A 55,302-nucleotide genomic window follows, 5' to 3' on the forward strand; every position below is an offset into this window, starting at 1 on the left:
GACGCGGGGCGCGACCACGTCACCGACGAACAGGGTTTGGGGAGTGCTGGGGGACGACGCGGAGCTGACGGCCGCGGTGCTCGCTGCGCAGGACGGGGACGAGGACGCCTTCCGTACTGTGTATCGCGCCGTGCATCCCCGGCTGCTCGGCTACATACGTACGCTGGTCGGCGACGGGGACGCCGAGGACGTCGCCTCCGAGGCCTGGCTCCAGATAGCCCGTGACCTCGACCGCTTCGACGGCGACGCGGACCGGTTCCGCGGCTGGGCGGCCCGGATCGCCCGCAACCGCGCCCTCGACCACATCCGGATGCGCGGCAGGCGCCCCGCCATGGGCGCCGACGAGACCGAACTCACCGACAAGCCGGCCGATTCCGACACGGCCGGCGAAGCCCTGGAGGCCCTCGCCACCGGCGACACCATGCACCTGATCGCCCAGCTCCCGCAGGACCAGGCCGAGGCCGTCGTGTTGCGCGTCGTCGTCGGCCTCGACGCCAAGAGCGCCGCCGACACCCTGGGCAAACGCCCCGGCGCCGTACGCACCGCCGCGCACCGGGGGCTCAAGAAGCTCGCCGAACTCCTCGGGGCCGACGGCGGCCCGGACGGGCCGGACGGCACGGGCGGGAGCGTCGTCCCGCTGGACGGCGTCCCTCCGCAACGCGGACGCGCGCCGGGCCCCGTGGCCCCGGGCGGTGTGACGCAATCACGTCGGCGTACGCAGAAGGACATGTGATGGCCGACGAGCGGTACCAGTGGCTCGACCAGGAGGCCGCGGAGCGGCTGCTCCGCGGCGAGCCGGTCGAGGCCGTCGACGACCGTGCGCGCGCCGAGGCCCAGCGCCTCGCCGACGCCCTCGGCACGGCCCGCGTCCCCGCGGCCGCGCGCACCGAACTCCCGGGCGAGGCGGCGGCGCTCGCCGCCTTCCGCAAGGCCACCGCCGAGCGGGCCGCGTCCGCCGCCGTGTCCGCGCCCGCGGGCCGCGCCACCGTCGCCGAACTGGGCCGGGTAAGGCTCGCGCCGGTGACCGCCCCGGCGCGTCGCTGGGGTCGTTCCGTACGGTACGGACTGGCCGCCGCGGTCGCCGCCGTCACGGTCGGCGGTGTCGCCGTCGCCGCCGGCACCGGTGTGCTGCCCCTCGTCGGCCCCGAGCCCGCCAGCTCCGTCACGGCGGTCGAGACGGGCGACCCGCTCGTCTCGAAGGAGCCCGGAATACGCCAGGACCCCGAGGCACCCCCGACGGAACCGGGCGGCGGCGATCCCCCGCCCAGCTCGTCCCCCTCGGCCGGCTCCGGGTCCATCACCCCCACCCCCCGCGTCCCCGACGGACGCGGCGCCGACACCCCGGGCCCCGGCACCCCGACCCCCGGCAGGACGCCCGAAGGCCGGGGCGAGACCACCGGCACCGGCACCGGCTCCGCCGACGTCCGCGAGAAGGCGCTCAAGGCCTGCCGGGAGTACCGGACGGGCAAGCTCGACGCCACCGGCCGGCAGCAGCTCACGAGCACCCTGCGCGACGGCGAGACCCTGCGCCGCTACTGCGACCGGATCCTCTCCGGCGACACCGGCGCTCCCGAGGGCGACGCCGACGGCGACACGAAAAACGACAAGGGCGACGGCAAGGACGACTCCGAGGACTCGTCCCGCGGCGGCCACGAGGGCGGCTCGAAGGGCGGGTCCGACGACGGCTCCAAGAGCGGTGGCGGAAGCGGCGCCCCGGGCGCCGGCGCCGGAATCCGGTCCGGAACCGTCCTCCCCGACACCCGGCTCCTGGCCGGAGTCACCACCGCGCTGCCCGCCGGAATCACCGCCGAGACGCGCCTCCCGCTCGGGGTGTAACACTTCTCGGCCCGTCGGCGCAGTAAGAAGTGCCGACTGGTCATCGGCCGCGCAGAGAGCCGGGGTTCCCCCCGTACCTACGGCTCCGCGCACCCGGCGCGGGTGGGACACGTTCCCCCGGTCCCACCCGCGCCCCTTCTTCCTCTCACTGGCGCTCTCCCGCTCCTACCAGTAGACGACGACCTTGTCGCCGACCTTCGCCTGGTCGAAGAGGGTGGAGAGCTTGGCCCGGTCCCGGACGTTGACGCAGCCGTGCGAGGCGCCGGCGTAGCCGCGGGCCGCGAAGTCCGCCGAGTAGTGCACGGCCTGGCCGCGGCTGAAGAACATCGCGTACGGCATGGGGGTGTGGTAGATCGTCGACGTCCAGTCCTTCGCCTTCCACTCGACCGTGAAGAGGCCCTCGCGGGTCGGCGTGTTCTCCGAGCCGAAGCGGACGTCCATCGACGAGACCACCTTGCCGTCGATCATCCAGGCCAGGGTCCGGCTCTCCTTGCTGATGCAGAGCACCCGGCCGGTCAGGCACCGCGGGTCCGGGGCGTCCAGCTTGTTCGTCGTCGACGGCTTCAGCTCGTCGGCGGTCGGCTTCCGGGTCGCGGAGAGCAGCTGCCGCCAGGTCGTCTCGTCGACCGAGCCCGTCTCCGGCAGCCCCCGGCGGGCCTGGAACCTCTTGACCGAGGCCGCGGTCATCGTCCCGTAGAAGCCGGTGGGGGCCCGGTCGAAGAAGTCGAGCTGCCGCAGCCGCGCCTGGAGCTCGCGCACCTGCTCGTTCTCGTCCCCGTCGCCCATGAGCGCCTTCGGCGCGGGCGTTCCCGTGGAGGGCGTGGCCGAGGGGACGGCCGAGGAGGGGGACGGCGGCTTGTCGTCCGCGGGCGCCGAGGTGGAGGGCGTGGTGCTCGGGGCGGTGGTCCCGGGCGCGGTGGAGGTCGGCGCGGGCGCCGTACTCGTGCCCGTACCGGCACCTGCGCCGGACGTCTCCGGCGTGCAGCCGGCGGCGAGTGCCACCGCCGCCGCTGCCAGCACCGCTCTGCGTATGACGGAAGAAGACCGCTTCATCGTTGCCCCCCGGGACGTGTCGTGTGTACCTAGGGATGCTTCCCGGTCGCCCGTGGTTGCGCGGCCGTGGCGCGAACCGCGCATGCTTGTGAGGAAGGTCCCAGCGCGCTGCCCTCCATCGCCCGCGCACCCGCCACTACAGTCCGTCGCGAGGGTCGGTACCGCTGAGCAGCAGGTCTATTCGGGAGGCACCACGCATGGCGCGCGAGTCGGAGTCGGGACTGCCCATCGAGCCGGTCTATGGACCGGACGCCCTGGACGGTTGGGATCCCGCCGAGAAGCTGGGTGAGCCGGGCGCGTACCCCTTCACGCGCGGGGTGTACCCCTCGATGTACACCGGGCGGCCCTGGACCATGCGGCAGTACGCCGGTTTCGGCACCGCCATCGAGTCCAACGCCCGCTACAAGCAGCTCATCGCCAACGGCACCATGGGCCTGTCGGTCGCCTTCGACCTGCCGACCCAGATGGGCCACGACTCCGACGCCCCCCTCGCGCACGGCGAGGTCGGCAAGGTCGGCGTCGCCATCGACTCGATCGACGACATGCGCGTCCTGTTCGACGGGATCCCGCTGGACAAGGTCTCCACGTCGATGACGATCAACGCCCCCGGCGCCCTCCTCCTCCTGCTCTACCAGCTCGTCGGCGAGGAGCAGGGCGTCCCGGCGGACAAGCTGACCGGCACGATCCAGAACGACGTGCTCAAGGAGTACATCGCCCGCGGCACGTACATCTTCCCGCCGAAGCCCTCGCTGCGGCTGATCGCGGACATCTTCAAGTACTGCCGGACCGAGATCCCGAAGTGGAACACCATCTCGATCTCCGGCTACCACATGGCAGAGGCCGGCGCCTCGCCCGCGCAGGAGATCGCGTTCACCCTCGCCGACGGCATCGAGTACGTCCGCACGGCCGTCGCCGCCGGCATGGACGTCGACGACTTCGCGCCCCGCCTCTCCTTCTTCTTCGTGGCCCGCACGACGATCCTGGAGGAGGTCGCCAAGTTCCGCGCGGCCCGCCGGATCTGGGCGCGGGTGATGAAGGAGGAGTTCGGCGCGGAGAACCCCAAGTCGCAGATGCTCCGCTTCCACACCCAGACCGCCGGCGTGCAGCTCACCGCCCAGCAGCCCGAGGTCAACCTGGTGCGCGTCGCCGTGCAGGGCCTCGCGGCCGTCCTCGGCGGCACGCAGTCGCTGCACACCAACTCCTTCGACGAGGCCATCGCCCTGCCGACGGACAAGTCCGCCCGCCTCGCCCTGCGCACCCAGCAGGTCCTGGCGTACGAGACGGACGTCACCGCGACCGTCGACCCCTTCGCGGGCAGCTACGTCGTCGAGAAGATGACCGACGACGTCGAGGCCGCCGCCCTGGAGCTGATGGGCCGGGTCGAGGAGATGGGCGGCGCGGTCAGCGCCATCGAGCGCGGCTTCCAGAAGAGCGAGATCGAGCGCTCGGCCTACCGGATCGCGCAGGAGACCGACAGCGGCGAGCGGGTCGTCGTCGGCGTCAACCGCTACACCGTCGACGTCGAGGAGCCCTACGAGCCGCTCCGCGTCGACCCGGCGATCGAGGCCCAGCAGGCCGAGCGCCTCGCCAGGCTGCGCGCCGAGCGCGACCAGCCGGCCGTGGACGCGGCGCTCGCCGAGCTGAAGAAGGCCGCCGAGGGAACGGAGAACGTCCTCTACCCGATGAAGGCCGCCCTCAAGGCCCGCGCGACCATCGGCGAGGTCTGCGACGCGCTCCGGGAGGTCTGGGGCGTGTACGTCCCGACCGACGCCTTCTAGATACCCGCGCTCGCCGCGTTGTCGGGATCGCCCTCGTACGTCTTAGGCGCACGTCACAGCGGAGTGTCGTACTGACATGCGACACTCCGCTTCATGCTGGGTGTCACCGATCTTCCGACCTATCTCGCCGGGCTCGTCCTCATCATCCTCCTCCCGGGGCCGAACTCGCTGTACGTGCTGTCCGTCGCCGCCCGCAAGGGCACCCGGACCGGCTACCAGGCCGCCGCCGGGGTCTTCACCGGCGACGCGGTCCTGATGACGCTCGCCGCCCTCGGCGCCGCCTCGCTGCTCCAGACCACCCCGCTCCTCTTCATGATCGTGAAGTACGCGGGCGCGGGATACCTGGCCTGGATGGCGTACGGAATGCTGCGCGCCGCCCTGGCGATGTGGCGCACCCGGCACGAGCCCGCCGCCGAGTCCGCAGCCGAGGCGGACGCGGGTCCCTCCGAGCACCCGTACCGCCGGGCGCTGATCATCAGCCTCTTCAACCCGAAGGCGATCCTCTTCCTGATCTCCTTCTTCGTGCAGTTCGTCGACCCGTCCTACGCCTACCCGGCGCTCTCCTTCCTGGTCCTCGGCACCCTGCTCCAGCTCGGCAGCTTCCTCTACCTGACGACCCTGATATTCGGCGGCACCCGGCTCGCCGCAGCCTTCCGGCGCCGCAAGCGCCTCTCGGCGGGAGCGACCTCCGCGGCCGGCGCCCTCTTCCTCGGCTTCGCCGTGAAGCTCTCGGCGGCGGGTGCTTGACCCTCACACCGTGTGAGGCCGTTCCGTAGGAGGCGTCATGTTTGCCATCGGAGACTTCGCCCGGCACGGGCGGGTGTCGGTCCGGATGCTGCGCCACTACGACGCCATCGGACTGCTGCGCCCGGCCCACGTCGACCCGCACAGCGGCTACCGCTTCTACACGGCGGACCAGCTCGCCCCGCTCAACCGCGTCATCGCGCTCAAGGACCTCGGCTTCACCCTCGAACAGGTGGGGGCGATCCTCCGGGAGGAGCTCGGCGCGGAGGAGCTGCGGGGGATGCTGCGCCTGCGCCAGGCCGAGCTGGAAGCGGCCCTGGAGGCGGCGCGGGCCCGGCTCGCCCAGGTCGGTGCGAGGCTCCGCGCGATCGAGAGCGAGGGACGCATGTCCACCCAGGACGTCGTCGTCAAGAAGGTTCCCGCCGTCCGTGTCGCCGAGCTGAGCGGGGTCGCGGCGAGCTTCGGCCCCGAGGACATCGGGCCGGTCATCGGCCCGCTGTACGAGGAGCTGTGCGGCCGGCTGGAGCGCGCGGGCGTCACCGGTTTCGGGCCCGCCGTCGCGTACTACGAGGACGCGGGCACGGGGGACGGTTCGGTCCGCGTGCACGCCGCGACGACCGTGCCGGAGGGCACGGCCGCGGAGGGCGTCGAGGTGCACGTCCTGCCCGGCATCGAGGAGGCGGCCACCATCGTCCACCGGGGGTCGATGGACGGGATCCTGCCGACCGTGCAGACCCTGGCCGCCTGGATCGACACCAACGGCTACCGGTCCGCCGGCTACGCCCGCGAGCTGTACCTGGAGTGCCCGGCGGACCCGGCCGGCTGGGTCGCCGAGATCCAGGAGCCGATCGTCCGCGCCTGACCACCCGTCGCTGAGGGCCCGGGACCCCCGCACGGGTCCCGGGCCCTCAGCTTCCACCGCGCCCGCTACCTCTTCAGCGCCTTGCGCAGCCGCAGCGCGCGGCGCGCGAGCCGGCGGACCTTCGGGTGGCGGGGGATCGGCAGGCCGCCCGGCAGGTTCAGGACGGTGAGACGGCGCCGGGTGAAGTGGTGGCGGGTGCGCTCGGCGAGCGGGCCGGAGAGGTGCCGTACGGCAGGCTCCCGCAGCTCCGGGCGTATCTTCGGCTGCATCGCGAAGCCGACCGCCGCGACCAGGTCGTTCAGCTCCTCCGTACCGACCTCGGGGCCGGCGTCCTTCGCCTCCAGGGGCGGTACGACCGCGTCGACGACCGTGAGCGGTATCCGGTTGCTGTTCTGGAACGGGGTGAGCCGCTCCAGGAGGGCGCGCGTGCCGACCCGGGCGGTGGGCAGGCCGTAGAAGGTCGCCGCCGTGAGCAGCGCCGTGGAGAAGCAGCCGACGACGAGCGCGGGCCGCAGCTCGCGGTAGAGCACCTCGGCGAGGAGGGGCCGGTCCTCGACGGTCAGGTCGGCGCCGAGCTCCCGCGCCCCTTCCACCAGGGTCCGCGACCAGGCGTCCGGGGCCGTCGGGTGCGGCTTGAAGACGAGCCGCCGGTGGCCGCGGGCGATCGCGCCCCGGACCATCCGCAGGTGCAGCTCCTCCTCCTCGGCGGCGGTCAGCAGGTTCAGCGCGGCCAGGTACTGGCCGAGGAGCAGCACGGGGCCCCCTTCCGGGGCGCAGGCCCCGGCGGCCGGGCCCGCCAGCTCCTCGACGACCTTCGTGAACGCCTCCGTCGGCACCGGCTCCGGCTCCGCCCCGAACTCGGCGAGCAGCAGCGGCGCGAGCCCGGGGACGAGGTCCAGGTGGAGCAGCCGGCCCACGCGTCCGCCGATCAGCGGGTCGATCTTGTTACGCGTCGGCCCGTAGCTCATCAGGCCGTCCGCGTACACGGTGATCGGCGCGTCCGGAAGCAGCTGGGCGATGGCGAGGGCGGGTGTCACCTGGAGTGATTCCAGGGCGAGTTCGACCCGGTCGTCACCCAGGTTCCAGAGCGAGCGCAGATGGCGCTGGAGGAGCGGCAGGTCGCTCGCGCGCGGGGTCCAGCCGGCCGGGTGGAGGGGGGAGATCGTCTCGTTCCAGGACAGGACGGAGTCGAAGCGGCCGCGCAGCCGCCCGAAGCCCTCGGCCTCGTCCAGGGCGGGGGTCGTCTCGGGCACGGCCGCGTTGTTGGTGACGAGGAGGATCCGGCGGTCGGCGGCGCCGAAGCAGTCGCTGTCGAGCGCGGCGGCGAGCGTCACGGCGCCGTACAGAGTGGAGGCGCAGAAGATCTGGGTGGTCCGGCGGGCGCTCACGCGGCCACCTCCGGGGAGCCGGTGACGCTCGCGCGGACCGGGGCCGCCTCCGGGGAGCCGGGGCCGCCTTCACGGACCGGTGCCGCCGGCGGGGGTGCGGGGCGGCGCCTGCGCAGCCGGCGCAGCATCGTCGCGCGGTCCCCGCCCATCGCGGTCAGGGCCTCGTCGAGGACCTCCTGCGGCATCCGCCGCAGCGCGCCCGCGCTCATCGCCTTCAACCGACGCGCCACCTCGGGCTCGAACCGTTCGGCCGAACCGATGTGATGGGAAATCACCGCGCAATACGTGCGGACGGCCTTGGGAAGAAGAAGGTCCGCGTCCGCGTCCTTCGCCGTTTCCTCGACGACCTGGTCGAAGGCGCGGATGAAATCCAATTGCCGGACGTCGCCGATCTGGGTGAGCGAGGTAGCCACCCCCCGCCGGTAGAACACGCCGAGTTCTCCGATCGCGGCGAACGATTCCGCCTCGCGGTGGAGTTTCCAGATCCACGGCCGGTCCTCGGCCGTCCGAAGGCCGTGCGGGAAGTGGAGCAGGCCCCGGTCGAGAAGCCGCCGGTGGTAGATCCCGGCCCAGGCGTACGGGTAGTCGACCGAGGTCGTCCGGTGCGCCGGCAGGATCGAGTCCCGGGGGCGCAGCACCTCGCCGCGCCGGGGGACCGGCACTCGGCGCACCGCCCGGTTGCGGCCGGTGACCGAGACGTGGTCGGTGCGCAGGAAGTCGCAGCGCAGCGACTCGGCGGCGGCGACGAGGCGCCCGTAGTAGCCGGGGGCGAGCCAGTCGTCCCCGTCGAGGAAGGCGATGTACTCGCCGCGGGCGGCGTCGAGGCCGGTGTTCCGGGCCGTGGCGAGGCCCTCGTTGTGCTCGTGCCTGATCAGGACGGCACCCGGGATCTCGCGCGCGGCCCGTTCGAGGAGCTCCGGCGTCCCGTCCGACGAGCAGTCGTCGACCAGGAGGAACTCGAAGTCCTCGCGGGCGTTGGCCCGCAGGCTCGTGAGGGTGTCGGGGGCGTATGTCTGCACGTTGAAGAACGGCACGACGACGGAGAGCTTGACCACGGGGCCGACGCTAGGCGTCGCCCCGGCATTCCCACCAACCCCCGGACGGCTTTTCGGTGAACACCAGGCGGCGGGCCGATTAACCGCCTTTCCCCGCAAGGGAAATCGGCCTTCTCCTGTCCGGACCTCGACCCGCTTCAACGGCCGGAGAGGCGCTGTTCACCGTTTGTTGTGGCTCAGTTGGGCCGGAAAGCGGAATACCCTTCTAGCGTCCTCGGCGTGCAAGCAAGCAGCAGAGAAGCGGTACGGGTCGCCGTACTCGCCGACTCCGACACCCGGTGGAAATGGGGCGCCCTCACCGCGCGCCGCATCACCACGGCGACCGCCGAACCCGCCGGCTTCGTCCTGCGCGGACGGGCCACGCCCACCCCGCGCCAGCTCGCCGAGACCGGGGTGTCCCAGGCCGCCCCGCGCGAGGTGACGGGCGCGGAGTTCCTGCGCGCGGTCCGGGACGCGGAGGCGCGCGGCGAGGGATACGACGTCCTCGTGCTCGCCCTGGTCGGCGGCACCGTGCGCGCCGTCCTCCAGGGTCTGGCCGACCTCGCCCTGGAGCGGCGTCCGGTGATCGTCACCGGCTATGTCGGCGTCGTCTACGAGAAGCTGACCGACGGCCTCCTGCTGCGCCACGGCGCCGACGTCGTCCTCGCCAACTCGCGTCACGACGCCGAGCGCTTCCGCGCCGTGTACGAGGGTGTGGGCGCCGGCGCCGACTCGGTCGTCGAGGCCGCGCTGCCCTTCCTCGGCGGCGCCCCGCACACCCCCGAGGCCGGCCGCGACACCCTGGTCTTCGCCGCCCAGCCCTCCGTGCCCGCCACCCGGGCGGAACGGGTCTACGTGCTGCGGCGGCTGATCGCCCACGCCCGGCTCCACCCGGGCCGCGAGGTGCTCCTCAAGCTCCGCTCCAAGCCGGGCGAACACACCACGCACCTGGAGGAGTTCCCGTTCCAGAAGCTGGTGCGCGAGCTCGACCCGCCGGCCAACTTCCGGCTCGTGTACGGGCACATGGGCGAGGTCCTCGACCGCACCGACCTCCTCGTCACCGTCTCCTCCACGGCGGCCCTCGAAGCGCTGCACCGCCGGATCCCCACCGCGATCCTCACCGACCTCGGGGTCCGCGAGGCGCTCGGCAACCACCACTTCGTCGGCTCCGGCCTGCTGACCTCCTTCGACCGGCTCGACGAGGGGGACGTCCCGGCACCCGACGGAACCTGGCTCGCCCGGCAGGGAGTCGCCTCCGACGGTTCGTACGAGGAGGCCTTCGACGCCGCCCGCGACCGGGTCGCCGAGCTCCTCGCGCTTCCCGCGCTGCCCCCGGTCGCCCCGTACTACACCGCGGAGACGGCCCCCGGCTACCTGCCCGGGATCCTCGCCCGCCACCGCCTGGACGTCACCGCGCCCGAGCCCCGCGAGAGCGGGCTGCGCCGGGTCGTCCGGGAGGCCGCGCGGGGCGCGTACCGCCACGGCGTACAGCGCGTCGCCCCCGTCATCCGCCGCCTGGGAGAACTCTGATGACCGCCGCCCCCACCGTGCTCGCCGTCATCCCCGCCCGGGGCGGCTCCAAGGGCGTGCCCGCCAAGAACCTCGCCCCGGTGGCCGGGGTCCCCCTGGTGGCCCGCGCGGTCCGCGCCTGCCTCGGCGCCCGCAGCGTCACCCACGTCGTGGTCTCCACCGACGACGAGGCCATCGCGGCCGCGGCCCGCACCGCCGGCGCCGAGACCGTCCGGCGGCCCGCCGGGATCGCGGGCGACACGGCCACCAGCGAGGCCGCGGTCCTGCACGCGCTGGACGCCTTCGAGGCCGGCCACGGCCGCCCGGCCGACGTGGTCCTGCTCGTCCAGTGCACCAGCCCCTTCCTCACCTCCGCCGAGGTCGCCGAGACCGCCGGGCGGATCACCTCGGGCGCCGCCGACACCGCCTTCACGGCCGCCCCCACCCACGGCTTCCTCTGGCGTGAGACCGAGTCCGGCGCCGAGGGCGTCAACCACGACAAGGCGCACCGCCCGCGCCGCCAGGACCGGGAGCCCGAGTACCTGGAGACCGGCGCCGTCTACGCGATGGACGCGGCCGGCTTCCGTGCCCACGGACACCGCTTCTTCGGCCGCACCGCGCTCGTCGTCACCGACCCCGCCCGGGTCCTGGAGATCGACGACCCGCACGACCTCGCCCGCGCCAGGGCCCTCGCGCCTCTCCTCGACGAGCCCGTCACGCCCGGCTTCGCCGACGTCGACGCCGTCGTCCTCGACTTCGACGGCACCCAGACAGACGACCGGGTCCACCTCGACGCCGAGGGACGCGAGTTCGTCTCCGCGCACCGCGGCGACGGCCTCGGCATCGCGGCCCTGCGCCGCGCCGGACTGCCCGTCCTCATCCTCTCCACCGAACAGAACGCCGTGGTCGCCGCCCGCGCCCGCAAGCTCAAGATCCCCGTCCTGCACGGCATCGACCGCAAGGACCGGGCCCTCAAGGAGTGGTGCGAGGCCGAGGGCATCGACCCGCAGCGCGTCCTCTACGCCGGCAACGACGTCAACGACCTGCCCTGCTTCCACCTCGTCGGCTGGCCCGTCGCGGTGAGCAGCGCCCACGACTCCGTACGGGCCGCCGCCCGCGCGGTCACCGTCACCCCGGGCGGCTCCGGAGCGATCCGCGAGATCGCCGCCTGGCTCCTCGGACCCGAGCTGAACACCCCCAACCCGTGAGGAACAGCACCATGAGCACCCGTCTGCGCACCCTCGGCGACAAGACCGCCGGACCGGGCCGTCCCGTCTACATCTGCGGCGAGATCGGCATCAACCACAACGGCGACCTCGACAACGCCTTCAAGCTGATCGACGTGGCCGCCGAGGCCGGCTGCGACGCCGTCAAGTTCCAGAAGCGCACCCCGGAGATCTGCACCCCGCGCGACCAGTGGGACATCGAGCGCGACACCCCCTGGGGCCGCATGACGTACATCGACTACCGCCACCGCGTGGAGTTCGGCGAGGACGAGTACCGCAAGATCGACGAGTACTGCGCGGAGAAGGGCATCGCCTGGTTCGCCTCCCCGTGGGACACCGAGGCCGTCGCCTTCCTGGAGAAGTTCGACGTCCCCGCCCACAAGGTCGCCTCCGCGTCCCTCACCGACGACGAGCTGCTCCGCGAGCTGCGCGCCACCGGCCGCACGGTCATCCTCTCCACCGGCATGTCGACCCCGAAGCAGATCCGCCACGCCGTGGAGGTCCTGGGCAGCGACAACATCCTGCTCTGCCACGCCACCTCGACCTACCCGGCCAAGGCCGAGGAGCTCAACCTCCGCGTCATCCAGACGCTCCAGGAGGAGTACCCGAACGTCCCGATCGGCTACTCCGGCCACGAGACCGGCCTCCAGACCACGCTGGCCGCCGTCGCCCTCGGCGCCGCCTTCGTCGAGCGCCACATCACCCTCGACCGCGCCATGTGGGGCTCCGACCAGGCCGCCTCTGTCGAGCCGCAGGGCCTCCAGCGCCTGGTCCGCGACATCCGGACCATCGAGGCGTCCCTCGGTGACGGCGTGAAGAAGGTGTACGAGTCGGAGCTCGGCCCGATGAAGAAGCTCCGCCGGGTCCAGGGCACCGTCGCCGCATGACCGGGCAGCTGGCGTTCGTCGAGAGCCCGGTCCAGCTTCTGAACGTCCTGGAGTGGGCGCACGCGCAGGGCCCCGGTGGGGGCATACGTTCCGCAGGGGACGGCGCCCCTGCCGGGCCGGGGCTCCCGGCCCCGGCGGCACCCACGAGTGCGGCGCCCTCGACCGCGGGCCCCGCGGACGCCATCACGGTCGTCGTCCTCTCGCCGACCGACCCCATGTCGAGGGGCCAGCTGCGCCGGATGGCACAGCTGGCCCGCGACCAGGGCCTCACCGTCCACTGGCAGGAGGCCCGCGGCGGCCGGGGCGCGCTCGTCCGCACCCTGCGCGAGCTCGCCCGGCCGCTGCGCTCGGCGGAGCGGGTGATCATCGGGGACCCGTTCTCCCGGTACGTCCAGCTCCTGCTGACCCTCTTCGCCCCCCGGCACCTGACGGTGGTCGACGACGGGACCGCGACCATGGAGTTCGCCGCCCAGCTCGGCCGCGGCGAGCGTCTGGTGCGCTGGCACCGCAAGGGCAGCCTGGGCCCCCGCGAACTGGTCCTCGCCCCCGTCACCCGGATCGCCCGCCGGAAGCTCGCCCCCGCCCGGGGCCGCACGGTCGAGATCTTCACCTCGCTGCCCGTGGAGGCACCGCCCGGCGTCACGGTCACCGAGAACACGTACGCGTGGACCCGGGACGGTTTCGGCCCGCCGCGGCTCACCGGCGGCGCGGACCTGGTCGGCACCTCGCTGGTCGAGACGGGCGTCGTCGACGCCGACCACTACGCGCGCGTGGTGAGCGAGCTCGCCACCGCCCACGGCGCCACCCGCTACTTCGCGCACCGCAGGGAGAGCGCCGAGAAACTGCACCGGATCGCGGTCGAGACGGGCCTCCAGGTGGTCCGGCCCGATCTGCCGCTGGAGCTGATCGCGCGTCGCGGCCCCATCGGACGTACGGTCGTCAGCTTCCCGTCGACGGTCGTGCACACCCTGCCGCTGGCCCTCGCCGGCACGGGGGTGCGGGTCGCCGTCGTCGAGATAGCGCCCGAGTGGCTGCGGGCGACCGCCTCACCGCGCGCCCAGGGCTTCCTGTCCGGGGTGGCGTGCACCGCGGCCCACGAGGTCGACCGGCTCACCACCCGTGTGACGAAGCCCACCGACCGACTCGAATTCGGGTGACCATACCCACTGGGAGTGAGGTTCAAGCCCGTGAAACCGAGATTTTTTCCCCTAACGGGCTGAACTTTTCGTGATCAACGGGCAGTTGGCCTGTCCACGGGCCTACCCTTCAAAGGGTGAACCAGTTGAAGTCCCGTGAGCCAGGCTCCGTAACCCTGCCCGGAACGCTGTCCGAATCCCTGCGTGACGAACTCGTCGCTTTCCGCAGGGACTTGCACATGCACCCCGAGCTCGGCAACCAGGAGTTCCGCACGACCGCCGCGCTCAAGGCCCGCCTGGAGGCGGCCGGCCTCGCGCCGCAGGTCCTACCGGCAGGCACCGGGCTCATCTGTGACATCGGCAGCCGGCGGGGCGGCATGCCCATGCTGGCGATCCGCGGCGACCTCGACGCGCTGCCCATCCCCGACGCCAAGACCGTGGCCTACCGCTCCACCGTGGCCAACCGCGCCCACGCCTGCGGGCACGACGTCCACACCACCACCGTCCTCGGCGCCGGCCTCGTCCTCGCCGAGCTCGACCGCGAGGGCCTCCTGCCGAACGCCGTGCGGCTGATCTTCCAGCCCGCCGAGGAGGTCCTGCCCGGCGGCGCCGCCGACGCCGTCGAGGCCGGTGTCCTGGACGGCGTCGGCCGGATCATCGCCGTCCACTGCGACCCGCGCGTCGACGCCGGGAAGATCGGACTCCGCGCGGGCCCCATCACCTCCGCCTGCGACCGTCTGGAGGTCGCCCTCGACGGCCCCGGCGGGCACACCGCCCGCCCGCACCTCACCACCGACCTCGTCACCGCCGCCGCCCGGGTCGCCACCGACGTCCCCGCCGTCCTCGCCCGCCGCGTCGACGCCCGCGCGGGCCTCTCGGTCACCTGGGGCCGTATCGAGGCGGGCCACGCCCCCAACGTCATCCCGCAGCGCGCGGAGCTCTCCGGCACCGTCCGCTGCCTCGACCTGCCCGCCTGGCGGGACGCGCCCGACCTGGTCCACGCCGCGATCGACGAGGTCGCCGGCCTGCACCGGGCCAAGTCGACCGTCACCTACGTCCGCGGCGTCCCCCCGGTCGTCAACGACCCGGTCGTCGCCGAACTGCTCCGCGACGCCATGGCCGCCCGCCGTGGACCGCACGCCATCGAGGACACCGAGCAGAGCCTCGGCGGCGAGGACTTCTCCTGGTACCTGGAGCACGTCCCCGGCGCCATGGCCCGCCTCGGCGTCCGCACCCCCGGCGACACCCGCGTCCGCGACCTGCACGCCGGTGACTTCGACGTGGACGAGCGGTGCATCGAGGCCGGCGTGGAACTCTTCACGGCCGCGGCCCTGCTCGACGCCACGCCCCAGCTCTGACCACCCCAGGTGACAGCTCTGACCAGGCCATGGCCACAGCGTTGAACCGCGCCACGCACCAGTGCTGAACCGCGCCGCTCCGCGGCGTCGGTTCCGGGCCGGACGGGCCTCATCCGTCCGGCCCACCGCCGTTCCACGACCGGCCCAGCGCCCGGCGTGTCGCCTCCCGGCCCCTGTCCGGGCTCCCGCCCCGGCGGTATAACCGGCAGTACCGGGCCGAACGCCCCCGGTCGCCTCGGCTGGCCGGTTCGCGACGATCCGATAACGACTCATGAACGGGTCTTTAACTGACATCTACGCGCGTTACGATCGCCGCGAAACCAGCGCCGGAAGAGGCGCTTTCGGTCAGTCTTGAAGGGACCCTCCTCTTGCGCCGGATCACCAGGATCACGACCGTGGGCATCGCCTCCGCGGCGCTCGCGCTCTCCGCCACCGCCTGTGGCAAGTCTTCGAACGACTCCGGCTCCGGTTCGGACTCGAAGGCGACCAAGGCCGCCATCGCGTACGACATCGGCGGCCGCGGCGACCAGTCCTTCAACGACGCCGCCTACGCGGGTCTGAAGAAGGCCGAGGACGAGCTCGGCGTCAAGGGTGCCGAGGCCGAGCCGTCCCAGGGCGAGAGCGACGCCGACAAGGTCGCGCGCCTCACCTCGCTGGCCCGCGCCGGCAACAACCCGGTCATCGGCGTCGGCTTCTCCTACGCCCCGGCCATCGAGAAGGTCGCCAAGTCCTTCCCGAAGACCACCTTCGGCCTCATCGACGACACGTCGAAGACCGGCCCGAACATCGCCAACCTCGTCTTCAACGAGGAGCAGGGCTCCTACCTGGCCGGCGTCGCCGCCGCCAAGGCGTCCAAGACCGGCACGGTCGGCTTCATCGGCGGCGTCGAGGTGCCGCTGATCAAGAAGTTCGAGGCGGGCTACACGCAGGGCGTCAAGGACACCAACCCCAAGGCGAAGGTGCTCGTCCAGTACCTGACCCAGCCGCCGAACTTCGACGGCTTCTCGAAGCCCGACCTCGGCAAGGCCGCCGCGGAGGGCCAGCTCGACAAGGGCGCCGACGTGATCTACGCCGCCGCCGGTCTCGCCGGCTCCGGCGCGATCGAGGCCGCGTCCGCCGCGGGCAAGTGGGCCATCGGCGTCGACTCCGACCAGTACAAGCAGGCGGGTCTGGCCTCCTACAAGAACCAGATCCTGACCTCGGTCACCAAGGACGTCTCGGGCTCCGTCTTCAACCTGATCAAGTCGGTCAAGGACGGCAAGCCGCAGACCGGTGAGATCCGCTACGGCCTCGCCGCGAACGGCGTCGGCCTGGCCGACTCCAACCCGGCGTACACGAAGATGACCGACCTCACCGCCGCGGTGGACAAGGCGAAGCAGGCGATCGTCGACGGCAAGATCACGGTCAAGACCGCTCCGTAAGGACACCCAGGTCACGACCTGAGCCCGGGCCCGGCGTCCGGTGGCATCCCCACCGGACCCCGGGCCCCGGGCCCATTCCCGTACGGGTTTTCACTTTTCGGCAGTGCTACGCGTGTAGATGTCTCCCTGGCACGATAACTTCGCCCCGCCCTGCCCCTCCCCGCTCCCACTCCTTCCGGCCAAGGAGAGTGCGTCATCAACGCGCCCAGCCCCCCTGCCGTAGAACTGCACGGCATCACCAAGCGCTTCCCCGGCGTCGTCGCCAACAGGGACATCGCCATCACGGTCCGCAAGGGCACCGTGCACGCCCTCATCGGCGAGAACGGTGCCGGCAAGTCGACCCTCATGAAGATCCTCTACGGCATGCAGAAGCCGGACGAGGGCACCATCGCCATCGACGGCGAGCAGGTCACCTTCTCCACGCCCGGTGACGCCATCGCCCGCGGCATCGGCATGGTGCACCAGCACTTCATGCTCGCCGACAACCTCACCGTCCTGGAGAACGTCGTCCTCGGCGGCGAGAAGCTCTACGGCATCGGCGCCAAGGCGCGGAAGAAGATCAAGGAGATCTCCGACGCGTACGGACTCGAGGTCCGCCCCGACGCGCTCGTCGAGGACCTCGGCGTCGCCGAGCGGCAGCGCGTGGAGATCCTCAAGGTCCTCTATCGCGGCGCGAAGATCCTCATCCTCGACGAGCCGACCGCCGTCCTGGTCCCGCAGGAGGTCGACGCGCTCTTCGACAACCTGCGCGAGCTCAAGTCCGAGGGCCTCACCGTCATCTTCATCTCGCACAAGCTGGGCGAGGTCCTGAAGGTCGCCGACGACATCACCGTCATCCGCCGGGGCACCACGGTCGGCACCGCCGACCCGAAGACCGCCACCACCAAGCAGCTCGCCGAGCTGATGGTCGGCAGCGAGCTGCCCTCGCCGGAGACCCGCGAGTCGACGGTCACGGACGTCCCGATGCTCCAGGTCGAGGGCCTGACCCTGACCGAGGCCGGCGCCGCCGCGGCCGCCCCGCTCACCACCGCCGCCCCGCCGGACCCCTCCGGCGCCGTCACCGTCCAGGAGATCGGCGCGGGCCGCAAGCTCCTCGACGACATCTCGCTCACCATCCACAAGGGCGAGATCCTCGGCATCGCCGGTGTCGAGGGCAACGGCCAGACCGAGCTCATCGAGGCCCTGATGGGCATGTCCGTCCCCGACGCGGGCGTCATCACCCTCGACGGCGAGGACATCTCCAAGGTCTCCGTGCGCAAGCGTCGCGAGGGCGGCATCGGATACATCCCCGAGGACCGCCACCGCCACGGCCTGCTCCTGGAGGCCCCCCTCTGGGAGAACCGCATCCTCGGCCACGTCACCGAGGCCCCCAACTCCAAGCGCGGCATCCTCGACCCGAAGGCCGCCCGCAAGGACACCGAGCGGATCGTGCGCGAGTACGACGTCCGCACCCCCGGCATCGACGTCACCGCGTCCTCCCTCTCCGGCGGCAACCAGCAGAAGCTGATCGTCGGCCGCGAGATGAGCCACAACCCCAAGTTCCTGATCGCCGCCCACCCCACCCGCGGTGTGGACGTCGGCGCGCAGGCGCAGATCTGGGACGCGATCCGGGACGCCCGCCGCGCGGGCCTCGCGGTGCTGCTGATCTCCGCCGACCTCGATGAGCTGATCGGCCTGTCCGACACGCTCCGGGTCATGTACCGCGGCAAGCTGGTCGCCGACGCCGACCCCGCCACCATCACGCCCGAGCAGCTGGGCTCCGCCATGACCGGCGCAGCCACCGGCCGCCTCGAAGGCACCGAAGAGCAGTCCGAAGACGGTGACGCCCGATGATGAAAATCGACAAGGACAAGCTGATCATCGGGGCCGCCGGCCCCGTGCTCGCGCTGGTCTCGTCCTTCGTGCTCACCGTCCTGGTGTTGCTCGCGACGGGTCTGGACCCGATCGAGCCGATCCGGCTGATGATCGAGAACGCCGGGTTCTCCGACGTCCAGGTCCTCATCGTCAACTACACCGGGACCCTCTACCTGGCGGCCCTGGGCGTGGCCATCGGCTTCCGGATGAACCTCTTCAACATCGGCGTCGACGGCCAGTACCGTCTCGCCGCGATGCTGTCGGCGCTGGTCGGCGCCGCCGTGGAGCTGCCCGGCCCTCTCCACATCCTGCTCATCGTGCTCGTGGCCATGGTGACCGGCGCCTTCTGGGCCGGCATCGCGGGCATCCTGAAGACCACCCGGGGTGTCTCCGAGGTCGTCTCCACGATCATGCTGAACGCCATCACCACCTCCCTGGTGGCCTGGCTGATCCTGCCGAAGAACTTCGGCGTCCAGCCCGCGGGCTCCAACGACCTCACCACCGGTCAGATCTCCGAGTCCGGCTGGTTCCCCGGCATCGACATGGGCGAGGGCGGCCAGATCTACGGCTTCACCTTCGTGGCCTTCGCCCTCGGTGTCGTCTACTGGTTCGTCCTCAACCGCACCAAGTTCGGCTTCGACCTGCGGGCCACCGGCGGGAGCGAGTCCGCGGCCCAGGCGAGCGGCGTCGACGCCAAGAAGATGATCCTCACCGCGATGCTGATCTCGGGTGCCCTCGCCGGTCTTTCCGGCATGCCGATCCTGCTCGGCGAGACCCACACCTACAGCCTCGCCTTCCCGGTCGGTGTCGGCTTCACGGCCATCACCGTCGCCCTGCTCGGCCGGAACCACCCGGTCGGCATCTTCTTCGCAGCCCTGCTCTTCGCGTTCCTGGAGAAGGCGTCCTCGAGCCTCGACATCGCGGGCTACCCGAAGGAGATCACGCAGATCATGCAGGGCATCATCGTGATCGCCGTGGTCGTCTCCTACGAGCTCGTCCGCCGTTACGGCCTCCGCCGCCAGCAGCAGAAGGTCGGCGAGGAGCTCGCCGCCGGCGGCGCCATCAAGACCGACAAGGAGGTGGCGGCATGAGCACCGGCACCGTTGCCAAGCCGAGCGCCGCGCCCAAGAAGGCCGGACGCCGCAAGCTGACCTGGCCCTGGATCCTGCTGATCGTCGCGGCCGCTCTCGTGCTCTTCTCGCTGGTCCGGGTCGTCTCCGGAGCCAACGACCTCACCTCCGTCGGCCAGGTCTCCGGCGCGCTGCAGCTCGCCGTGCCGATCGGCATGGCCGGTCTCGGCGGTCTGTGGTCCGAGCGGGCGGGCGTCGTCAACATCGGTCTCGAGGGCATGATGGTCCTCGGCACCTGGTTCGGCGCCTGGGCCGGCTACCAGTGGGGCCCGTGGACCGGCGTCGTCGTCGGCGTCCTCGGCGGCGCGCTCGGCGGTCTGCTGCACGCGATCATCACCGTCACGTTCAACGTGAACCACATCGTCTCCGGTGTGGCGATCAACATCCTGGCGGTCGGCTTCACCCAGTACCTGTCGAACTTCACCTTCGACAAGGCCGAGGGCGGCTCCTCCAAGCAGTCCCCGCGGATCGACCAGATCACCGACATCACCGTCCCGGGACTCTCGGACTGGCTGATCGACCTCCAGCAGAAGCACTGGTTCCTTATCTCGGACATCGCCGGCATCCTCGGCGGCCTGGTCACCCACCTGTCGCTGCTGACGATCGTGGCCGCCCTGCTCATCCCGGCCACCTGGTGGGTGCTCTGGCGCACCGCCTTCGGCCTGCGCCTGCGCTCCTGCGGCGAGAACCCGGTCGCGGCCGAGTCCCTCGGCGTGAACGTCTACAAGTACAAGTACATCGCCGTCGCCGTCTCCGGCGCCCTCGCCGGCCTCGGCGGCGCCTTCCTGGCGATCGTCTCCACCGGCATCTACCAGGAGGGCCAGACCGGCGGCCGCGGCTACATCGGTCTCGCCGCGATGATCTTCGGCAACTGGATGCCCGGCGGCATGGCCATGGGCGCCGGCCTCTTCGGCTTCACCGACAGCCTCAAGCTGCGCGGCGGCGCCGAGAACGTCCACGCGCTGCTGCTGCTGGTCGCGCTGCTCCTGGTGATCGCCGCGCTGTGGCAGATGTACAGGAAGAAGTGGGTGGTGGCCGCGATCGGCGCCGTCTTCGCCGTCGGCTTCTTCCTCTGGTACGTGCTCACCGACGAGGTCCCGAGCCAGTTCGTCGACGCCGCCCCGTACATCACCACCCTGCTCGTGCTCGCCCTCTCGGCACAGCGCCTGCGGATGCCGAAGGCGGACGGCCTGCCCTACCGGAAGGGCCAGGGCAAGTGACGCCGGCCCCCGACTGGGAGCTGCTGCGGGAGACCGCCCGCGAGGCGATGTCCCGCGCGTACGCCCCGTACTCGGGCTATCCGGTCGGTGCGGCGGCCCTCGTGGACGACGGGCGGGTGATCTCCGGCTGCAACGTGGAGAACGCCTCGTTCGGCCTCGGCCTGTGCGCCGAGTGCGGGCTCGTCTCGCAGCTCCAGGCGACCGGCGGCGGGCGGCTGACGCACTTCGTGTGCGTGGACGGCCGGGGCGAGTCCCTGGTGCCGTGCGGGCGCTGCCGGCAGCTCCTGTACGAGTTCGGGGGCCCCGAGCTCGTCCTGGAGACCCCGGCCGGGTTCCTTACCCTGGCCGAGATGCTTCCGCAGGCCTTCGGCCCGGACCACCTCGCCAAGTAACACCTCGGAGCGGCCCTTCCGCCACCATGGAAGGGTCGCTCCCCCTTTCCCCCTCTATGCGCGTAGAAAGAGGCACCACCATGGACGTCATCTCCGTCATCCGCACCAAGCGGGACAAGGGTGAGCTGAGCCCCGAGCAGATCGACTGGGTCATCGACGCGTACACCCGCGGGGTCGTCGCCGACGAGCAGATGTCCGCCCTGGCCATGGCCATCCTGCTGAACGGCATGAACCGTACGGAGATCGCCCGCTGGACCGCCGCGATGATCGCGAGCGGCGAGCGCATGAACTTCGACTCCCTCTCCCGCCCGACCGCCGACAAGCACTCCACCGGCGGCGTCGGCGACAAGATCACCCTCCCGCTCGCCCCGCTCGTCGCCGCCTGCGGCGCGGCCGTCCCGCAGCTCTCCGGCCGCGGCCTCGGTCACACCGGCGGCACCCTCGACAAGCTGGAGTCCATCCCCGGCTGGCGTGCGCTGCTCTCCAACGAGGAGATGCTGCACGTCCTCGACACCACGGGCGCGGTCATCTGCGCGGCGGGCGACGGCCTGGCACCGGCGGACAAGAAGCTGTACGCCCTCCGCGACGTGACGGGCACGGTCGAGGCGATCCCGCTGATCGCCAGCTCGATCATGTCGAAGAAGATCGCCGAGGGCACCGGCTCCCTCGTCCTGGACGTCAAGGTCGGCACCGGGGCCTTCATGAAGAACATCGAGGACGCGCGTGAGCTGGCGCGGACGATGGTCGGTCTCGGCACCGACAGCGGCGTGAAGACCGTCGCGCTCCTCACCGACATGTCGACCCCGCTCGGCCTCACCGCGGGCAACGCCCTGGAGGTCCGCGAGTCCGTCGAGGTCCTGGCCGGCGGCGGCCCGCAGGACGTCGTCGACCTGACCGTCGCCCTGGCGGCCGAGATGCTGGCCGCGGCCGGCATCAAGGACGCCGACCCGGCGAAGGCCCTCGCGGACGGCTCGGCGATGGACGTCTGGCGCCGGATGATCGCGGCCCAGGGCGGCGACCCGGACGCGGCGCTCCCGGTCGCCCGCGAGCAGCACGTCGTCACCGCCCCGTCGACGGGTGTCCTCACCCGCCTGGACGCGTACGACATCGGCATCGCCGCCTGGCGCCTGGGTGCGGGCCGTGCCCGCAAGGAGGACCCGGTGCAGGCCGGCGCCGGCGTCGAGCTCCACGCGAAGCCGGGCGACACGGTGACCGCGGGCCAGCCGCTGCTGACCCTCCACACGGACACCCCGGAGAAGTTCGACTACGCCCTGAAGTCCCTGAACGACTCCTGGGACATCGCGGCGCCGGGCACGGAGTTCACCCCGAACCCGATCGTCCTGGACCGCATCGCCTGAGACCGGCGGGCGCGGGGAGCCGGTGCGCGGGCTGCACCGGCTCCCCGAGCCGCCCCGGCAGCTCCCGCATGGTTGAAGACCACCGTCCGCGGGCCCACCCGCCACGGCCGTCAGCCCGGCGTCCAGGGTGCCCTCGTACCGCTGGGCGAAGGGGGCTGTCGGCGGGGCTCCAGGGGGCGGCCCCCGCGCTCCTCCACGATCGCGGTGAGCAGCTCGTGGGAGGAGCCCGCGAAGTGCTCGACCCTCTCCGCCTCGGTGAGGCCCCGGCGATCAGGCGGGATCCGAGGGCGGATGAGCGGCTCCTCGTGGGGTAGGCGCGCCGTGAACACGGCGGCCACCGTGCGGCGGCCGCCGCACCCCATGACGGGCACGCACGCGGAGAGGGTGAGGAGTGGATGAGCGCCGTCGGACGCCCCCCGGACCACATCGAGGAATCGGTGAGCGACCTCGTTTCCCGGGCATCGCGGCAGATCTCGGAACTGGTCCGCGAAGAGATACAGGTGGCCCGGGCGGAGATGACGCAGAAAGGCAGACGCTTCGGCGTGGGCGGCGGCCTGTTCGGCGGGGCCGGCCTGGTCGGCTTCCTGGCCGCGCAGGCTCTGGTCGCCGCCGTGATCGCCGCTCTCGCGCTGGTGCTCCCGGTCTGGGCTTCGGCCCTGATCATCGCCGCCGTGCTGGCGGCGGTGGCGGCGGTGTTGGCCGTTGCCGGGAAGAAGCAGATCGGCAAGGCCGGCACCCCCGTACCGGAGCAGGCCATCGACGGAGTCAAGGCCGACGTGGCCGAGATCAAGGAGGCAGCACGCCGATGAGCACCCCCTCCAAGAACGGCAAGGACACCGCACCCACTCCTGAGGAGTTGCGCGAGCAGGTCGAGCACACCCGTGAGGAGCTCGGCATGACCGTGGAGGCGCTGGCGGCCAAGGCCGACGTCAAGGCGCAGGCCAAGGAGAAGGCGGCCGAGTTCAAGGACCAGGCCGTCGAGAAGGCGGCCGAGTTCAAGGACCAGGCCGTCGAGAAGGCGGCCGAGTTCAAGGACCAGGCCGCTGAGTTCAAGGATCAGGCGGCCGAGAAGGCGGCCGAGTTCAAGGGCCAGGCCGTCGAGAAGGCCGCCCTCGTCACCGACCGGCTCCGGGACAAGGCCGCGCACGCCGCTCACTCGGTCAAGGACAAGACCCCCGATCCGGTCCTGGACAAGGCGGCTCACGCGGCAGCGCAGGTCCGCGACACAGCGGCCCGCGCCGGGCACCTCGCCGCCGAGAAGACCCCGGAGCCGGTCCGGGCGAAGGCCGGGTCGGCCGTGACCCTGGTACGGGGCAAGCGCGCCCCCGTGCTCGCCGCGGCCGCGGCGGCATGCGTCGTCTACCTGCTCCTGCGTCGTACCCGGAGGCCCCGATGAAGATGACCAAGTTGGCTTACAAGCCCGTCGGCATGGTGCTCGGCGCCGCGAGCGGCATGCTCGCCGCCACCGCCTTCAAGCAGGCGTGGAAGATGGTCGGCCATGACGACGACGCCCCCGACGCCACCGACCAGGACCGCACCTGGAAGGAAATCCTCGTCGCCGCCGCCCTGCAAGGAGCGATCTTCGCGGTCGTCAAGGCGGCCGTCGACCGGGCGGGAGCCGTCACCACCCGCCGCGTGACCGGCACCTGGCCGGGCTGAACCGTCCAGGAGCGGCGCCGGCCCCGAGGGCTCGAGGTCGGCGCCGCCGGGGGCACCGGAACAGCGCCCGGCACCCCGGGGTGGGTATCGCCGGTTTCTCGGGGAACACGACGCTCATGCACGGACACCACGCGCGTCCCATGACCAGTCTGTTCGGCCCGGCCTTCACCGCGTGGAGGACGCCACGAAGCGGCGCCAAGCACCCGCGCCGAGGGCGGCCCCCCGGCCGTCTGCGCCGCCGGATCCTGGCGTACCGGGCGATCGAGTTCCTGTCCACGCACATCCCCGACCACTCCGGGCCCGGCGAGGAATGCCTGCTCCTCGTCCACGTCCGCCAGGTCGTCGGCCAGGTCCACTACCGCATCTGCACCGCTTGCGCCGAGGGCGTCATCACCGGTCTCACCCTGGACGAACGCTTCCACGGCACGGGGCTGGGCACCCGGGCGCTCTCCCACCTGCGCGCCCGTCACCCCGGCGTCGCGTGGCACAGCACGCTCAGCATGCGCACCACACGTGATCTCCTCCGCCGGATGCGCGTTCCCACGGTCGCGGCGGACACCCCCTGCCCTCATGCACGACCGGATGACACGAAAGCCTCCGCGTCCCACGATGAGTTCCCGGCACCCGGACGGTCGTACGGAACGTGGACACCAGTCAGCCCCTCGTCGTGACCCTGCCGGCCCGCCCCACCCGGGACGAGGTGAGCCGGCTCTGCGCGCGGCTCGCCGCCGCCCCGCCCGGCGAGGTCGTCTGCGAGACCGGCGCGCTCACGGGCGCCGACCTCACCGCCGTCGACGCCCTCGCCCGGCTGAAACTCGCCGCAGGCCGACGCGGGCACCGCATCCGCTTCCACGGAGCGGGACCGGAACTAAGGGCCCTGCTCCACCTCACCGGCCTCGGCGAGACCCTGGATCTCTAGCCGTCCAGCCGCGCCGGAAGGTCGAAGAGCGGGAACCAGCGCTCGGTGTCCAGGAAGAAGTCCATCCCGCCGACCTTGCCGTCCCGCAGCTCCAGGACGATCAGCGCCCACGGGCTGAAGCCGCCCGCCGGGTCCGGGTGGTAGTGGGCGAAGGCCGGCGAGCCGTTCGCCACGGTCGGGACCAGCTTCGAGCCCCGGCACACGTCGCCGACGCCCAGCATCCAGCCGACGATGTCCTCGTGGCCCTGGAGCCACAGGTCGTACGGCGGCATGGACATCGTCGCGTCCTCGTGGAGGAGGGCCGTCAGCGCCTTCATGTCGTAGCCCTCGAAGGCGGCGACGTAGCGCTCCAGGAGCGCCTTCTGCTCCTCGTCCAGCGGGTTCGCCGGGTCGGAGGAGGCCGGCGCCTGCTCGGCGAGGGTCGCGCGGGCCCGCTGGAGCGCGCTGTTGACCGAGGCGACGGAGGTGTCGAGGAGCTCGGCGACCTCGCTCGCCTTCCAGGCGAGCACCTCGCGCAGGATGAGCACGGCGCGCTGCTTGGGCGGCAGATGCTGGAGCGCGGCCACGAACGCGAGCCGTACGGTCTCCCGCGAGACGGCCGTCTCCGCCGGGTCGGCGACCGAGGGCAGGACCCGCCCGTCCGGGACGGGCTCCAGCCAGGTGATCTCCGGCTGCTTGACGAGCTGGGCCTGCGCCACCGGCGTCGGGGCGGTCAGATCCATCGGCCGCGCCCTCCGGTTGCCCGCGTTCAGCGCGTCCAGGCAGACGTTGGTGGCGATCCGGTACAGCCAGGACCGCAGCGAGGAGCGGCCCTCGAAGGAGCCGATGGCCTTCCAGGCCCGGACCATCGTGTCCTGCACCGCGTCCTCCGCCTCGAAGGACGACCCGAGCATCCGGTAGCAGTAACCGGTCAGCTCCCTGCGGTACTTGTCGAGTTCCTCGGTCGTCGCGGTCGCCGCTTCACTCATCGGGTCAACACCCCACTCACCCCTCACCGGCACCCGTTCGGTGCCGGTGAGAGGGAAGTTACCGCAGCGGACTGACAGCCGGGGTCAGGTTCCCGGCTTGCGGCCGTAGACGAAGACGTCGTCGCCGTTCCTGAGCAGGTTCCAGTACGCCTTCGCGTCCGCCGGACGCATGTTGACGCAGCCGCCGGAGCCCGGCGGGTTCCACATGGACTTGGTGGTCGAGTGGAAGGCCTGGCCGCCGTCGAAGAACTGCGAGTACGGCATGGAGACGTGGTAGAGCGTCGACCAGTGGTTGATGTTCCGCCAGTAGATCTTCTTGGAGCCGGTACGGGTCTCGGTGCCGTCCTTGCCCGTACGGACCGGCACCGGGCCGTACTTGAGGCGCGAGCCGTCCTGGATCCAGCTCAGCTGGCGGGTCAGGTCGACGCAGGCGATCCGGCCGCGGTTGGTCGGACAGGTGCCCGCCCGGTTGGGGTTGGACCCGGCCGCCTTCTGCTGGATCATCGTGTTCATGGTGCGCCAGGTGAGCGGCCCCGCGTACCCCATGGTCGGGGTGATGCCGTGCTTGCGCTGGAAGGCCTGCGTGGCCTGACAGTCGGCGAGCGACTGACGTCCGTCGACCGGCCGGCCGAGGAACTTCTCGACCTGCTTCTGGTACGGCCCCGTCGTCACGTTGCAGGACGCCGCCTGCGCCGGGGCCGTACCGAGCGCGATCGTCATCGGTACCACGAGCGACGTGATCCCGGCGGCGATGCCCGCCCTCCTGCCGATGCGTCGCGTACTTCCGTTCATGATCGTCAACTCCCCCTTGAGTCCCTGTATTCGAGGACGTACGAGGAAGTCTGGCGGTTGCAGCGCGGGAGGGACATCCCCGTGCGGTCCCGGTCGTGACTCAGGCGGCGGCCGGGTGCGGGCGCCGCGCCTCGACGCGCGCGCTGTGCGAGCCGTACAGCGTGACCGAGACGACCCCGAGGACCGCGACCAGACCGATCAGGACCGTGCCCGCCCAGCCGCCCGCGTGGAAGGCGATCGCGCCGAGCGTGCCGCCCGCGCTGCTCCCCAGGTAGTACGCGGACTGGTACAGCGCCGAGGCCTGCGCGCGGCCCGTCTTCGCCGTGCGGCTCACCGAGGAGGAGGCGACCGCGTGGCCCGCGAAGAAACCGGCCGTGATCAGGACCAGGCCCGCGAGGACGAGCGCGAGCGCGTCGGACAGCGAGAACAGCAGACCCGCCGCCGTCGTGGTGACCGCCAGGTAGAGCGCCCCCCGCCGCCCGAGCCGCCCGACGAGCTTGCCCGCGGCCGCCGAGGAGACCGTACCGACCAGGTAGACCAGGAAGATCGAGCCGATCACACCCTGCGGCAGGGAGAACGGCGCCTCCACCAGGCGGTAGCCGATCACCGTGTACACGGCGCCGAAGACCGTCATGAACAGCGCGCCGATCACGTACAACCGCATGAGCAGCGGGTCGGCGAGGTGGCCCCGGACCGTCCGGGCGAGCGCCTTCGGGTTCAGCGTGCCGGGCGTGAAGTGCCGGGCCTTCGGGAGCAGCGCCCGGAAGGCGAGCGCGCACACCAGGGAGGTCAGGCCGACGGCGGCCAGACCCGCGCGCCAGCCCCACAGCTGGGCGACCCAGCCGGTCACGAGCCGGCCGCTCATGCCGCCGATCGAGTTGCCCGCCACGAAGAGGCCGATCGCGGCGACCAGCGCCTTGGGCCGCACCTCCTCCGCGAGGAACGCCATCGCGGAGGCCGGGAGACCGGCGAGCGCGGCGCCCTGGACCGCGCGCAGCGCGATCAGGGACTCCAGGTCCGGCGCGAGCGGCACCAGGAGCGCCACGGCGACCGCGACCGAGAGGGAGGCCGTCATCATCGCGCGCCGCCCGAAACGCTCCGAGAGGGCGCTGAGCGGCAGGACACAGAGGGCGAGGGCGCCGGTCGCGGCGGAGACCGTCCAGGAGGCGGCGGAGGCGGTGGCGCCGAACTCGGCCGAGATGGCCGGGAGGAGGGCCTGCGTGGAGTAGAGGAGGGCGAAGGTGGCCAGTCCTGCGGCGAAGAGCGCGAGGCTCATCCGGCGGTAGCCGGGGGCACCGGGGGAGAGGCGGGTGTCGGCGGACGCGGTGGTGGCGGCCGCCTTGGTACTGGCGGAAGGCATGTCACGAACGTAGGACGGTCCGTTTCATGCGTCCAATGCACGGAACTGCTGTAATCGTTCCCATGGTGCATGAGTACAGGTCACAGCCTCGCCTGTCACCGAACAGTAACGAAGAAGACATGGGACCGGTGCTCGCGCCTCGGCTCGCGTTCTTCGCCGCCGTCGCCCGGCACGAGCACGTGACCCGCGCCGCGGCCGAGATGGGCGTGCCGCAGTCGACGCTCTCGCGGGCCATGGTCCGGCTCGAACAGGACCTCGGCGTCACCCTCTTCGCCCGGCGCGGCCGCACGGTCTCCCTCACCCCGGCGGGCCGCCGCTTCCTCACCGCCGCCGAGCGGGCCCTCGCCGAGGTGGAGCGGGCCGCCGACACCGTACGGGCCGACGCCGACCCGACGGCCGGCCGGGTCGCCTTCGGCTTCCTCCACACCATGGGCTCCGAGACCGTCCCCGGGCTCATCCGCGCCTTCCGCGTCGACCACCCGCGGATCCGCTTCACCCTCGTCCAGAACTACGGCGAGGCGATGATCGAGCGGCTGCGGGCCGGCGACCTCGACCTCTGCCTGACCTCCCCGGTCCCGGACGCCCCCGACCTGGTGGCCCGGCGCCTCGACGAGCAGCGGCTGCGGCTCGTCGTCCCGGACGACCACCGGCTCGCCGGCCGAAAGCGGGTCCGCCTCGCCGAGGCCGCGGAGGAGACCTTCGTGACGCTTGAGCCGGGGTACGGCCTCCGCCGCATCACCGACGACCTGTGCGCGGAGGCCGGCTTCAAGCCCCGGGTCGCCTTCGAGGGCGAGGAGGCCGAGACCCTGCGCGGCCTCGTCGCCGCCGGCCTCGGCGTCGCCCTGCTGCCCCCGCCCGCCGTCCCCCGCCCCGGCGTCGTCGAACTCACCGTCACCGCGCCGCGCGCGGTCCGCGAGATCGGCGTCGCCTGGCTCGACGGCCACCCGGACACGGCCCCGGTGGCCGCCTTCAAGAAGTTCCTGCTCAGCAGACGCGGCCACCTGCTCCCGAAGGAACCGTCACCTCCGGCGTGAACCCCCGAACCCCGCCGCCAGCGGCATCCGCAGGCCCAGCGGCGGGGGAGCCGCCATCGCGTCGGTCACCGGGCGGGCCACCGGCCGGGAGAAGAGGGCGCCGAGCACGAAGTCCACGGCGAGAGCCCGGACCTCGGCCGCGTACTGGCGCAGCGCGTGACCGTCCGAGTGGACCTCGAAGCGGCAGGTGTCCCGGTTCGCCTTCTTCGCCCGCGCGGCGAACCGGAACGACAGCTCCGGGTCCGTCCGCGCGTCGTTCGTGCCGTGCACGAGCAGCACCCTGCTCCCCACCAGCTGCCGCACCGGCTCCGGCTCCGCCGCCACGTCCTCCTCCGGCAGCCACGGCGCGAGCGCGAGCACCGCGCCGACCGCCGGATGGCCGGCCGCCCGCAGCGCCGCCCGCGCCCCCATCCCGTGACCCAGGAGGCAGACCGGGACGTCGCCGTAGCGCCGTACCACCTCCGCGACCGCCCAGGAGGCGTCCGCCATGAGGTCCGCGTCCGCGCCGTTCCAGCCGCGCGTCCGGTAGCGCACCGCGTGCGCGGCCAGCCCCTCGGCCCGGCCCGCCCGGACCAGGGCGCGCCCCAGCGGGAGCAGCGCCGCGTGCGCCCGCGCGGAGGGCCGCCGTACCGACACCGGCTCACCGTCCGGCAGGAGCAGCACCACGCCGCCCACCGCCGCCGCCGACCGGGAACTGACAGGGCGTCCGAGCCGGGGTCGCCGGGATTCGGGCGGCCCCACGAGTGCGAAGTGCGCCATGGCAGAACAGTCTCAGAAGCGGAGGTGTACGCCAGTCGTACGCGCGGTCTCTGTTACGTATCGTCCGGCGAGCGAACGGCCTCTGCTCCTATGCCCGTTCGAACGAGGCCACCGACCCGATGACCGTGAAGCCCTTCCGGCCGTACCAGGTGTGCGGCCAGTCGCCGGCGAAGGCGGTGAGGAAGCGGGTGCCGCAGCCCGCGGCGGCGGCCTCGTGCAGGGCCGTGTCCAGGACCTTCCCGGCGTACCCCCGCCCGAGATGGGCCTCCACGGTGACGAGGTCCTCGATCTGCGCGGTCCCCGTCGTCGGGTCCATGTACAGGTCCGCCCACGCGGCCACCTCACCCGTCGGCGTGTGCGCGGCGTAGAACCGCACGACCTCGGCGCCGCGCCTCCGCGCCACCCGCCGCTCGACCAGGTCGCGTATGTGCTCCGGCGTCGCCTCCGGGGCGAATCGGGGCCAGGACGCCGTGACCGGGCCGCGCAGCTCGTCGAAGTCCACCTCCCGCGCCCCGCCGTGCTCCGGCACCGGGCCGCCGTGCGCCATGAGCAGCGTGGTGCCGTGGCGGAAGCCCGCCCGCTCCATCGGCGCCCGGCAGGCCGCGGCGACCGTCTCGTCGAGGACGTACGCGTAGCGGTACGGGAGATGGCCGAGCGCCTCGTCCGTGTACCCGGCGAGCGCCTCCGGGTCCACGGCGCCGTCCACGAGCACGTGGTTGTTCCCCCGGGACAGCCGGTAGGCGTCGTCGAGCACGGCGAAGGCACCGGGGAACTCGACGGTACGGGCCGCCTGGCGACGGTGGAAGGCGGACAGGAAGCGGTGGACGCGCGGGAGTTCGGACGCGGAGGCGGTGGTCGAGGTCATACGGGCAGGCTAGGGGGACGGAGGCACGGGCCGCCACGAGAAAACCGGCGCCACGAGGGGCGATCTACGCGCGTAGGGGCTAGAGTGCGGAAATGACGAGCCAGACCCCCAACGTCCCCACCGCGGACCAGATCCGCCGTGCCCCGAAGGTGCTGCTCCACGACCACCTCGACGGCGGACTGCGCCCCGGCACGATCATCGAACTCGCCCGGGAGCAGGGCTACGAACAGCTCCCCGAGACGCAGCCCGACAAGCTCGGCGTGTGGTTCCGCGAAGCCGCCGACTCCGGCTCCCTGGAGCGGTACCTGGAGACCTTCGCGCACACCTGCGCCGTCATGCAGACCCGGGACGCCCTCTTCCGCGTCGCCGCCGAGTGCGCCGTCGACCTCGCCGAGGACGGCGTCGTGTACGCCGAGGTGCGCTACGCCCCCGAGCAGCACCTGGAGGGCGGCCTCACCCTCGAAGAGGTCGTGGAGACCGTCAACGAGGGCTTCCGCGAGGGCGAGCGGCAGGCCAGGGCCGGCGGCCACCGCATCCGGGTCGGCGCACTGCTGACCGCCATGCGGCACGCCGCCCGCGCCCTGGAGATCGCCGAACTCGCCAACCGCTACCGCGACTCCGGTGTCGTCGGCTTCGACATCGCGGGCGCCGAGGCCGGCTACCCGCCCACCCGCCACCTCGACGCCTTCGAGTACCTCAAGCGGGAGAACAACCACTTCACGATCCACGCGGGCGAGGCCTTCGGGCTGCCCTCGATCTGGCAGGCGCTCCAGTGGTGCGGCGCCGACCGGCTCGGCCACGGCGTCCGGATCATCGACGACATCGAGGTCGCCGACGACGGCTCGGTCCGCCTCGGCCGTCTCGCGGCCTACGTCCGCGACAAGCGGATCCCGCTGGAGATGTGCCCCTCCTCCAACCTCCAGACCGGCGCCGCCGCCTCGTTCGCCGAGCACCCCATCGGTCTGCTCCGCAGGCTCCACTTCCGGGCCACGGTCAACACCGACAACCGGCTCATGAGCGGGACGAGCATGAGCCGGGAATTCGAGCTGCTGAGCGAGGCATTCGATTACACGCTCGACGACATGCAGTGGTTCACGGTCAATGCGATGAAATCAGCGTTCATTCCTTTCGATGAACGACTCGCCATGATCAACGAGGTCATCAAGCCCGGATACGCCGAGCTCAAGTCCGAATGGCTGTTCAAGCAGACCGCCACGACCAGCGATTCTTCCGGTACGGCGGGCTGAGAAGCACCCCGTGAACGGGTAGGTAGGCGGCCGGGTCGATGCGACACCCGGCCGCTTTCCGGTGTTTGCGGAGGTGACGTTCGCTGGTTAGGTTGCAGAGCCGCTCTCCATTCCCAGGATTTCCCCTCCCGGCTTTCCCTGAAGCCCCCGGATTCCCCAAGGAAGATTTTCTGATGAAGCAGTCTGCCGCCAAGAAGCTCGGTGTCGCCGCTCTCGGTGCCGCTTTCGCCGCTGCCGCCGCCGGCACGGCCTCCGCAGCGCCGTCCCTGCCGATCAGCGCCGACGCGCTGGGCACGGTGACCCAGGCCGTCCCGCTGGGCGACGGCCTCACCGAGCTCCCCGACGGCGCCGCCGAGTCCCTCGGTGCCGGCCAGGGCGCCCTCGGTCACGGGGCCGACCAGGGCCTGAAGACCCTCCCGGCCGCCGCCGGCCAGGCCACCAAGAACCTCCCGCTCGACACCGCCGTCGGCGGCCTCGGCGGCCTCCTCGGCGGCCTGCCGCTGGGCGCCGCCGGCCTGCCGATCGGCTGACACCCCCGTATACCCCGAAGGGGCGCGCACCCGGAACTCCGGGCGCGCGCCCCTTCGGTGCGCGGATGAGCGGTGGCTACCAGGCCGTGCTCGCGGACTTCTCCGCCGGCAGGAAGATCCACAGGCCCAGGTAGATCAGGAACTGCGGTCCGGGCAGCAGACACGAGACCAGGAAGATCAGGCGCATCGTCGTCGCGGAGGTGCCGAAGCGCCGGGCCAGCGCCGCGCACACTCCGCCGAGCACGCGTCCGTCACGAGGGCGGGACAGTGCGGCCATGGTGGGCTCCTTCGGAGTCGGTCCGGGAACCGCTCCTGCGGGCTCCCGATGACTCCATACTGCCGCCGGAGAGGGGGACGAAGCGTCGGCCTACGGGGCGATCGGGACCCTGGTAATCGTCGGGGTCGCACCCTGAGGAGCCTCGTCCCGCAGCAGGGCGGAGCCCCCGTCCGGCGTGCTCCCCGCGGAGGAGGCCGGACGGCCCGCCTCCCACCTGCGGCGCAGCCGGGTCCGGCCGGCCGGGACCAGCAGGAGATGCGCGAGCGCGACCCCCGCCGTGTTGAGGATGACGGAGTCCACGTCCACCACCTGACCCGGCACGGCGGTCTGGAGCAGCTCCACGGCCAGCGAGACGAGCGCCCCGGCGGCGGTCGTACGGGCCAGGGAGGCCCACCCGGAGACATGGAGCCGTCCGTCGGCCATCGGGAGCAGCACCCCGAGCGGGGCGAGGAGCAGCAGGCCCCCGCCGATCAGCCGGGCGGCCTCGGCACCGCCGAGCGCGAGACCGGCGCGCAGGCCGTGCAGCGGGATCGTGTTCGGCGCGGTCACCCAGGCCACGTCCCGTGGGCGCAGGCTGACCCAGGCGACGAGCAGCAGATGCGCGAGGAGGAGGACGAACCCCGCCACGCGGACGACCATGGCGGCTTGGCCGCCCGAACCTTGACGCTGCACGCCTCCCAAGACGCCCAGGGCAGCGGAATCGGTTCCGCCGGGTCGTCGGCAGGCGTGACACGACCTCGGCCGGGCCCAGGCTCGGGAGCCCGGGTCCCGGCTGAGAGCGGGGTCCCGTGGGTCAGCTCGCCGAAGGGACCGGGGCCGTCGGAGCCGGGGATTCCGGGCGGTCGCGGAGTTCCGGCGTGCAGCGGTAGCGCTTCGGGGGGTACGCGCCCGGGCCGCCCAGCAGGACCGTGTGGCCGCCCGCGCCCGCCGAGCTCCCCGCGAAGGTGCAGACGAGCTGGGACAGCGCCGTCGGCGACAGGTCCTCCGGCTGCCGGCTCAGCCGCAGCGTGCCCGCCGGGTCGCCCCGCCGCCCGCCGCCCACCGTCAGCGGCCCGCGCACCTCGGTCGTGAAACCGGCCTGCCGCTCGCTCTCCGAGGGCTCGGCGAGCAGCTGCGCGAGCAGCCCCCCGGCCGTCCGCACCGGATCGCCTCCCGCCTTCTCCTCCGGCAGCGGCGACCGGCGGTCCACCGCCTCCAGCCGCGAGCCGCAGACCAGGAACGCCCGGACCGGCACGCCCTGCGCCGCCGCCTCCGTCGTACCGTCCTCGGTCACGCTGCACGGGACCCGGGACGGGGCAGCGCCCGCGTCCACCGGGACCGACGTGGTCCGGATCCCGCAGCCGGTGACCAGTGCCGTGAGCGCGGCCGCCAGGACAAAGACGCGACGCTTCACGCTTCCTCCACCTCGCCCTGGCTGCTGCGGGTCTGCACCTCGCGCGTGATCCCCGAGGCGTCCAGCGGAAGCCTCAGTACGAACACCGCGCCGTCGGTCCTCCCGTCCTCGCCGACCGAGTTGGACGCCGTGATCGAACCGCCGTGGATCAGCGCGTTCTCCATGGCGATCGACAGACCGAGCCCGCTGCCGTCGGACCGCGGCCGGGACGCGCTCGCCTTGTAGAAACGGTCGAAGACGTGCGGCAGCACCTCCTCGGGGATGCCGGGCCCGTGGTCGCGCACCGCGATGACCAGCTCGTCCTCCTCCGTGCGGACCGAGACCCGCACCGGCGAACCGCCGTGCTTGAGCGCGTTCCCGATCAGGTTCGCCAGGATCACGTCGAGGCGCCGCGGGTCGAGCGGCGCCACGATCCCGCGCTCCGCGTCGAGCTCCACCGCGTCCAGCCAGGCCCGCGCGTCGATGCACGCGGTGATCTGGTCCGCGATGTCCACCTCGTCCAGGACGAGCCGCGCGGTGCCCGCGTCGAAGCGGGTCACCTCCATCAGGTTCTCCACCAGGTCGTTGAGGCGCCGGGTCTCGCTCACCACGAGCGCCACCGCCGGGGCGATCATCGGGTCCAGGGAGTCCTGCTCGTCCTCCAGGACCTCGGTGACGGCCGTCAGGGCGGTCAACGGGGTCCGCAGCTCGTGCGACATGTCGGCCACGAAACGCCGGGAGGACTCCTCCCGCGCGCTCATGTCCGCGACCTTCTTCTGCAGCGACTCGGCCGCGCTGTTGAAGGTCCGTGACAGATCGGCGAGTTCGTCGGCGCCGGTGACCCGCAGCCGGGTGTCGAGCTTCCCCTCGCCGAGCTGCCGGGCCGCCTCGCCGAGCCGGTGCACCGGGCGCAGCACGGTCGTGGCCGCGACCTGCGCGAGCAGCACCGAGCCGGCCACCGCGAGCGCGGTGGCGATCCCCAACGACCAGGCGAGCGAGTTCAGATCGGCCTTCTCCGCGGCCAGCGACTTGAACATGTACCCGGCGGGCCCGCCGCCGTCGATCCGCGTCCCGCCGACCAGGTACGGCGTCCCGTTCCGCTCCGTACGCTGCCAGAACAGGTGGTACGGATACGGATTGGCGTCCGTCACCGGCCGCTTCGTGTCCACGGCCTCCCGCAGGGAGCGCGGCACGTCGGCCAGGGTGAAGTCGTCCGGGTCCGAGGCGCCCACGATCGGCTTGCCCGCGTCCCGCTCACCGAGCAGCAGCACCTGGTAGTCGGCGGCACTGCCCGTCGCCATCTGCTCGGCGGTCCGCCGCAGATCGTCCTGGGTGGGCCGCAGCGGCAGCGTCGCCGTCCGGTTCTGCATCTCCTGCCGGAAGTCGTTGAGCGCCCCGTCCTGCGTACGGGTCAGTACCGCCTCGCGGTTGAGCCAGTACGCGATGCCGGAGGCGGCGACGGCCGCGGTGAGCGCGACCAGGGCGAAGACGACGACGAGCCGGAGCCGCAGGCTCGAGAGCCGCAGCCGCGCGTAGATCCCCTTTCTCACGCAGGGACGTCCAGCCGGTAACCGACCCCGCGCACGGTGCGGATCAGCGTCGGCGAGGACGGCACGTCCTCCACCTTGGCGCGCAGCCGCTGCACACAGGCGTCGACCAGCCGCGAGTCGCCCAGGTAGTCGTGCTCCCACACGAGCCGCAGCAACTGCTGGCGCGACAGCGCCTGTCCGGGCCGCCGGCTCAGTTCCAGGAGCAGCCGCAGCTCGGTCGGGGTGAGCTGGAGGTCCTCGCCGTTCTTGGTGACCGTCATCGCCGAACGGTCGATCACCAGGGAGCCGTACGTCGCCGAGTCCGTCGACTCGCGCTCACCGCGCCGCAGCACGGCCCGGATGCGGGCGTCGAGCACCCGCCCCTGCACCGGCTTGACCACGTAGTCGTCGGCACCGGACTCCAGACCGACGACCACGTCGATGTCGTCGCTGCGCGCGGTCAGCAGGATGATCGGCAACTGGTCGGTCCGGCGGATGCGCCGGCAGACCTCGAAGCCGTCGATGCCGGGCAGCATGACGTCGAGCACGACCAGGTCCGGCCGCTGCTCACGCAGCAGCTGGAGGCCGTCCTCGCCCGTCGCGGCGGTGGCCACCCGGTGGCCCTGCCGGGACAGGGAGAGTTCGAGGGCCGTGCGGATGGCGTCGTCGTCCTCGATCAGCAGCAGAAAAGGCACGGCGTCATTCTGTCGCATGGGCCGTCCGAGATCGACCGCTCGTTGACTCGCTTCTGTCCTGTCCCCTGTGACACGGCTGTGACAGTCGGCGGACAACGCCATGAAGTCCGGGCGGCAAGCTTCTTGGCACACGGACCGAAACACACTCCAACCGACGGGGGGCGCGAGATGAACGCACTGCACAGCACCACCTCGAGCGCAGTTGTCACGCGTCTCCACGATGTCGTACGGAGCACGGAGAAGTCCGGCGGTGTGAACGGGCGGGGGTGCGTTCGCAGTGTCGGGCGTCAGCGCAAGGCGCCGTACATGGTGGCCGTTGCTGACGGGGGAGCGGCGTACGGGGAGGTCACGGGGGAGCGCACCTGCTCGGAAGCGGAGTTCACGGCTTACGTGCAGGAGCGTCGTGCCTCCCTGTACGCCACCGCCTACCACCTCACCGGTGACCGTTTCGAGGCCGAGGACCTGCTCCAGAGCGCGCTGTTCTCCACGTACCGCGCCTGGGACCGGATCAGCGACAAGGCCGCCGTCGGCGGGTACCTGCGTCGCACCATGACCAACCTGCACATCAGCGCCTGGCGCCGGCGCAAGCTCAACGAGTACCCGACCGAGGAGCTGCCGGAGACGGTCGGCGAGACGGACGCGATGCGGGGTACGGAGCTGCGCGCGGTCCTGTGGCAGGCCCTGGCCCGCCTGCCCGAGCTCCAGCGGACGATGCTGGTGCTGCGCTACTACGAGGGCCGGACCGATCCGGAGATCGCGGAGATCCTGGACATCAGTGTCGGCACGGTGAAGTCGAGCATCTGGCGCTCGCTGCGGCGACTGCGCGAGGACGAGGTGCTGAGCTTCGGCCGTGACGAGGAGGAGTCCTTCGGGGAGCTGGTCGCCTGAAGGCGGGGGGAACAACGGGGGACCGTACGGGGGTACGGGGGAACACGACGCGGGTCGTACGAGCCGGGGGGCTTGTACGACCCGCGTCGTCGTCCGTTGTGGGCCAGGGCCGGGGCCGGGCCGGGGTCAGGTCGGGGACGGGGTGCGGTGTCGGCCCGCCGCTGCCGCTGCCACGCGGCCCAGCGCCTCCGGCTTCGCGCAGGGGTGGGCGCCCAGCGCCGACTGCCGGGCCACGATCGCCCGCTCCGCCCGCATCAGCCGCCACCCGCGGCGCAGCAGGAACGGCACGGACTTGCGGCCCTCGCGCAGGTCGCGGAGGAGCCGGCGGCGGAAGGTCGTCGAGGGGCGTCCACGCAGGCACAGCGCGTCCGCGAGGACGTCGAGCTCGCGGCAGCGGGTCACGATCTCGGCCGCGAAGATGCCCTCCGCCACGAAGAGCGGGGTCCGCGCGATGTCGAGCACCTCCCGGTCCACCCGGGAGCTGGTGGCGATGTCGTACACGGGGACGTCGGTCCGTCCCGTACGGCACAGTTCGACGATCGCGGCGACGGCCGCGTCCTCGTCCCAGGACCGGGGCGAGTCCCAGTCGATGTCCGTGCTGCCGTCGACGAGGGGGAGCGTCGGGTCGTCGGCCTCCTTGTAGAAATCGTCGAGGCGCAGGACCGGAAGGCCGGTGGCGGCGGCGAGGGACGACTTGCCGGAGCCGGAGGGGCCCGCGAGCAGGACGACCCGGGTCGGGATCGGTTGGGAACTCACGGGACACCAGTGTGAGGCATTCCCCCGTGCGGGGGACCCCTGAAGAAGGCCGTTGGTATCGAGCATCACACCACGACTACTTTCGGTGCCCGCCCCGTCACCTCTCGGGCCGGGCGGGCATGACCGAAGACGGCCCCCGGTGCGTACACCCGGGGGCCGTCTTCGGTCGTGCCCTTACGTACGGCGGTACTAGTACGAGGAGCCGCTCGCGCCCAGGCTGCCCGTCGGGTGCCAGACCGTCTTCGTCTCCAGGAAGGCGGTCATGCGGTCCGTGCCCGGCGACTCGGTGAAGTCCACGGTACGGGGGCGCAGGACGCGCTTCAGGTTGTCCGCCGCCGCGATCTCCAGGTCGCGGGCCAGGTCGGCGTCCGCGCCCGTCAGGTCGATCGCGTTGACGTCCTGGTGGGCCGCGAGGTGCGGACCCATCTCGGAGGCCTTGCCGGAGAGGATGTTGACCACGCCGCCGGGGAGGTCGGAGGTGGCCAGGACCTCGCCCAGCGAGAGCGCCGGGAGCGGGGACTTCTCGCTCGCGATGACGACGGCCGTGTTGCCCGTCGCGATCACCGGGGCGATCACCGAGACCAGGCCCAGGAAGGACGAGTCCTGCGGGGCCACGACCGTCACGACGCCCGTCGGCTCCGGCGTCGACAGGTTGAAGTACGGGCCCGCGACCGGGTTCGCGCCGCCCACGACCTGGGCGATCTTGTCGGTCCAGCCCGCGTACCAGACCCAGCGGTCGATCGCGGCCTCGACGACCTCGGCCGCCTTGTTCTTGGACAGGCCCTCGGCGTGGGCCACCTCGTGCACGAACTGGCCCCTGCGGCCCTCCAGCATCTCGGCGACGCGGTAGAGGATCTGGCCGCGGTTGTACGCGGTCGCGCCCGCCCAGCCGCCGAAGGCCTTGCGCGCGGCGACGACCGCGTCACGCGCGTCCTTGCGGGACGAGAGCGGCGCGTTCGCCAGCCACTTGCCCTTGGAGTCCGTCACCTCGTACACCCGGCCGCTCTCGGAGCGGGGGAACTTGCCCCCGACGTACAGCTTGTAGGTCTTGAAGACGCTCAGACGCTGCTCGGACTTCTCAGACATCGAGGTAGGCCTCCAGACCGTGACGGCCGCCCTCGCGGCCGAAGCCCGACTCCTTGTATCCGCCGAAGGGCGAGGTCGGGTCGAACTTGTTGAACGTGTTGGCCCAGACGACACCGGCCCGGAGCTTGCCGGCCACCGCGAGGATGCGGGAGCCCTTCTCCGTCCAGATGCCCGCCGACAGGCCGTACTGGCTGTTGTTGGCCTTCGCGACCGCCTCGTCGGGCGTACGGAAGGACAGCACCGACAGGACGGGGCCGAAGATCTCGTCGCGGGCGATCCGGTGCGCCTGCGTGACGTTCGTGAAGAGCGTCGGGGCGAACCAGTAACCGGCCGACGGGAGCTCGCACGCGGCGGTCCAGCGCTCGGCGCCCTCCGCCTCGCCCTCGTCCACCAGCGAGGTGATGCGGGCCAGCTGCTCCGAGGAGTTGATGGCGCCGATGTCGGTGTTCTTGTCGAGCGGGTCGCCGAGGCGGAGCGTCGACAGGCGGCGCTTCAGGCTGTCGAGCAGCTCGTCCTGGATCGACTCCTGGACCAGCAGGCGCGAGCCCGCGCAGCAGACCTGGCCCTGGTTGAAGAAGATGCCGGTGACGATGCCCTCGACGGCCTGGTCGATCGGGGCGTCGTCGAAGACGATGTTGGCGCCCTTGCCGCCCAGCTCCAGCGTCACCTTCTTGTCGGTGCCGGCGACCGAACGCGCGATGGCCTTGCCGACGGCGGTCGAACCGGTGAAGGCGACCTTGTTCACGTCGGGGTGCCCGACCAGCGCGGCGCCCGTCTCCCCGTAGCCGGGAAGGATGTTGACGACGCCCTTCGGCAGCCCGGCCTGGCGGCAGATGTCCGCGAAGAACAGGGCGGAGAGCGGGGTCGTCTCGGCCGGCTTGAGCACGACCGTGTTGCCGGTCGCGAGCGCCGGGGCGATCTTCCACGCCAGCATCAGGAGGGGGAAGTTCCAGGGAATGACCTGACCGGCCACGCCCAGCGGGCGCGGGTTCGCGCCGTAGCCCGCGTGGTCGAGCTTGTCGGCCCAGCCCGCGTAGTAGAAGAAGTGCGCGGCGACCAGCGGAAGGTCCGCGTCGCGGGTCTCCCTGATCGGCTTGCCGTTGTCCAGGGTCTCCAGGACGGCCAGCTCACGGCTGCGCTCCTGGATGATCCGGGCGATGCGGAACAGGTACTTGGCGCGCTCGGAACCGGGCAGCGCCGACCACTTCTCGAAGGCCTTCCGCGCCGCCTTCACCGCGCGGTCGACGTCCTCGGCGCCCGCCTGGGCGACCTCGGCGAGGACCTCCTCGGTGGACGGGGACACGGTCTTGAAGACCTTGCCGTCGGCCGCGTCGACGAACTCGCCGTCGATGAACAGGCCGTAGCTCGGCGCGATGTCGACGACCGAACGCGACTCCGGTGCCGGTGCGTACTCGAATGCAGATGCCATGTTGATCAGTCCACCGTCACGTAATCGGGGCCGGAGTAACGGCCGGTCGCCAGCTTCTGGCGCTGCATCAGCAGGTCGTTGAGCAGGCTGGAAGCGCCGAAGCGGAACCAGTGGTTGTCCAGCCAGTCCTCACCCACGGTCTCGTTGACGAGAACCAGGAACTTGATCGCTTCCTTGGTGTTGCGGATGCCGCCGGCCGGCTTCACGCCGATCTGCACGCCGGTCTGGGCGCGGAAGTCGCGCACCGCCTCCAGCATGAGGAGGGTGTTCGCCGGGGTGGCGTTGACCGCGACCTTGCCGGTCGAGGTCTTGATGAAGTCCGCGCCGGCCATCATGCCGAGCCAGGAGGCGCGGCGGATGTTGTCGTACGTGGAGAGCTCGCCGGTCTCGAAGATCACCTTCAGACGGGCGCGGTCGCCGCACTCCGCCTTGACCGCGGCGATCTGCTCGAAGACCTCCAGGTACCGGCCTGCGAGGAAGGCGCCACGGTCGATGACCATGTCGATCTCGTCGGCGCCGGCCGCGATGGCGTCGGCGGTGTCGGCCAGCTTCACGGGGAGCGCGGCGCGCCCGGCCGGGAAGGCGGTGGCGACCGAGGCGACCTTGACGCCCGAGCCCGCGACGGCGGCCTTGGCGGTGGCCACCATGTCGGGGTAGACGCAGACGGCGGCGGTCTTCGGGGTCGTCCGGTCGGTCGGATCGGGGTTGACGGCCTTGGCGGCGAGCGCCCGGACCTTGCCCGGGGTGTCCGCGCCTTCGAGCGTCGTCAGGTCGATCATGGAAATGGCCAGGTCGATGGCGTACGCCTTGGCCGTGGTCTTGATCGAGCGGGTGCCGAGGGACGCGGCGCGCGCCTCCAGGCCGACGGCGTCGACGCCGGGCAGCCCGTGGAGGAAGCGGCGCAGCGCACTGTCGGACGCGGTCACGTCGGCGAAAGCGGATGCTGCGGATGCAGTGGTGGGCATGGTCACCAGTCGAGCATATCTACGCGCGTAGCGACCTGTACAGGGGAGCACGTTCCACAGAGCGCGAGGTCACACGGGAGCGACGGGTCCGGTGACGGCTGTCACGTGCCCGTGACGTGGTGCGGGCCCCGCCCCATACGAGAAACATCCTCGTGCGGGCCGATCTCGTGGCGGCGCGGGCCGCCTGAGCCCCCACCCCGGCCGCTGAGGCACAATCGGCGGCATGACGACCCCCGAGCCGACCCCCGAGCCCAGCCACGAGCCGAGCCGCGAGTCGACCCCCGAGCAGCCGTCCGAAGGGCAGACCTCCGAAGGGCGGGCCTCGGCCGGGCTGACCCCCGGAGCGCCGGCCTCCGCCGGACAGGCGCCCGACACGCAGCCCTCCGCGGCGCCCGACAAGGTCTTCCGCTCGCCCCTCGGGATCGCCGGCGGGGTCTTCCTGCTGACCCTCGCGGCCCTCTTCGCCGGTGACGCGATGATCCGCGGCGAGGGCCGCTCCCCCTGGATCGCGCTCGCGGGCCTCGTGCTCGCCGTCCCGCTGATCGTCGCCTTCACGATCCGGCCCGCCGTGTACGCCGACGACGACCGGCTCCGGATCCGCAACCCGTTCCGGTCGATCGTGCTGCCCTGGGCCGCGGTCGCCGACGTCCGCGCCGGCTACTCCAGTGAGGTCTTCACACAGCAGGGCGCCAAGTACCAGCTGTGGGCGATCCCCGTGTCGCTGCGCCAGCGCAAGAAGGCCGCCCGGAGCGCCGCCCGCGCCTCCCAGGACGATCCGCTCGGCCGTACCTCCGTCACCGCCGACGTACGGGACAGCGCCTCCCGGATCGCGCCCAGCGACAAGACCGTCGCCGACCTGCGCGAGCTCGCCGAGCTGCGGGCCGGGACCCCGGGCGCGCAGGGCGAGCCGCGGGTGCGCTGGGCGTACGAGATCGTCGGCCCCGCGCTCGCCGGGCTGCTGCTGCTCGTGATCCTGCTCGCGACGGGCTGACCTACGGGGCCCCGGTCCACACGAGCAGCATGTGGCCGCCCAGCCACGCCGAGGTGAGCGCCGCCCCCGTGAGGACGAGGGCGGCGACGTGCCGGCGGGCGCGGGCGATGCCCACCGCGAGCGGAAGCAGCAGCGGGAAGCCCGGGAGCAGGAAGCGGGCGCGCGGGAACCAGACGCCGCCGCTGCCGAGGACCACGAGCAGCAGCACCCCCGTGAAGACGAGCAGCGGCAGTGGCTGCCGGTCGGCGAGCGAGCACAGATAGAGCGCGGCCGACAGCAGCAGCACCCCCGAGACGACGGCCAGGAAGAACGACGGCGACGGGCTGTGGACCAGGTACCGCCGCAGCGCCCGCAGCGTCACCGCGCCCCCGTCCCACTGGTTCCCCCAGTACCGCTGCACCTCGAAGTAGCCGTCCCACCGCTCCCGGACCAGGCCCACCCACCCCACGTATCCGAGCCAGCCCAGCGGCGCCGTCAGGGCGGCCGCCAGGGCCCGCCGTTCGCGCCGGGCGGCGACCAGCGCCGTCACGCAGACCGCCGCCGCGACGGCGAACCCGGTCGGGCGGGTCAGCCCGGCGGCCACCGCGAGCCCGGCCGCCCACGTCCAGCGCCCGCCGAGCACCGCGTACAGCGCCCAGGCGGCGAGCGCCGTGAACAGCGACTCCGTGTACCCCATCCACTCCACCGCGGCCACCGGCGAGGCGCCCCACAGGACCGCGAGGACGGTACCGGTCCGGCGCCCGTGCAGCCGGTCGCCGACCGCGAACACCCCCCAGGCGGCCACCAGCGAGCACGCCACGGCGAGGCCGAGCGCGACCGAGGCGCGAGAGCCCGGGAAGACCGCCGAGAGCACCCGGACGAGCCCGGGGAAGAGCGGGAAGAAGGCCAGGTTCCGGGGGTAGGACGGCTGGGCCGTGTAGCCGTGCCCGGCGATGTCCAGGTACCAGAGCGAGTCCCATGTGCGGGCGAGCAGCGGCCACAGACCGTGCCCCTTCAGGTGCGCCCAGCGGGCGAGCACCGCGAGCCCCAGGAGCCGTACCGCCAGGAAACCGAGCAGCGCCGGGGCCGCGTGCCGCAGCGCGCCGCCTTCCACTGCCTCGGGCGCGGCGGTACGGGGGGCGGGGACGTACGGCGTGCGGGTGACGGACACCGGGCCACCCTGGCGCGCGTCCCCGGCCTCCGGCCCACGCCTTACGGCACGTGCCGTACGGGGTTCACCCGGACGGGCGAGGGCCCGTACGGAATCGCTTCCGTACGGGCCCTCGGGGACGGTGCGTCAGAGCCCCGCGGCCTCGGACAGGTCCCGCTTGATCGCGGCGAGCAGCTCCGCGCCCGTCGCGCGGGCCGCGGTCAGTCGGCTCGCGTCGCCGACCGGGACGACGACCTCCAGGTAGCACTTGAGCTTGGGCTCGGTGCCGGACGGGCGGACGATCACCCGGGCCTTGTAGGCGCCCTCCAGGTGGTAGCGCAGACCGTCCGTCGGCGGCAGCGACTCCGTGCCCTTCGTCAGGTCCTCGGCCGAGACGACCGTCAGACCGGCGAGGGAGACCGGCGGCCGCTCGCGCAGCGCGGCCATCGCGTTCGCGATGATCCCCAGGTCCTCGACCCGTACCGACAGCTGGTCGGTGGCGTGCAGCCCGTGCTCCACCGCCAGGTCGTCGAGCAGGTCGGTGAGCGTACGGCCCTGCTCCTTGAGCACCGAGGCCAGCTCGGTGACGAGCAGCGCCGCCGTGATGCCGTCCTTGTCGCGCACGCCCTCCGGGTCGACGCAGTAGCCGAGCGCCTCCTCGTAGCCGTACCGCAGGCCCTCGACGCGGGCGATCCACTTGAAGCCCGTCAGCGTCTCCTCGTATCCGACGCCCGCCGCGTCGGCGATGCGGCCGAGCAGCGAGGACGACACGATCGACTCGGCGAACACACCGGTGGCGCCCTTGCGCACGAGGTGCGCGGCCAGCAGCGCGCCGACCTCGTCACCGCGCAGCATCCGCCAGCCGCCCTCGACGCCCGCGTCCGGCACGGCCACGGCGCAGCGGTCGGCGTCCGGGTCGTTCGCGATGACGAGGTCGGGGTCCACGGCCCGGGCGGCCTCGAACGCCAGGTCCATGGCGCCCGGCTCCTCGGGGTTCGGGAAGGCGACCGTCGGGAAGGCCGGGTCCGGGTCGGCCTGCTCGGCGACGAGCGCGGGCGGCGGGAAGCCGGCCCGGTCGAACGCCGCCGTCAGGACCTCCTTGCCGACGCCGTGCATGGCCGTGTAGACGGTCCGCGCGGTCCGGGGGGAGCCGGGGGTCAGGACGGCGTCCGTACGCTCCAGGTAGGCCGCCAGGACCTCGTCGCCGAGGGTCTCCCAGCCCTCCGCAGGGCGGGGGACGTCTTCGAGGGAGCGGATCGCGGCGATCTCGGCGGCGATCTCCGCGTCGGCCGGCGGCACGATCTGCGAGCCGTCGCCCAGGTAGACCTTGTAGCCGTTGTCGCGCGGCGGGTTGTGGCTCGCGGTCACCTCGACACCGGCGACGGCGCCCAGATGCCTTATGGCGTACGCGAGGACGGGCGTCGGCAGCGGGCGGGGGAGGAGCGCGGCGCGCAGCCCGGCGCCGGTCATCACGGCGGCGGTGTCCCGGGCGAAGTCGGCCGACTTGTAGCGGGCGTCGTAGCCGATGACGACGAGCCCGCCGTCCTGGCCCTTCGCCCTGAGGTAAGCGGCGAGGCCGGCGGCGGCCCGGATGACGACCGAGCGGTTCATCCGCATGGGCCCGGCGCCGAGCTCACCGCGGAGCCCGGCGGTGCCGAACTGCAGCGTGCCGCTGAAACGGGCGGCGAGCTCGTCGCTCGCGCCGCCCTCGATGAGCTGCGCGAGCTCCTCGCGGGTCTCACTGTCGGGGTCCTCGGCGAGCCAGGCATGGGCCCGGGTGAGGAGGTCGTCCTGCGTCACGGTGTGCCTTTCGGGGTGGGACGGGGTGGTTGCGGGCGGGGTGGGCGGGCGGGCGCGGGCGGGTGGACCGCCGCGCGGAGCCTTTCCCCACCCCGCCCCTTCCCGTAACCGGAGGGCGGCGGAGGATGCCCCGCGCGGCTGCCCCGCACCCGCCGAGACCGTCAGATCCGGTCCAGCACCCGCGTCAGCAGCTCACCCATCCGCGCCGCCGAGTCGCGCCCCGCCTGGAGCACCTCCTCGTGGTTCAGCGGCTCGCCCGAGAGCCCGGCCGCCAGGTTCGTGACGAGCGAGATGCCGAGGACCTCGGCGCCGGCCTCGCGGGCCGCGATGGCCTCCAGGACGGTGGACATGCCGACCAGGTCGCCGCCCATGACGCGGACCATGTTGATCTCGGCCGGGGTCTCGTAGTGCGGGCCGGGGAACTGGACGTACACGCCCTCCTCCAGCGTCTCGTCGACCTCCTTGCACAGCGCGCGCAGACGCGGCGAGTACAGGTCCGTCAGGTCCACGAAGTTGGCGCCGACGATCGGGGAGGCGGCCGTCAGGTTGATGTGGTCGCTGATGAGGACCGGCTGGCCGGGGCGCATGCCCTCGCGGAGGCCGCCGCAGCCGTTGGTGAGGACGACGGTCTTGCAGCCGGCGGCGACGGCGGTGCGGACGCCGTGGGCGACGGAGGCGACGCCCCGGCCCTCGTAGAAGTGGGTGCGGCCGAGGAAGACGAGGGCGCGCTTCTCACCGATCTTGTACGAGCGGACCTTGCCGCCGTGGCCCTCGACGACCGGCGGCGGGAAGCCGGGGAGCTCGGTCACCGGGAACTCGGCCTCGGGGGCGCCGAGGGCGTCGACGGCGGGCGCCCAGCCGGAGCCCATGACCAGGGCGACGTCGTGGTTCTCGACACCGGTCAGCTCGCGAAGACGGGCGGCAGCGGCCTCGGCGGCCTCGTACGGGGTGGCAGTTGCGTTCACTGACTCTCTCGCCTCGGGGAGGGGGGTCCGAGGGGAACCCCGGACGGATTTGGTACGCGAAGCAGCGTAGCCGGAGAATTCCTACGCGCGTAGATGACGATGCTGACGGACATGCGATCGTTGTCTTGTCGTTTCCGACGAACGGGGGATTCCGGCGGCCCGGTCGGGATCAACAGGGGCGCTTGCGCAACTCCATCACGTAGTCGTGCGGCGCGCCCGCCGACTCGGCCGCGTCGGCGACCTCGCCCAGGTACCGGGCGGACGGCAGCCCGCCCTCGTACGCGTTGAGGACGTACACCCAGGCCGGCTCCTCGCCGTCCAGGGTGTGCACCCGCACCCGCATCCGCCGGTAGATGTCCAGGCCCACGCCCTCCCAGCGGTCCAGGGAGTCCTCGTCCATCGGCGCGACGTCGTACAGCGCCACGAAGACCTGGGAGCGGGGGGCCTCCACGATCGTGGCCAGCGCTCCCTCCCACCCCATCTGCTCTCCGCCGAAGGTGAGCCGCCAGCCGTTCAGCCAGCCGGTGCCGCGCAGCGGGGAGTGCGGTGCGCGGCGGCTCATCAGCCGCGCGTCGAGGTTGCCGGCGAAAGCGGCGTAGAGCGACATGGGACCGAGGGTACGGGAGGGGGCGGGATGTCCGGTGAACACCGAGGTGAGGCGGTGCGGGGGCCCGCGCGGGCGGGTCCGCACCCCTTCGGAGGCCCCGGCGCGAGGCCGCGCCGTGAGTGCGGGAGAATGGGCTACGCACTTGAAGCGTGCGGGACAATGGCGTACGCACTGCATCCCAGCGGGGGGACCCCCCGGCAGAACGAGAGCGCGAGGCGTAGATCCCAGTGACCCGGATCGTGATCATCGGCGGCGGACCCGGCGGATACGAGGCGGCCCTGGTGGGCGCCCAACTCGGCGCGGAGGTGACCGTCGTCGACACCGACGGCCTCGGCGGCGCGTCCGTCCTGACCGACTGCGTCCCCTCCAAGACCCTGATCGCCACCGCCGAGGTGATGACCACCTTCGACTCCTCCTACGAGGAACTGGGCATCATCGTCGCGGACGACACCCCGCACATCGAGCAGGCCGCCCGTGTCGTCGGTGTGGACCTCGGCAAGGTCAACCGACGGGTCAAGCGCCTCGCGCTCGCCCAGTCCCACGACATCACCGCCTCCGTCACCCGGGCCGGCGCCCGGGTCCTGCGCGGCCGCGGCCGGCTCTCCGGCCGGCAGGCCGTGGACGGCTCCCGCCAGGTGATCGTCACCGCCGCCGACGGCACCGAGGAGACGCTGACCGCCGACGCGGTGCTGATCGCGACGGGCGGCCACCCGCGCGAGCTGCCCGACGCCAAGCCGGACGGCGAGCGCATCCTGAACTGGACGCAGGTCTACGACCTCAAGGAGCTCCCCGAGGAGCTCATCGTGGTCGGCTCCGGCGTCACCGGCGCCGAGTTCGCCGGCGCCTACCAGGCGCTCGGCTCCCGGGTCACCCTGGTCTCCTCCCGCGACCGGGTCCTCCCCGGCGAGGACCCGGACGCCGCCGCCGTCCTGGAGGACGTCTTCCGGCGCCGCGGCATGAACGTGATGGCCCGCTCCCGCGCCGAGTCCGCCAAGCGGGTCGGCGACCGGGTGGAGGTCACCCTCGCGGACGGCCGGGTCATCTCCGGCACCCACTGCCTGATGGCGGTCGGCGCGATCCCGAACTCGGCCGGGATGGGTCTGGAGGAGGCGGGGGTCCGGTTGAAGGACTCCGGTCACATCTGGACCGACAGGGTCTCCCGTACGAGCGCCCCCGGCGTCTACGCGGCCGGTGACGTCACGGGCGTCTTCGCGCTCGCCTCGGTCGCCGCCATGCAGGGCCGGATCGCGATGTACCACTTCCTCGGCGACGCGGTGGCACCGCTCAACCTCAAGACGGTCTCGTCGAACGTCTTCACCGACCCCGAGATCGCCACCGTCGGCTACACCCAGGCCGATGTGGACGCGGGCAAGATCGACGCCAAGGTCGTCAAGCTGCCGCTGCTGCGCAACCCCCGCGCGAAGATGCAGGGCATCCGGGACGGCTTCGTGAAGATCTTCTGCCGTCCGGGCACCGGCATCGTCGTCGGCGGCTGTGTCGTCGCGCCGAAGGCGAGCGAGCTGATCCATCCGATCTCGATCGCGGTCGACAACAATCTGACGGTCGAACAGATCGCAAATGCTTTCACCGTGTACCCCTCCCTGTCGGGCTCGATCGCGGAAGTGGCACGGCAGTTGCAGACCCGAAAGACCTCGGGCGAGGCGTAACACCCCGCTCCGGCCCGGCTCCGGCCCGCCCCCGACCGGCTCCCGCCTGCGGGAACGGTTCGCCGACTCGGACAACCCCCGGCAAGCCGGGGCATAGCCCTGACGCGGAACGGATCAACGGCGGGGTCTCCCATACCACTTGGAGGCCCCGTCCATGGGCATCTTCTGCAATTCGGCGCATACTGCTGAAAACCATCGGCCGGTCACGTTACTGTCAGTTTCGTGTTCGCTGCAGAACGTCGCCAGTTGATCCTCGAAATGGTGCGAGCCAATGGGGCCGTGTCGCTCCGCGAGCTCGCCCGCGTCGTCCAGACCTCTGAAGTGACCGTACGGAGAGACGTACGGGCCCTTGAGGCAGAAGGACTCCTCGACCGCCGTCACGGCGGTGCGGTGTTGCCGGGCGGATTCACGCGAGAATCCGGCTTCCCGCAGAAATCCCATCTCGCCACAGCGGAGAAGACGGCCATCGCCGACGTCGCCGCGAGCCTCGTCGAGGAAGGCGAGGCCATCGTCGTCGGCGCCGGGACGACCACGCAGGAACTGGCCCGCCGGCTCGCCCGCGTGCCCGGACTGACCGTCGTCACCAACTCCCTGCTCGTCGCCCAAGCCCTCGCCCACGCCAACCGGGTCGAGGTCGTCATGACCGGCGGCACCCTGCGCGGCTCCAACTACGCCCTCGTGGGCAGCGGGGCCGAGCAGTCGCTCCAGGGGCTCCGGGTCTCCCGGGCCTTCCTCTCCGGGAGCGGCCTGACCGCCGAGCGCGGCCTGTCCACGTCCAACATGCTCTCCGCGAGCGTGGACCGGGCACTCGTGCAGGCGGCGGCCGAGGTCGTCGTCCTGGCCGATCACACCAAGCTCGGCTCCGACACCATGTTCCAGACGGTGCCGACGGACGTCATCACCCGCCTGGTGACCGACGAGCCCCCCGCCCACGACGAGCGGGCCGCCACCGAGCTCCAGGCCCTGGCCGACCAGGGCGTGCAGATCGCCGTCGCCGGCACGGGCGCGGCCACCGGCCCCTCCGGCGGTGAGCAGCTCCCCCCGGGCGTCCGGCCCCGCCGTGACATGCCGCTCCCCGTCCAGCGCGGACGGATGGCGGCCGGTCAGTTCCGGGGACCGGGCGGCGCGATGGCAGCGGAGACGCTGGAGCGCACGGCCCGCGTCGCGGACATGCGCCGCCGCTGAACATCCCCTGAGGGACCCTCCCCCAGGGGTCCCCCGCCGAGCAGCCTCACCGCTTCAGCCCTTGAGTCCCCGAAGCGTCAGCGCGAGCAGACGGTCCGCCAGCTCCGCGTCCTCCGGGCACTGTTCCGCCGCCAGCGCGATCGCGTTGGTCAGCTGCATCAGATCGCCGATCGACACGTCGGCGCGCACCTGCCCCGCCTGCTGGGCCCGTTCGAGCAGCCGCTCGCCCGCCGTGCGCAGCGGATCGCTGCACCGCGCCAGGGCCGAGCTCCGGTCGTAGGAGGCGGACATCAGCGCGTGCGCCAGCCCCCGGTACTCGCCCGCGTGGGCGATCAGGGCCCGCAGCCACTCCACGAGCGCCCGGCACGGCGCGTCCGCCCCGGCCAGCTCCCGCGAGCGGTCGAGCAGTTCGGCCAGGGCCTCCTGGAAGACCGCGTTCAGCAGGTCGGCCCGGGTGGGGAAGTGCCGGTAGAGCGTGCCGATCCCCACGCCCGCGCGGCGCGCGACCTCCTCCAGGGGCGCGTCCGCGCCCTGTTCCGCGAAGGCGGCGCGGGCTTCGATGAGAAGTCGCTCGTGGTTGCGACGTGCGTCGGCGCGCATGTGCGAATGGGCTCCCCTCGACGAAGGGCCCGCAGGCGGCTGCCTGCGGGCCCTTCGTACCGTACTGCGGACGTCAGTCCTTGATGTCGCAGATGGTGGCACCGGAGGTGACGGAGGCGCCGACCTCGGCGCTCAGGCCCTTGATGGTGCCGGAGCGGTGGGCGTTGAGGGGCTGCTCCATCTTCATGGCCTCCAGGACGACGATCAGATCGCCCTCCTTGACCTCCTGGCCCTCCTCGACCGCGACCTTCACGATCGTCCCCTGCATCGGGGAGGCGAGGGTGTCACCGGAAGCCGTCGGGCCGGACTTCTTCGCCGCGCGCCGCTTCGGCTTCGCACCGGCCGCCAGGCCCGTCCGCGCCAGCGACATGCCGAGGGAGGACGGCAGGGAGACCTCGAGGCGCTTGCCGCCGACCTCGACGACGATCGTCTCGCGGCCCGACTCGTCCTCGTCCGCCTCCGAGCCGGCCGGGGTGAAGGGCTTGATCTCGTTGACGAACTCCGTCTCGATCCACCGCGTGTGGATCCGGAACGGGTCGGCGGTGAAGTCCGGGTCGACCACGACGGCCTGGTGGAACGGGATCGCCGTCGCCATGCCCTCGACCTTGAACTCGGCGAGGGCGCGCGCCGCACGCTGGAGGGCCTGCTCACGGGTGGCGCCGGAGACGATCAGCTTGGCGAGGAGCGAGTCCCACGCCGGGCCGATCACCGAGCCGGACTCCACGCCCGCGTCGAGCCGGACACCCGGGCCGCTCGGCGGGGCGAAGAGGGTGACCGTGCCGGGGGCGGGCAGGAAGTTGCGGCCCGGGTCCTCGCCGTTGATACGGAACTCGAAGGAGTGACCCCGGATCTCCGGGTCGCCGTAGCCGAGCTCCTCGCCGTCGGCGATGCGGAACATCTCGCGGACCAGGTCGATGCCCGTGACCTCCTCGGTCACCGGGTGCTCGACCTGCAGACGCGTGTTGACCTCGAGGAACGAGATCGTGCCGTCGGCACCGACGAGGAACTCGACCGTGCCGGCGCCGACGTAGCCGGCCTCCTTCAGGATCGCCTTCGACGCCGCGTACAGCTGCGCGTTCTGCGCCTCGGTCAGGAACGGCGCGGGCGCCTCCTCGACCAGCTTCTGGTGGCGGCGCTGGAGCGAGCAGTCACGGGTGGAGACCACGACCACGTTCCCGTGGGTGTCCGCCAGGCACTGGGTCTCGACGTGACGCGGCTTGTCGAGGTAGCGCTCGACGAAGCACTCGCCCCGGCCGAAGGCCGCGACGGCCTCGCGGACGGCGGAGTCGTACAGCTCCGGCACCTCTTCGAGCGTGCGGGCGACCTTCAGGCCGCGCCCGCCGCCGCCGAAGGCCGCCTTGATGGCGATCGGCAGACCGTGCTCCTGGGCGAAGGCCACGACCTCCTCCGCACCCGACACCGGGTCCGGGGTGCCCGCGACGAGCGGGGCTCCGGCGCGCTGGGCGATGTGACGGGCGGCCACCTTGTCACCGAGGTCGCGGATCGCCTGCGGCGGCGGACCGATCCACGTCAGACCGGCGTCCAGGACCGCCTGCGCGAACTCCGCGTTCTCGGAGAGGAACCCGTAACCCGGGTGGACCGCGTCCGCGCCCGAGTCCTTCGCGGCCTGCAGGACCTTGGCGATGTCCAGGTAGCTGGTGGCCGGAGTGTCACCGCCCAGGGCGAACGCCTCGTCGGCCGCCCGGACATGCAGGGCATCCCGGTCCGGCTCGGCGTACACGGCCACGCTGTCGATACCCGCGTCCCGGCACGCCCGGGCCACACGGACAGCGATTTCGCCACGGTTGGCGATGAGCACCTTGCGCACGATGGCTCCCTCCTTGAAACAAGCTGAGTTTAGGGACTGCCGACACGGCCTTTCGACCCGTCCCCAGTGGTGAGCTTGCCCACACGGAGCGTGACCCCGGGCGCGCTCGGGTCGTGAATTCCCTTGTCGCACCACGGTACGCAGGGTTCCTTTACGGCACAGTAGCTCTGAGGTGTGGCGCAGGTCTCTGTTCGGGCGGCCAGGGGCCGTTCGGGTTTCTTTGTGGAGTCCCTACGAATGGCGCAACGATTCTTTGCCCCGCGGCCCGCCGTCGGCCGCCGTGCGCGGACTCTTGTCCAGGGGTTTACCGGCCAGTAGCCTTCGCGCTGTCGATCGTACTGTCGGTAACAGGCGAATCCAGGGGGTGGCCGAGGTGGCCCGCAGACCGATAGCGCTCGTGACGGCCGCGGTGCTCTTCCTCGAAGCGCCCGGCATCGTCGCGATCAACGCCGTCATGGCGGGCTTCCTGGAGGCCCAGTCGATGTCCCTCGACGGCATGGACCCCGACGCGATGGTCACCGGCACCTGGGGGCTGGGCATCGTCTCCGGGGTCGCCCTCGTGTTCTGCGCCCTCGTCGCCCTTCTCGCCGGCGTCCGCGACCGCCGCCCCGGCCGCTTCGGCCGGGCGCTCCTCATCGGCTGCGCGATCGTCCACGGCGTCCTGGGCGCGGTCGCCGTCGGCCTGCTCGGCTGGACCGCCTTCGCCTTCCTGGTGACCGTGCTCGGGCTGGTCGTCCTCACCCTGGTGGCGTACGGCAAGGAGTACGCGAAGGGCGCCGGCGCCCCCGGGGAGGCGCCGGCCACCGGCTGACCTCAGGCCCAGAGGTCGGTGATCTCGACGTCCAGCTTGCGCAGGAGCCGGCGCAGGAGCGGCAGGGACAGCCCGATCACATTGCCCGGGTCGCCGTCGATGCCGTCGATGAACGGGGCGGAGCGGCCGTCCAGGGTGAACGCGCCCGCCACGTGGAGCGGTTCGCCGCTCGCCACGTACGCGGCGATCTCCTCGTCCGTCGGCTCGCCGAAGCGGACGACGGTGGAGGCCGTCGCCGACTCGTAGCGCTTGGCGGTCGTGTCGTAGACGCAGTGGCCGGTCTGGAGGATGCCGACCCTGCCCCGCATCGCCTTCCAGCGGGCGGTGGCCTCCTCGGCGTCGGCCGGCTTGCCGAGGGCCTGCTTGTCGAGTTCCAGGACCGAGTCGCAGCCGATGACGAGCGCGCCGAACGCCTCGGGCCGGGCGGCGACGTGAGCGGCCTTCGCCTCGGCGAGGGTGAGCGCGAGTTCGGCCGGGGTCGGGGCGTGGACCTTGTCCTCGTCGACGCCGCTCACGATCACCTCGGGAGCGAGTCCGGCCTGCCTGAGCAGACCGAGCCGGGCGGGGGAGGCGGAGGCGAGCACGACACGGCGCGGATCAGCAGTCATGGGGGCAGCGTAATCGGGCCCGCCCGCCGCCGGTGGCCTTCAGCGTGTGCCGGTCAGGAGGACGGCCAGGACCGCGGCCACCGCGAGCAGTACACCCGTACGGCTGATCAGCGCCTGCATCTCGCGGAGGAACTTCGGCGGCTTGTTCTCCGGGTCCGACCACAGCATGGTCCCGATCCTGCTGCCGGGGCGGCCGGTGCGCCTGAGTACGGATACTCAGCCGCACCGGTGCGGAAGGACTATTCGCGGGCCCCGTCCCGTACGAACACCCCGTCCCGCGCCGCCGCGAGCGCCGCGGTCACCGCCCGTTCCGCCACGGCCGCGTCGAGCTCCTCCCGGGTGACCGCGAAGCGGTAGTAGAGCGGCGCGGAGACGGCGCGGAGGAGCTCGACGGGGTCCGTCCCCGCCGGGATCTCGCCCCGCGCCGCGCCCTTGACGACGACCGGGGCCCATTCGGCGAGCCGGGTCCGGTAGAAGTCGGCGAGGGCACGGGCGCACTCCTCGTCGCAGGCCGCCGCGGCGATGACCGCGCGGAAGACGGCGCCCATCCGGGCGTCCACGAGGGTGGCCCGGACGAGCTCGGCGTTGGCCCGCAGGTCGCCCGCGAGGCTGCCGGTGTCGGAGGCGGGGAGCGACTGCTCGGCCATGTCGTGCAGCAGGTCGGTGACCAGGCCGACGGGGGAGCCCCAGCGGCGGTAGACGGTGGTCTTGCCGACGCCCGCGCCCGCGGCGATCCGGTCCATGTTCAGGGCGTGGAAGCCGGTGTCGGCGAGGGTCTCCAGGGTGGCGTCGAGGACCGCCCTGCGGACCTTCGCGGTGCGGCCGCCGGGGCGCGTGGTGCCGGGCGAGGCCGGTCGGCTCTCAGTCAAACGGGTCTCCTGTTCCATTAACGCCCTCGATTCTGCTACGGTACGGGACATCTTAACGGAACCAGTCTCCCATTAAGGAGCTCCGTCGCATGGTCGCCCTCGATGTCCCCACGTCCACCGCCCCGCCCACGGACCGGGCGGAAGCCCGGATGACCGGACGGATGCGGCTCGTCCTCGTCGTCCTCCTCCTCGCCCAGTTCATGCTGGCCGTCGACTTCTCGATCCTGAACGTCGCCCTGCCCGTCATCGGCCAGGGACTCGGCTTCACCCTCGGCGGCCTCCAGTGGATCGCCACCGCCTTCGCCCTCGCGGCCGCCGGATTCACCCTCCTCTTCGGGCGCGTCGCCGACCTGATCGGCCGCCGCCGCCTCTTCCTCGGCGGCATGGCCGTCCTCGGGATCTCCTCCCTCGTCGGCGGCCTCGCCACCGGCCCCGAGATGCTGATGGCCGCCCGGGTCGCCCAGGGCCTCGCCACCGCCGCCGTCACCCCCGCCGGCCTCTCCCTGCTCACCGCGTCCTTCCCCGAGGGCCCGCTGCGGGCCAAGGCGCTCGGCCTTAACGGCGCCCTGATGTCCGCGGGCTTCACCACCGGCGCGATCCTCGGCGGCGTCCTCACCGACCTGCTCTCCTGGCGCTGGGCCTTCTTCGTCAACGTCCCGGTGGCCCTCGCCGTCCTCCTCGTCGCCCCCGCCGTCCTCCAGGAGAGCCGCCCGGCCGTCCGCCCGCGCCTCGACGTGCCCGGTGCGATCACCGTCACCGGTGGACTCCTCGCCCTCGTCTACGGCCTGACCGTCACCGGCGAGCACGGCTGGACCGACCCCACCGCGCTCACCGCCCTCGCCGTCGGCGCCGCGCTCCTCGCCGCCTTCGTCCTCGTCGAACGGCGCGCCGCCTCGCCCCTCGTCCCGATCCACGTCCTGAAGCGC

Annotated in this window: 57 protein-coding genes (1 of these 57 only partly in view); 30 read left to right on the forward strand and 27 right to left on the reverse strand. The window is 72.3% G+C overall.

The window, feature by feature from the left end:
* Positions 1-43: 43 nt before the first annotated feature.
* Both ACZ51I_RS24515 and ACZ51I_RS24520 read left to right on the forward strand, forming a co-directional pair.
* Positions 44-733, forward strand: coding sequence for an RNA polymerase sigma factor (locus tag ACZ51I_RS24515; RefSeq protein ID WP_468879490.1), 690 nt, complete (start codon positions 44-46; stop codon positions 731-733).
* Positions 733-1,836 carry a hypothetical protein gene (locus ACZ51I_RS24520; protein WP_468879493.1) on the forward strand — a complete coding sequence of 368 codons (1,104 nt, stop codon included), beginning with the start codon at positions 733-735 and terminating at the stop codon, positions 1,834-1,836. Before ACZ51I_RS24515 ends, ACZ51I_RS24520 begins: the two co-directional genes overlap by 1 nt.
* Positions 1,837-2,001: 165 nt before the next feature.
* Here ACZ51I_RS24520 and ACZ51I_RS24525 read toward each other — a convergent pair whose 3' ends face one another.
* Entirely contained in the window at positions 2,002-2,889 is an 888-nt protein-coding gene (locus ACZ51I_RS24525) for a L,D-transpeptidase family protein (RefSeq protein WP_468879495.1), read from the reverse strand.
* Positions 2,890-3,086: 197 nt separating this feature from the next.
* Between ACZ51I_RS24525 and ACZ51I_RS24530 the strand changes: the two genes are divergently transcribed.
* From ACZ51I_RS24530 to ACZ51I_RS24540, 3 genes are all read left to right on the forward strand, one after another.
* Positions 3,087-4,667 carry an acyl-CoA mutase large subunit family protein gene (locus tag ACZ51I_RS24530; protein WP_468879496.1) on the forward strand — a complete coding sequence of 527 codons (1,581 nt, stop codon included), beginning with the start codon at positions 3,087-3,089 and terminating at the stop codon, positions 4,665-4,667.
* A gap of 93 nt (positions 4,668-4,760) precedes the next feature.
* Positions 4,761-5,414, forward strand: a complete 654-nt coding sequence (leuE, locus tag ACZ51I_RS24535) for a leucine efflux protein LeuE (RefSeq protein ID WP_468879498.1) — start codon at positions 4,761-4,763, stop codon at positions 5,412-5,414.
* Positions 5,415-5,451: 37 nt separating this feature from the next.
* On the forward strand, positions 5,452-6,273 hold the full coding sequence (locus ACZ51I_RS24540; RefSeq protein ID WP_468879500.1) for a MerR family transcriptional regulator: 822 nt from the start codon (positions 5,452-5,454) through the stop codon (positions 6,271-6,273).
* Between the two features lie 65 nt (positions 6,274-6,338).
* Here the strand turns inward: ACZ51I_RS24540 and ACZ51I_RS24545 are convergent, their stop codons facing one another.
* Both ACZ51I_RS24545 and ACZ51I_RS24550 read right to left on the reverse strand, forming a co-directional pair.
* Positions 6,339-7,661, reverse strand: a complete 1,323-nt coding sequence (locus ACZ51I_RS24545) for a polysialyltransferase family glycosyltransferase (RefSeq protein ID WP_468879502.1) — start codon at positions 7,659-7,661, stop codon at positions 6,339-6,341.
* A complete protein-coding gene (locus tag ACZ51I_RS24550; RefSeq protein ID WP_468879504.1) occupies positions 7,658-8,716 on the reverse strand; it encodes a glycosyltransferase family 2 protein in 1,059 nt (352 codons plus the stop codon). Before ACZ51I_RS24550 ends, ACZ51I_RS24545 begins: the two co-directional genes overlap by 4 nt.
* A gap of 219 nt (positions 8,717-8,935) precedes the next feature.
* Between ACZ51I_RS24550 and ACZ51I_RS24555 the strand changes: the two genes are divergently transcribed.
* The 11 genes from ACZ51I_RS24555 (at position 8,936) to ACZ51I_RS24605 (ending at position 22,186) form a co-directional block, all read left to right on the forward strand.
* Positions 8,936-10,225 (forward strand): DUF6716 putative glycosyltransferase, encoded by a 1,290-nt coding sequence (locus tag ACZ51I_RS24555; protein ID WP_468879506.1) that lies wholly within the window; start codon positions 8,936-8,938, stop codon positions 10,223-10,225.
* On the forward strand, positions 10,225-11,412 hold the full coding sequence (locus ACZ51I_RS24560; protein WP_468879508.1) for a cytidylyltransferase domain-containing protein: 1,188 nt from the start codon (positions 10,225-10,227) through the stop codon (positions 11,410-11,412). The genes ACZ51I_RS24555 and ACZ51I_RS24560 overlap by 1 nt, the downstream gene beginning before the upstream one ends.
* Before the next feature lie 11 nt (positions 11,413-11,423).
* Positions 11,424-12,317, forward strand: a complete 894-nt coding sequence (locus ACZ51I_RS24565) for an N-acetylneuraminate synthase family protein (protein ID WP_468879511.1) — start codon at positions 11,424-11,426, stop codon at positions 12,315-12,317.
* Complete coding sequence (locus ACZ51I_RS24570; RefSeq protein WP_468879513.1) at positions 12,314-13,474, forward strand: hypothetical protein; 1,161 nt, start codon at positions 12,314-12,316, stop codon at positions 13,472-13,474. The genes ACZ51I_RS24565 and ACZ51I_RS24570 overlap by 4 nt, the downstream gene beginning before the upstream one ends.
* A gap of 116 nt (positions 13,475-13,590) precedes the next feature.
* Positions 13,591-14,811 (forward strand): amidohydrolase, encoded by a 1,221-nt coding sequence (locus ACZ51I_RS24575; RefSeq protein WP_468879516.1) that lies wholly within the window; start codon positions 13,591-13,593, stop codon positions 14,809-14,811.
* 368 nt (positions 14,812-15,179) lie between these two features.
* Positions 15,180-16,232, forward strand: a complete 1,053-nt coding sequence (locus ACZ51I_RS24580; RefSeq protein ID WP_468879518.1) for a BMP family lipoprotein — start codon at positions 15,180-15,182, stop codon at positions 16,230-16,232.
* 195 nt (positions 16,233-16,427) lie between these two features.
* A complete protein-coding gene (locus ACZ51I_RS24585; protein WP_468879660.1) occupies positions 16,428-18,065 on the forward strand; it encodes an ABC transporter ATP-binding protein in 1,638 nt (545 codons plus the stop codon).
* Positions 18,062-19,177 carry an ABC transporter permease gene (locus ACZ51I_RS24590; protein WP_468879521.1) on the forward strand — a complete coding sequence of 372 codons (1,116 nt, stop codon included), beginning with the start codon at positions 18,062-18,064 and terminating at the stop codon, positions 19,175-19,177. The genes ACZ51I_RS24585 and ACZ51I_RS24590 overlap by 4 nt, the downstream gene beginning before the upstream one ends.
* A complete protein-coding gene (locus ACZ51I_RS24595) occupies positions 19,174-20,436 on the forward strand; it encodes an ABC transporter permease (RefSeq protein WP_030687477.1) in 1,263 nt (420 codons plus the stop codon). Before ACZ51I_RS24590 ends, ACZ51I_RS24595 begins: the two co-directional genes overlap by 4 nt.
* On the forward strand, positions 20,433-20,828 hold the full coding sequence (locus tag ACZ51I_RS24600) for a cytidine deaminase (RefSeq protein ID WP_468879524.1): 396 nt from the start codon (positions 20,433-20,435) through the stop codon (positions 20,826-20,828). The genes ACZ51I_RS24595 and ACZ51I_RS24600 overlap by 4 nt, the downstream gene beginning before the upstream one ends.
* An 80-nt stretch (positions 20,829-20,908) precedes the next feature.
* Positions 20,909-22,186, forward strand: coding sequence for a thymidine phosphorylase (locus tag ACZ51I_RS24605; protein WP_468879526.1), 1,278 nt, complete (start codon positions 20,909-20,911; stop codon positions 22,184-22,186).
* A 110-nt stretch (positions 22,187-22,296) separates the two neighbouring features.
* Here the strand turns inward: ACZ51I_RS24605 and ACZ51I_RS24610 are convergent, their stop codons facing one another.
* Positions 22,297-22,557 (reverse strand): hypothetical protein, encoded by a 261-nt coding sequence (locus ACZ51I_RS24610; RefSeq protein WP_468879529.1) that lies wholly within the window; start codon positions 22,555-22,557, stop codon positions 22,297-22,299.
* Positions 22,558-22,581: 24 nt separating this feature from the next.
* On the opposite strand from ACZ51I_RS24610, the gene ACZ51I_RS24615 reads away from it, so the two are divergent.
* From ACZ51I_RS24615 to ACZ51I_RS24635, 5 genes are all read left to right on the forward strand, one after another.
* Positions 22,582-22,995, forward strand: a complete 414-nt coding sequence (locus ACZ51I_RS24615; RefSeq protein WP_468879532.1) for a phage holin family protein — start codon at positions 22,582-22,584, stop codon at positions 22,993-22,995.
* On the forward strand, positions 22,992-23,582 hold the full coding sequence (locus ACZ51I_RS24620; protein WP_468879534.1) for a DUF3618 domain-containing protein: 591 nt from the start codon (positions 22,992-22,994) through the stop codon (positions 23,580-23,582). The genes ACZ51I_RS24615 and ACZ51I_RS24620 overlap by 4 nt, the downstream gene beginning before the upstream one ends.
* Entirely contained in the window at positions 23,579-23,845 is a 267-nt protein-coding gene (locus tag ACZ51I_RS24625; RefSeq protein WP_468879537.1) for a DUF4235 domain-containing protein, read from the forward strand. The genes ACZ51I_RS24620 and ACZ51I_RS24625 overlap by 4 nt, the downstream gene beginning before the upstream one ends.
* Before the next feature lie 140 nt (positions 23,846-23,985).
* Complete coding sequence (locus tag ACZ51I_RS24630) at positions 23,986-24,516, forward strand: hypothetical protein (RefSeq protein ID WP_468879540.1); 531 nt, start codon at positions 23,986-23,988, stop codon at positions 24,514-24,516.
* Positions 24,489-24,764: an STAS domain-containing protein gene (locus ACZ51I_RS24635; protein ID WP_468879543.1), complete on the forward strand. Its 276-nt coding sequence runs from the start codon at positions 24,489-24,491 to the stop codon at positions 24,762-24,764. The genes ACZ51I_RS24630 and ACZ51I_RS24635 overlap by 28 nt, the downstream gene beginning before the upstream one ends.
* Here the strand turns inward: ACZ51I_RS24635 and ACZ51I_RS24640 are convergent.
* From ACZ51I_RS24640 to ACZ51I_RS24650, 3 genes are all read right to left on the reverse strand, one after another.
* Complete coding sequence (locus tag ACZ51I_RS24640) at positions 24,761-25,732, reverse strand: sigma-70 family RNA polymerase sigma factor (protein WP_468879546.1); 972 nt, start codon at positions 25,730-25,732, stop codon at positions 24,761-24,763. The genes ACZ51I_RS24635 and ACZ51I_RS24640 overlap by 4 nt on opposite strands.
* Before the next feature lie 84 nt (positions 25,733-25,816).
* Positions 25,817-26,452 (reverse strand): L,D-transpeptidase, encoded by a 636-nt coding sequence (locus tag ACZ51I_RS24645; protein WP_468879662.1) that lies wholly within the window; start codon positions 26,450-26,452, stop codon positions 25,817-25,819.
* A 172-nt stretch (positions 26,453-26,624) separates the two neighbouring features.
* On the reverse strand, positions 26,625-27,884 hold the full coding sequence (locus ACZ51I_RS24650; RefSeq protein ID WP_468879547.1) for an MFS transporter: 1,260 nt from the start codon (positions 27,882-27,884) through the stop codon (positions 26,625-26,627).
* A 62-nt stretch (positions 27,885-27,946) separates the two neighbouring features.
* On the opposite strand from ACZ51I_RS24650, the gene ACZ51I_RS24655 reads away from it, so the two are divergent.
* Positions 27,947-28,918, forward strand: coding sequence for a LysR family transcriptional regulator (locus tag ACZ51I_RS24655; RefSeq protein ID WP_468879550.1), 972 nt, complete (start codon positions 27,947-27,949; stop codon positions 28,916-28,918).
* On the opposite strand, the gene ACZ51I_RS24660 is transcribed toward ACZ51I_RS24655, so the two are convergent.
* Positions 28,904-29,677 carry an alpha/beta hydrolase gene (locus tag ACZ51I_RS24660; RefSeq protein ID WP_468879552.1) on the reverse strand — a complete coding sequence of 258 codons (774 nt, stop codon included), beginning with the start codon at positions 29,675-29,677 and terminating at the stop codon, positions 28,904-28,906. The two genes, ACZ51I_RS24655 and ACZ51I_RS24660, sit on opposite strands and share 15 nt — an antisense overlap.
* 88 nt (positions 29,678-29,765) lie before the next feature.
* Positions 29,766-30,542 carry a GNAT family N-acetyltransferase gene (locus ACZ51I_RS24665; RefSeq protein WP_468879554.1) on the reverse strand — a complete coding sequence of 259 codons (777 nt, stop codon included), beginning with the start codon at positions 30,540-30,542 and terminating at the stop codon, positions 29,766-29,768.
* Between the two features lie 92 nt (positions 30,543-30,634).
* Here ACZ51I_RS24665 and ACZ51I_RS24670 point away from each other — a divergent pair, with 92 nt between their 5' ends.
* Together ACZ51I_RS24670 and ACZ51I_RS24675 are read left to right on the forward strand one after the other, a co-directional pair.
* Positions 30,635-31,789 carry an adenosine deaminase gene (locus ACZ51I_RS24670; RefSeq protein WP_468879556.1) on the forward strand — a complete coding sequence of 385 codons (1,155 nt, stop codon included), beginning with the start codon at positions 30,635-30,637 and terminating at the stop codon, positions 31,787-31,789.
* Between the two features lie 173 nt (positions 31,790-31,962).
* Positions 31,963-32,319: a hypothetical protein gene (locus ACZ51I_RS24675; protein ID WP_468879558.1), complete on the forward strand. Its 357-nt coding sequence runs from the start codon at positions 31,963-31,965 to the stop codon at positions 32,317-32,319.
* A 76-nt stretch (positions 32,320-32,395) separates the two neighbouring features.
* Here ACZ51I_RS24675 and ACZ51I_RS24680 read toward each other — a convergent pair whose 3' ends face one another.
* The 5 genes from ACZ51I_RS24680 to afsQ1 all read right to left on the reverse strand — a co-directional run bounded on the left by ACZ51I_RS24680 (position 32,396) and on the right by afsQ1 (position 36,192).
* Positions 32,396-32,596, reverse strand: coding sequence for a PspC domain-containing protein (locus tag ACZ51I_RS24680; protein WP_468879560.1), 201 nt, complete (start codon positions 32,594-32,596; stop codon positions 32,396-32,398).
* A gap of 90 nt (positions 32,597-32,686) precedes the next feature.
* A complete protein-coding gene (locus ACZ51I_RS24685) occupies positions 32,687-33,235 on the reverse strand; it encodes a VanZ family protein (protein WP_468879665.1) in 549 nt (182 codons plus the stop codon).
* A 154-nt stretch (positions 33,236-33,389) separates the two neighbouring features.
* Positions 33,390-33,989, reverse strand: coding sequence for a hypothetical protein (locus ACZ51I_RS24690; RefSeq protein ID WP_468879563.1), 600 nt, complete (start codon positions 33,987-33,989; stop codon positions 33,390-33,392).
* Positions 33,986-35,518, reverse strand: coding sequence for an ATP-binding protein (locus ACZ51I_RS24695; protein WP_468879566.1), 1,533 nt, complete (start codon positions 35,516-35,518; stop codon positions 33,986-33,988). The genes ACZ51I_RS24690 and ACZ51I_RS24695 overlap by 4 nt, the downstream gene beginning before the upstream one ends.
* Complete coding sequence (gene afsQ1 / locus ACZ51I_RS24700; protein ID WP_017239746.1) at positions 35,515-36,192, reverse strand: two-component system response regulator AfsQ1; 678 nt, start codon at positions 36,190-36,192, stop codon at positions 35,515-35,517. Before afsQ1 ends, ACZ51I_RS24695 begins: the two co-directional genes overlap by 4 nt.
* Positions 36,193-36,360: 168 nt before the next feature.
* Here afsQ1 and ACZ51I_RS24705 point away from each other — a divergent pair, with 168 nt between their 5' ends.
* Complete coding sequence (locus tag ACZ51I_RS24705; RefSeq protein WP_468879569.1) at positions 36,361-37,080, forward strand: SigE family RNA polymerase sigma factor; 720 nt, start codon at positions 36,361-36,363, stop codon at positions 37,078-37,080.
* Between the two features lie 126 nt (positions 37,081-37,206).
* Here the strand turns inward: ACZ51I_RS24705 and ACZ51I_RS24710 are convergent, their stop codons facing one another.
* The 4 genes from ACZ51I_RS24710 to deoC all read right to left on the reverse strand — a co-directional run bounded on the left by ACZ51I_RS24710 (position 37,207) and on the right by deoC (position 41,316).
* Positions 37,207-37,902: a uridine kinase family protein gene (locus tag ACZ51I_RS24710; RefSeq protein ID WP_468879572.1), complete on the reverse strand. Its 696-nt coding sequence runs from the start codon at positions 37,900-37,902 to the stop codon at positions 37,207-37,209.
* A 123-nt stretch (positions 37,903-38,025) separates the two neighbouring features.
* A complete protein-coding gene (locus ACZ51I_RS24715; RefSeq protein ID WP_468879575.1) occupies positions 38,026-38,922 on the reverse strand; it encodes an aldehyde dehydrogenase family protein in 897 nt (298 codons plus the stop codon).
* Positions 38,915-40,351, reverse strand: coding sequence for an aldehyde dehydrogenase family protein (locus ACZ51I_RS24720; protein WP_468879578.1), 1,437 nt, complete (start codon positions 40,349-40,351; stop codon positions 38,915-38,917). Before ACZ51I_RS24720 ends, ACZ51I_RS24715 begins: the two co-directional genes overlap by 8 nt.
* 5 nt (positions 40,352-40,356) lie before the next feature.
* Positions 40,357-41,316 (reverse strand): deoxyribose-phosphate aldolase, encoded by a 960-nt coding sequence (gene deoC / locus ACZ51I_RS24725; protein ID WP_468879580.1) that lies wholly within the window; start codon positions 41,314-41,316, stop codon positions 40,357-40,359.
* A gap of 223 nt (positions 41,317-41,539) precedes the next feature.
* On the opposite strand from deoC, the gene ACZ51I_RS24730 reads away from it, so the two are divergent.
* The gene (locus ACZ51I_RS24730; protein ID WP_468879582.1) at positions 41,540-42,307 is read left to right on the forward strand and encodes a PH domain-containing protein; all 768 of its coding nucleotides are present in this window, start codon (positions 41,540-41,542) and stop codon (positions 42,305-42,307) included.
* Between the two features lies 1 nt (position 42,308).
* Here ACZ51I_RS24730 and ACZ51I_RS24735 read toward each other — a convergent pair whose 3' ends face one another.
* The 4 genes from ACZ51I_RS24735 to ACZ51I_RS24750 all read right to left on the reverse strand — a co-directional run bounded on the left by ACZ51I_RS24735 (position 42,309) and on the right by ACZ51I_RS24750 (position 46,808).
* Entirely contained in the window at positions 42,309-43,457 is a 1,149-nt protein-coding gene (locus ACZ51I_RS24735; RefSeq protein WP_468879585.1) for a mannosyltransferase family protein, read from the reverse strand.
* Between the two features lie 126 nt (positions 43,458-43,583).
* The gene (locus ACZ51I_RS24740; RefSeq protein ID WP_468879588.1) at positions 43,584-45,236 is read right to left on the reverse strand and encodes a phospho-sugar mutase; all 1,653 of its coding nucleotides are present in this window, start codon (positions 45,234-45,236) and stop codon (positions 43,584-43,586) included.
* A gap of 161 nt (positions 45,237-45,397) precedes the next feature.
* Positions 45,398-46,201: a purine-nucleoside phosphorylase gene (locus ACZ51I_RS24745; protein ID WP_468879591.1), complete on the reverse strand. Its 804-nt coding sequence runs from the start codon at positions 46,199-46,201 to the stop codon at positions 45,398-45,400.
* A 169-nt stretch (positions 46,202-46,370) separates the two neighbouring features.
* Entirely contained in the window at positions 46,371-46,808 is a 438-nt protein-coding gene (locus ACZ51I_RS24750) for a gamma-glutamylcyclotransferase family protein (protein ID WP_435974374.1), read from the reverse strand.
* A 227-nt stretch (positions 46,809-47,035) separates the two neighbouring features.
* On the opposite strand from ACZ51I_RS24750, the gene ACZ51I_RS24755 reads away from it, so the two are divergent.
* Together ACZ51I_RS24755 and ACZ51I_RS24760 are read left to right on the forward strand one after the other, a co-directional pair.
* A complete protein-coding gene (locus ACZ51I_RS24755; protein WP_468879594.1) occupies positions 47,036-48,475 on the forward strand; it encodes an NAD(P)H-quinone dehydrogenase in 1,440 nt (479 codons plus the stop codon).
* Positions 48,476-48,733: 258 nt separating this feature from the next.
* Positions 48,734-49,660: a DeoR/GlpR family DNA-binding transcription regulator gene (locus tag ACZ51I_RS24760; RefSeq protein ID WP_468879667.1), complete on the forward strand. Its 927-nt coding sequence runs from the start codon at positions 48,734-48,736 to the stop codon at positions 49,658-49,660.
* A 54-nt stretch (positions 49,661-49,714) separates the two neighbouring features.
* On the opposite strand, the gene ACZ51I_RS24765 is transcribed toward ACZ51I_RS24760, so the two are convergent.
* A complete protein-coding gene (locus ACZ51I_RS24765; RefSeq protein ID WP_468879597.1) occupies positions 49,715-50,260 on the reverse strand; it encodes a TetR/AcrR family transcriptional regulator in 546 nt (181 codons plus the stop codon).
* Between the two features lie 73 nt (positions 50,261-50,333).
* A complete protein-coding gene (locus ACZ51I_RS24770) occupies positions 50,334-52,088 on the reverse strand; it encodes an acetyl/propionyl/methylcrotonyl-CoA carboxylase subunit alpha (RefSeq protein ID WP_468879600.1) in 1,755 nt (584 codons plus the stop codon).
* 373 nt (positions 52,089-52,461) lie between these two features.
* Here ACZ51I_RS24770 and ACZ51I_RS24775 point away from each other — a divergent pair, with 373 nt between their 5' ends.
* The gene (locus ACZ51I_RS24775; protein WP_468879601.1) at positions 52,462-52,899 is read left to right on the forward strand and encodes a hypothetical protein; all 438 of its coding nucleotides are present in this window, start codon (positions 52,462-52,464) and stop codon (positions 52,897-52,899) included.
* Positions 52,900-52,901: 2 nt separating this feature from the next.
* Here the strand turns inward: ACZ51I_RS24775 and ACZ51I_RS24780 are convergent, their stop codons facing one another.
* From ACZ51I_RS24780 to ACZ51I_RS24790, 3 genes are all read right to left on the reverse strand, one after another.
* Positions 52,902-53,507 (reverse strand): Maf family protein, encoded by a 606-nt coding sequence (locus ACZ51I_RS24780; protein ID WP_468879604.1) that lies wholly within the window; start codon positions 53,505-53,507, stop codon positions 52,902-52,904.
* A gap of 39 nt (positions 53,508-53,546) precedes the next feature.
* Positions 53,547-53,675, reverse strand: coding sequence for a morphogenic membrane protein MmpB (mmpB, locus tag ACZ51I_RS24785; protein ID WP_086822151.1), 129 nt, complete (start codon positions 53,673-53,675; stop codon positions 53,547-53,549).
* Between the two features lie 71 nt (positions 53,676-53,746).
* A complete protein-coding gene (locus ACZ51I_RS24790; protein ID WP_468879607.1) occupies positions 53,747-54,394 on the reverse strand; it encodes a TetR/AcrR family transcriptional regulator in 648 nt (215 codons plus the stop codon).
* Positions 54,395-54,465: 71 nt separating this feature from the next.
* Here ACZ51I_RS24790 and ACZ51I_RS24795 point away from each other — a divergent pair, with 71 nt between their 5' ends.
* A protein-coding gene (locus ACZ51I_RS24795; RefSeq protein ID WP_468879609.1) for an MFS transporter crosses the window boundary here: on the forward strand, positions 54,466-55,302 show its 5' portion. Its footprint extends 570 nt past the window's final position; the window shows 837 of its 1,407 coding nt (coding positions 1-837); it begins with the start codon at positions 54,466-54,468; the stop codon falls past the right edge of the window.

The sequence above is a fragment of the Streptomyces sp. NPDC034084 genome (assembly GCF_055575535.1).

Coding starts and splice junctions, on each gene's coding strand:
- ACZ51I_RS24520 (WP_468879493.1), top strand. CDS start 733: ATGGCCGACGAGCGGTACCAGTGGCTCGACCAGGAGGCCGCGGAGCGG.
- ACZ51I_RS24525 (WP_468879495.1), bottom strand. CDS start 2,889: ATGAAGCGGTCTTCTTCCGTCATACGCAGAGCGGTGCTGGCAGCGGCG.
- ACZ51I_RS24530 (WP_468879496.1), top strand. CDS start 3,087: ATGGCGCGCGAGTCGGAGTCGGGACTGCCCATCGAGCCGGTCTATGGA.
- leuE (WP_468879498.1), top strand. CDS start 4,761: ATGCTGGGTGTCACCGATCTTCCGACCTATCTCGCCGGGCTCGTCCTC.
- ACZ51I_RS24540 (WP_468879500.1), top strand. CDS start 5,452: ATGTTTGCCATCGGAGACTTCGCCCGGCACGGGCGGGTGTCGGTCCGG.
- ACZ51I_RS24560 (WP_468879508.1), top strand. CDS start 10,225: ATGACCGCCGCCCCCACCGTGCTCGCCGTCATCCCCGCCCGGGGCGGC.
- ACZ51I_RS24565 (WP_468879511.1), top strand. CDS start 11,424: ATGAGCACCCGTCTGCGCACCCTCGGCGACAAGACCGCCGGACCGGGC.
- ACZ51I_RS24570 (WP_468879513.1), top strand. CDS start 12,314: ATGACCGGGCAGCTGGCGTTCGTCGAGAGCCCGGTCCAGCTTCTGAAC.
- ACZ51I_RS24590 (WP_468879521.1), top strand. CDS start 18,062: ATGATGAAAATCGACAAGGACAAGCTGATCATCGGGGCCGCCGGCCCC.
- ACZ51I_RS24595 (WP_030687477.1), top strand. CDS start 19,174: ATGAGCACCGGCACCGTTGCCAAGCCGAGCGCCGCGCCCAAGAAGGCC.
- ACZ51I_RS24605 (WP_468879526.1), top strand. CDS start 20,909: ATGGACGTCATCTCCGTCATCCGCACCAAGCGGGACAAGGGTGAGCTG.
- ACZ51I_RS24615 (WP_468879532.1), top strand. CDS start 22,582: ATGAGCGCCGTCGGACGCCCCCCGGACCACATCGAGGAATCGGTGAGC.
- ACZ51I_RS24620 (WP_468879534.1), top strand. CDS start 22,992: ATGAGCACCCCCTCCAAGAACGGCAAGGACACCGCACCCACTCCTGAG.
- ACZ51I_RS24625 (WP_468879537.1), top strand. CDS start 23,579: ATGAAGATGACCAAGTTGGCTTACAAGCCCGTCGGCATGGTGCTCGGC.
- ACZ51I_RS24630 (WP_468879540.1), top strand. CDS start 23,986: ATGACCAGTCTGTTCGGCCCGGCCTTCACCGCGTGGAGGACGCCACGA.
- ACZ51I_RS24640 (WP_468879546.1), bottom strand. CDS start 25,732: ATGAGTGAAGCGGCGACCGCGACGACCGAGGAACTCGACAAGTACCGC.
- ACZ51I_RS24645 (WP_468879662.1), bottom strand. CDS start 26,452: ATGACGATCGCGCTCGGTACGGCCCCGGCGCAGGCGGCGTCCTGCAAC.
- ACZ51I_RS24650 (WP_468879547.1), bottom strand. CDS start 27,884: ATGCCTTCCGCCAGTACCAAGGCGGCCGCCACCACCGCGTCCGCCGAC.
- ACZ51I_RS24655 (WP_468879550.1), top strand. CDS start 27,947: ATGGTGCATGAGTACAGGTCACAGCCTCGCCTGTCACCGAACAGTAAC.
- ACZ51I_RS24660 (WP_468879552.1), bottom strand. CDS start 29,677: ATGGCGCACTTCGCACTCGTGGGGCCGCCCGAATCCCGGCGACCCCGG.
- ACZ51I_RS24665 (WP_468879554.1), bottom strand. CDS start 30,542: ATGACCTCGACCACCGCCTCCGCGTCCGAACTCCCGCGCGTCCACCGC.
- ACZ51I_RS24670 (WP_468879556.1), top strand. CDS start 30,635: ATGACGAGCCAGACCCCCAACGTCCCCACCGCGGACCAGATCCGCCGT.
- ACZ51I_RS24675 (WP_468879558.1), top strand. CDS start 31,963: ATGAAGCAGTCTGCCGCCAAGAAGCTCGGTGTCGCCGCTCTCGGTGCC.
- ACZ51I_RS24680 (WP_468879560.1), bottom strand. CDS start 32,596: ATGGCCGCACTGTCCCGCCCTCGTGACGGACGCGTGCTCGGCGGAGTG.
- ACZ51I_RS24685 (WP_468879665.1), bottom strand. CDS start 33,235: ATGGTCGTCCGCGTGGCGGGGTTCGTCCTCCTCCTCGCGCATCTGCTG.
- ACZ51I_RS24705 (WP_468879569.1), top strand. CDS start 36,361: ATGAACGCACTGCACAGCACCACCTCGAGCGCAGTTGTCACGCGTCTC.
- ACZ51I_RS24710 (WP_468879572.1), bottom strand. CDS start 37,902: ATGCTCGATACCAACGGCCTTCTTCAGGGGTCCCCCGCACGGGGGAAT.
- ACZ51I_RS24715 (WP_468879575.1), bottom strand. CDS start 38,922: ATGTCTGAGAAGTCCGAGCAGCGTCTGAGCGTCTTCAAGACCTACAAG.
- ACZ51I_RS24720 (WP_468879578.1), bottom strand. CDS start 40,351: ATGGCATCTGCATTCGAGTACGCACCGGCACCGGAGTCGCGTTCGGTC.
- deoC (WP_468879580.1), bottom strand. CDS start 41,316: ATGCCCACCACTGCATCCGCAGCATCCGCTTTCGCCGACGTGACCGCG.
- ACZ51I_RS24730 (WP_468879582.1), top strand. CDS start 41,540: ATGACGACCCCCGAGCCGACCCCCGAGCCCAGCCACGAGCCGAGCCGC.
- ACZ51I_RS24750 (WP_435974374.1), bottom strand. CDS start 46,808: ATGTCGCTCTACGCCGCTTTCGCCGGCAACCTCGACGCGCGGCTGATG.
- ACZ51I_RS24760 (WP_468879667.1), top strand. CDS start 48,734: ATGGTGCGAGCCAATGGGGCCGTGTCGCTCCGCGAGCTCGCCCGCGTC.
- ACZ51I_RS24765 (WP_468879597.1), bottom strand. CDS start 50,260: ATGCGCGCCGACGCACGTCGCAACCACGAGCGACTTCTCATCGAAGCC.
- ACZ51I_RS24780 (WP_468879604.1), bottom strand. CDS start 53,507: ATGACTGCTGATCCGCGCCGTGTCGTGCTCGCCTCCGCCTCCCCCGCC.
- mmpB (WP_086822151.1), bottom strand. CDS start 53,675: ATGCTGTGGTCGGACCCGGAGAACAAGCCGCCGAAGTTCCTCCGCGAG.
- ACZ51I_RS24790 (WP_468879607.1), bottom strand. CDS start 54,394: ATGGAACAGGAGACCCGTTTGACTGAGAGCCGACCGGCCTCGCCCGGC.